At 38.2% G+C, this 57,671-nt stretch carries 42 protein-coding genes (2 of these 42 cut by a window edge); 7 read left to right on the plus strand and 35 right to left on the minus strand.

Translation table 11 applies throughout. The features are described 5' to 3' along the window. The 8 genes from KO513_RS17185 to KO513_RS17220 form a co-directional block, all read right to left on the minus strand. On the minus strand, positions 1–692 hold the 5' portion of the coding sequence (locus tag KO513_RS17185; protein WP_215914484.1) for an SDR family oxidoreductase. Its footprint begins 157 nt before the window's first position; 692 of the gene's 849 nt are visible here — the first part of the coding sequence; the start codon lies at positions 690–692; the stop codon falls past the left edge of the window. Between the two features lie 21 nt (positions 693–713). Next, positions 714–911 carry a hypothetical protein gene (locus KO513_RS17190; protein ID WP_215439299.1) on the minus strand — a complete coding sequence of 66 codons (198 nt, stop codon included), beginning with the start codon at positions 909–911 and terminating at the stop codon, positions 714–716. Between the two features lie 130 nt (positions 912–1,041). After that, positions 1,042–1,491, minus strand: coding sequence for a MoaF-related domain-containing protein (locus KO513_RS17195; RefSeq protein WP_215914485.1), 450 nt, complete (start codon positions 1,489–1,491; stop codon positions 1,042–1,044). 97 nt (positions 1,492–1,588) lie between these two features. After that, positions 1,589–2,452, minus strand: a complete 864-nt coding sequence (locus tag KO513_RS17200; protein ID WP_215914486.1) for a helix-turn-helix domain-containing protein — start codon at positions 2,450–2,452, stop codon at positions 1,589–1,591. Positions 2,453–2,671: 219 nt separating this feature from the next. After that, positions 2,672–3,787, minus strand: coding sequence for a fasciclin domain-containing protein (locus KO513_RS17205; protein ID WP_215914487.1), 1,116 nt, complete (start codon positions 3,785–3,787; stop codon positions 2,672–2,674). A gap of 114 nt (positions 3,788–3,901) precedes the next feature. Continuing rightward, positions 3,902–5,749 carry a cytochrome-c peroxidase gene (locus tag KO513_RS17210; protein WP_215914488.1) on the minus strand — a complete coding sequence of 616 codons (1,848 nt, stop codon included), beginning with the start codon at positions 5,747–5,749 and terminating at the stop codon, positions 3,902–3,904. Positions 5,750–5,836: 87 nt separating this feature from the next. Further along, positions 5,837–7,375 (minus strand): hypothetical protein, encoded by a 1,539-nt coding sequence (locus KO513_RS17215; RefSeq protein WP_215439289.1) that lies wholly within the window; start codon positions 7,373–7,375, stop codon positions 5,837–5,839. A 268-nt stretch (positions 7,376–7,643) separates the two neighbouring features. Beyond that, positions 7,644–8,783, minus strand: coding sequence for a Gfo/Idh/MocA family protein (locus KO513_RS17220; protein WP_215914489.1), 1,140 nt, complete (start codon positions 8,781–8,783; stop codon positions 7,644–7,646). A gap of 147 nt (positions 8,784–8,930) precedes the next feature. Here KO513_RS17220 and KO513_RS17225 point away from each other — a divergent pair, with 147 nt between their 5' ends. The 6 genes from KO513_RS17225 (at position 8,931) to KO513_RS17250 (ending at position 16,494) form a co-directional block, all read left to right on the plus strand. Further along, positions 8,931–9,215 carry a hypothetical protein gene (locus KO513_RS17225; protein WP_215914490.1) on the plus strand — a complete coding sequence of 95 codons (285 nt, stop codon included), beginning with the start codon at positions 8,931–8,933 and terminating at the stop codon, positions 9,213–9,215. Positions 9,216–9,311: 96 nt separating this feature from the next. Continuing rightward, complete coding sequence (locus KO513_RS17230) at positions 9,312–9,761, plus strand: hypothetical protein (protein ID WP_215914491.1); 450 nt, start codon at positions 9,312–9,314, stop codon at positions 9,759–9,761. Between the two features lie 13 nt (positions 9,762–9,774). Next, positions 9,775–10,461: an SGNH/GDSL hydrolase family protein gene (locus KO513_RS17235; protein WP_215914492.1), complete on the plus strand. Its 687-nt coding sequence runs from the start codon at positions 9,775–9,777 to the stop codon at positions 10,459–10,461. 106 nt (positions 10,462–10,567) lie between these two features. Beyond that, positions 10,568–12,289 (plus strand): phytoene desaturase family protein, encoded by a 1,722-nt coding sequence (locus tag KO513_RS17240; RefSeq protein WP_215914493.1) that lies wholly within the window; start codon positions 10,568–10,570, stop codon positions 12,287–12,289. 112 nt (positions 12,290–12,401) lie between these two features. Beyond that, a complete protein-coding gene (locus KO513_RS17245) occupies positions 12,402–15,704 on the plus strand; it encodes a DUF5107 domain-containing protein (protein ID WP_215914494.1) in 3,303 nt (1,100 codons plus the stop codon). 1 nt (position 15,705) lies between these two features. After that, positions 15,706–16,494 carry a carbohydrate-binding family 9-like protein gene (locus KO513_RS17250; protein WP_215914495.1) on the plus strand — a complete coding sequence of 263 codons (789 nt, stop codon included), beginning with the start codon at positions 15,706–15,708 and terminating at the stop codon, positions 16,492–16,494. A 7-nt stretch (positions 16,495–16,501) separates the two neighbouring features. On the opposite strand, the gene KO513_RS17255 is transcribed toward KO513_RS17250, so the two are convergent. The 17 genes from KO513_RS17255 to KO513_RS17335 form a co-directional block, all read right to left on the minus strand. Continuing rightward, positions 16,502–17,662, minus strand: coding sequence for a mandelate racemase/muconate lactonizing enzyme family protein (locus KO513_RS17255; protein WP_215914496.1), 1,161 nt, complete (start codon positions 17,660–17,662; stop codon positions 16,502–16,504). 27 nt (positions 17,663–17,689) lie between these two features. Continuing rightward, a complete protein-coding gene (locus KO513_RS17260) occupies positions 17,690–18,994 on the minus strand; it encodes an MFS transporter (RefSeq protein WP_215439272.1) in 1,305 nt (434 codons plus the stop codon). Positions 18,995–19,491: 497 nt separating this feature from the next. After that, the gene (locus KO513_RS17265; protein ID WP_215914497.1) at positions 19,492–22,029 is read right to left on the minus strand and encodes a glycoside hydrolase family 2 TIM barrel-domain containing protein; all 2,538 of its coding nucleotides are present in this window, start codon (positions 22,027–22,029) and stop codon (positions 19,492–19,494) included. Positions 22,030–22,144: 115 nt separating this feature from the next. Further along, entirely contained in the window at positions 22,145–23,161 is a 1,017-nt protein-coding gene (locus tag KO513_RS17270) for an L-rhamnose/proton symporter RhaT (RefSeq protein WP_215914498.1), read from the minus strand. A 59-nt stretch (positions 23,162–23,220) separates the two neighbouring features. Then, a complete protein-coding gene (locus KO513_RS17275) occupies positions 23,221–24,264 on the minus strand; it encodes an aldose epimerase family protein (RefSeq protein WP_215914499.1) in 1,044 nt (347 codons plus the stop codon). Positions 24,265–24,295: 31 nt separating this feature from the next. Further along, the gene (locus KO513_RS17280) at positions 24,296–25,390 is read right to left on the minus strand and encodes a mandelate racemase/muconate lactonizing enzyme family protein (RefSeq protein WP_215914500.1); all 1,095 of its coding nucleotides are present in this window, start codon (positions 25,388–25,390) and stop codon (positions 24,296–24,298) included. Next, complete coding sequence (aldA, locus tag KO513_RS17285; protein ID WP_252735937.1) at positions 25,391–26,845, minus strand: aldehyde dehydrogenase; 1,455 nt, start codon at positions 26,843–26,845, stop codon at positions 25,391–25,393. 4 nt (positions 26,846–26,849) lie between these two features. Next, positions 26,850–28,244, minus strand: coding sequence for a sulfatase (locus KO513_RS17290; RefSeq protein ID WP_215914501.1), 1,395 nt, complete (start codon positions 28,242–28,244; stop codon positions 26,850–26,852). 42 nt (positions 28,245–28,286) lie between these two features. After that, on the minus strand, positions 28,287–29,051 hold the full coding sequence (locus tag KO513_RS17295) for an SDR family NAD(P)-dependent oxidoreductase (protein WP_215914840.1): 765 nt from the start codon (positions 29,049–29,051) through the stop codon (positions 28,287–28,289). A gap of 30 nt (positions 29,052–29,081) precedes the next feature. After that, complete coding sequence (locus KO513_RS17300; RefSeq protein ID WP_215439254.1) at positions 29,082–30,098, minus strand: zinc-dependent alcohol dehydrogenase; 1,017 nt, start codon at positions 30,096–30,098, stop codon at positions 29,082–29,084. A gap of 15 nt (positions 30,099–30,113) precedes the next feature. Then, positions 30,114–31,337 carry a glycoside hydrolase family 117 protein gene (locus tag KO513_RS17305; RefSeq protein ID WP_215439252.1) on the minus strand — a complete coding sequence of 408 codons (1,224 nt, stop codon included), beginning with the start codon at positions 31,335–31,337 and terminating at the stop codon, positions 30,114–30,116. A 45-nt stretch (positions 31,338–31,382) separates the two neighbouring features. Next, the gene (locus KO513_RS17310; RefSeq protein WP_215914502.1) at positions 31,383–31,754 is read right to left on the minus strand and encodes a helix-turn-helix domain-containing protein; all 372 of its coding nucleotides are present in this window, start codon (positions 31,752–31,754) and stop codon (positions 31,383–31,385) included. 55 nt (positions 31,755–31,809) lie between these two features. Continuing rightward, on the minus strand, positions 31,810–33,558 hold the full coding sequence (locus tag KO513_RS17315) for a RagB/SusD family nutrient uptake outer membrane protein (protein ID WP_215914503.1): 1,749 nt from the start codon (positions 33,556–33,558) through the stop codon (positions 31,810–31,812). An 18-nt stretch (positions 33,559–33,576) separates the two neighbouring features. Further along, the gene (locus tag KO513_RS17320) at positions 33,577–36,759 is read right to left on the minus strand and encodes a SusC/RagA family TonB-linked outer membrane protein (RefSeq protein WP_215914504.1); all 3,183 of its coding nucleotides are present in this window, start codon (positions 36,757–36,759) and stop codon (positions 33,577–33,579) included. A 428-nt stretch (positions 36,760–37,187) separates the two neighbouring features. After that, positions 37,188–37,979: an IclR family transcriptional regulator gene (locus KO513_RS17325; protein ID WP_215914505.1), complete on the minus strand. Its 792-nt coding sequence runs from the start codon at positions 37,977–37,979 to the stop codon at positions 37,188–37,190. A gap of 90 nt (positions 37,980–38,069) precedes the next feature. Further along, entirely contained in the window at positions 38,070–39,713 is a 1,644-nt protein-coding gene (locus tag KO513_RS17330; protein WP_215914506.1) for a tetratricopeptide repeat protein, read from the minus strand. 4 nt (positions 39,714–39,717) lie between these two features. Next, the gene (locus KO513_RS17335; RefSeq protein WP_215914507.1) at positions 39,718–43,098 is read right to left on the minus strand and encodes a VCBS repeat-containing protein; all 3,381 of its coding nucleotides are present in this window, start codon (positions 43,096–43,098) and stop codon (positions 39,718–39,720) included. 191 nt (positions 43,099–43,289) lie between these two features. On the opposite strand from KO513_RS17335, the gene KO513_RS17340 reads away from it, so the two are divergent. Next, positions 43,290–43,874, plus strand: a complete 585-nt coding sequence (locus KO513_RS17340) for a transglycosylase domain-containing protein (RefSeq protein WP_215914508.1) — start codon at positions 43,290–43,292, stop codon at positions 43,872–43,874. A gap of 2 nt (positions 43,875–43,876) precedes the next feature. Here the strand turns inward: KO513_RS17340 and KO513_RS17345 are convergent, their stop codons facing one another. The 10 genes from KO513_RS17345 to KO513_RS17390 all read right to left on the minus strand — a co-directional run. Next, positions 43,877–45,337: an FG-GAP repeat domain-containing protein gene (locus KO513_RS17345; protein ID WP_215914509.1), complete on the minus strand. Its 1,461-nt coding sequence runs from the start codon at positions 45,335–45,337 to the stop codon at positions 43,877–43,879. Between the two features lie 144 nt (positions 45,338–45,481). Continuing rightward, positions 45,482–47,095 carry a RagB/SusD family nutrient uptake outer membrane protein gene (locus tag KO513_RS17350; RefSeq protein ID WP_215914510.1) on the minus strand — a complete coding sequence of 538 codons (1,614 nt, stop codon included), beginning with the start codon at positions 47,093–47,095 and terminating at the stop codon, positions 45,482–45,484. Between the two features lie 31 nt (positions 47,096–47,126). After that, the gene (locus tag KO513_RS17355; protein WP_215914511.1) at positions 47,127–50,144 is read right to left on the minus strand and encodes a SusC/RagA family TonB-linked outer membrane protein; all 3,018 of its coding nucleotides are present in this window, start codon (positions 50,142–50,144) and stop codon (positions 47,127–47,129) included. Between the two features lie 657 nt (positions 50,145–50,801). Continuing rightward, positions 50,802–52,406 carry a sulfatase gene (locus tag KO513_RS17360; RefSeq protein ID WP_252735942.1) on the minus strand — a complete coding sequence of 535 codons (1,605 nt, stop codon included), beginning with the start codon at positions 52,404–52,406 and terminating at the stop codon, positions 50,802–50,804. 174 nt (positions 52,407–52,580) lie between these two features. Beyond that, a complete protein-coding gene (locus KO513_RS17365; RefSeq protein WP_215914512.1) occupies positions 52,581–53,465 on the minus strand; it encodes a phytanoyl-CoA dioxygenase family protein in 885 nt (294 codons plus the stop codon). A 54-nt stretch (positions 53,466–53,519) separates the two neighbouring features. Beyond that, a complete protein-coding gene (locus KO513_RS17370; protein ID WP_215914513.1) occupies positions 53,520–54,326 on the minus strand; it encodes an alpha/beta hydrolase in 807 nt (268 codons plus the stop codon). Between the two features lie 6 nt (positions 54,327–54,332). Beyond that, positions 54,333–55,451: a Zn-dependent alcohol dehydrogenase gene (locus KO513_RS17375; protein ID WP_215914514.1), complete on the minus strand. Its 1,119-nt coding sequence runs from the start codon at positions 55,449–55,451 to the stop codon at positions 54,333–54,335. 21 nt (positions 55,452–55,472) lie between these two features. After that, the gene (locus KO513_RS17380) at positions 55,473–56,729 is read right to left on the minus strand and encodes an NAD(P)/FAD-dependent oxidoreductase (protein WP_215914515.1); all 1,257 of its coding nucleotides are present in this window, start codon (positions 56,727–56,729) and stop codon (positions 55,473–55,475) included. A 6-nt stretch (positions 56,730–56,735) separates the two neighbouring features. Beyond that, positions 56,736–57,044 carry a 2Fe-2S iron-sulfur cluster-binding protein gene (locus KO513_RS17385; RefSeq protein ID WP_215914516.1) on the minus strand — a complete coding sequence of 103 codons (309 nt, stop codon included), beginning with the start codon at positions 57,042–57,044 and terminating at the stop codon, positions 56,736–56,738. A gap of 5 nt (positions 57,045–57,049) precedes the next feature. Further along, on the minus strand, positions 57,050–57,671 hold the 3' portion of the coding sequence (locus KO513_RS17390) for a cytochrome P450 (protein WP_215914517.1). It continues 542 nt past the right edge of the window; the window shows 622 of its 1,164 coding nt (coding positions 543–1,164); its start codon lies beyond the right edge, outside the window; its stop codon occupies positions 57,050–57,052.

Raw genomic sequence — 57,671 nt, forward strand, 5'->3', positions numbered from 1 at the left:
CGTTCCTTCTCATAAGTTTCAACGGATACAGAAGTATATTTTAAATCCGTACCATAAGCACCATTTATGTAATTTGCCAGTTGCTTTTGGGTAATGGGTTCACCCACCAGGTTGTAAATATGACCATTATGATTTGCCTTTAAAAGCATTTGCGCATAGGCATACCCCAATTCTTCCCTACTGGTATAACCGCATTTTCCGGTATTCGCAGAATTTTGGATTTCACCTTCACTTATATATGTATCTATATATTCCAAATCCGGTTCTATATAAATTCCGTTTCTTCCAATGACCCACTGCATTCCCGAATCCTTCACATCCTTTTCGGTCTGTCTGTTGCTTTCTACAACAGCGCTAAATGCAGACGCTTTCTCCTCTCCAACGATACTGGTGTATACTATTTTTCTAACACCGTTTGCCTTGGCCGCATCAATAACATTCCTATGCTGCTGTATTCTTTTCTTTGGGTCGTCCATACCAGAAACTAACAGAACCGCATTTACACCTTTTAAAGCAACATCAAAATCCTCACGATTGTTATAATCTCCCTTTCTAATTTCAACCCCAAGAGATTCTGCCTTTTCAGGAGTTCTAGCTATACCTATAACATTATCTTTTCCTATCGCATCAATAAGGTGCTTTACAATTGAAGAACCCAATTGACCGCTGGCTGAAGTAACTGCAATTTTCATAACTGTATGTTCTTAAGTAGATTACATTTTTAATTTTAAAGCTTCAAGCTCCTGTTCTAGCTCTTCTGCTTTTTTCTTGAATTTTTCCATGGCCTTTTTCATCTGGCCTATTTTTTTAAAGGCCTCTTCGTCTTGAACTGCTTGATAGCTAACAACGCCTTCCTTTTCCTTTACTTTAGATTTGCTCCCACATGTGGGGCATGTTGCTACTTGACTCATAATACAATATTTTGTTGTGCAAAGTTTATAAAACACGAATCACTGTTAAAGGTGAATCCCTGCACAAAAATGGTATATATGGGAATCCATCTTAAAAATCATGGCACCATGATGAACTAAAAGAATACCCCTATTCCTTTATTTTCAGGTGATCTATAATACCACTCTGAGAAACTGTTCTAAGTTTTCTTTCTGGTTTATTCTGATAACCGATTATGATAGAGTTGTGGACGGTCATTGTTTTAAAATCAAAAACAAGGGTCAAATAATCCTTTAAATCCGTTTCATGCCAACTTACCATATACAGTTCGTCTCCCATTTTAAGGGATTTATAGGAAATATCCTTGTTTCCATTACCTTTTGATGGCCCTGCAACCCATTCATACTTGGCTTTTCCTTCATCAAATTCCATATGAATAGCGGTACCGTTTTGATATTGAAAATTAAAGGAATAACCATCCAAAAAATGTTCTGGCTCTCCAAATTGATATTTACTTTCTTCGGGGGTCTTGTGTTGACCAAAACTAGATCCAACACTAAACAGGACCAGACCTATACAGATTACTAATTTTGAATTCATTTTCTTTGATTTAAAAGTTCAGTACAAAAGTGGCAAAATGCCCATCTATAGAGTAGGTAAATCGTTGAAAAAGAATGGTAAATATGAGATTAAAGATCTACAAGTCTGCTTTAAACCGTTTTGGAGTTACCTCTGTGTGTTTTTTAAAGAATTTGGTAAAGTTGGTTACCTCGTCAAAACCCATGTCATAGGCTATTTCCTTTAGGCTTTTATCCGTACTTAGTATAGCACGTTTTACCTCCAGAACTACATACTGATCAATGAAATGTTTAGGGGTGTTCAATGTAAAAATATGAACCAGTTTCCCTAAATGCTTGGTAGAGATACGCATCTTAGAAGCATAATCCTTTACGTTTCTAGTTGTGGCAAAGTCTTTTTCTACAAGGTTTTTGAATTGAAGAAACAACGGATAGTAATCTCTATCCTGATTGGAGATTCGCTTAGCCCCAGAAATGCGTTCTAACTTTAACAGGTACAGTTCCAGTATTTTGGCTAGAATATTCTGCTGTCCATAACTATATTCTACCTGTAATTCTTCCCGTAATTGATGGACAAAAAAATCATTTAAACCACAACTTTGGACCAAGGGGTCAGAAATATGGTAATTGTATAAATGGGAAATGAACTCAATTGAAGGTTTTGAAAAAAATCTAAGAATAAAATCTTCTGTAAAAATGACAAGGAAACCTTTATAGCCAATTTTTTGCTGAAAGGCATGCACTTGCCCTTTCGCTATTTTCAATACTGAACCTACTTTTACCTGATACCTTTGCAGGTCAACTTCATGATACCCCTCCCCTTCAGTAATGACGAGCAAAGCAAAGAAGTGGATACGATGGGGCTTTTTAGGGTCATGGTCTAAACCTCTATCTATTTTTGCCGATAAGTCGGATATCGTCAGTACATCAAAATCCTTAATGTGTTCCTCTCCTTCAAATGCTATGTTGGGAATATCAATCACCCGTCTTTTTTTTCTACTGTAATATCGATTATAGATTGAAGATAGGGAAATTAAGAATAAAGAAGGACCATAGCATCATAGAAAGGTATTACCAACCAATCATTGAATCCGCCTATTAACTTTACCAAACAAAAAATCAAAATAAAACCGCCCTATTCCAATGCATAACATCTAAATAGGGCGGTTTAAAAATTTCAAAAGAATCTTGGGAAACTTTGCTTAATTAATAAGCAAAAGTGCTTTTTGAGGGATAAGAATCTTATCTATAGTATGGATAACCCCGTTGGAAGCTTCAATATCAAATTCAACAAAACTAGCTTTAAACTCAGAAGCATCTTGAAGCGCCAAACCTGCGGCTCCTTCTACAACATCTACCGAATCATCTTCAATTAAAGTGGCCAATGTGCCTACTTTTAAGTCATTACGAGCAATTACCTCTTTTACGGCATGACCTAAAATAATTTCTTTAAGCGCTTGTTGCTCCAAAATATTGGTAAAATCCGAAAATGAATTGTAATCATCTCCCAAAGTTTTGAATAACTGTTCTATAGCCGTATTGGTAGGTGCAAAAACCGTATACTCGCCCGTGTTAAATATATCTTCTAAACCAGCTTCTGCAATACCTTCTGCAAACAAGGATAATTCCTCGGTCTGGTTCACTAAATTAATCAAGGTGCTTTTGGGGAACAAATCTGCCAAAACGGATTCGGGTATAAGAACTTTATCTATGATATGAACAACACCATTGGCCACCTCAATATCCGCTGCAGTTATTCTAGCATCTATCTCCGTAGTATCTATGATATACACATCACCATCTACCGTAATTTTAATTTCTTCGGATTGTAGGGTCTCTAAAATGGAACCATTGGAAAGTTCAGTAGAAAAATTAGCTCCTCCAATAATGGCGTGGTATTTTAATACTTGCGAAAGGATTTCCTTTTCCAAATCCTCATCAAAATCCAAAACATCCGTATACTCTTTTAAAGAAGCTAAAAATCCTGTAAACGCTTCATTGCTAGGTACAAAAAATGTAATCTTTTCGCTTTCATCGGAAAGCATGTTTACTAACGAATCATCTATAGTATCCAACGCATTGGCAGAGATGGTTAAACTATCTACGGATTTAATAAATTCCGCGGCATTCAACAAGGTTTCCTCTGGTGTCTCCTCCTTTGGAGATTCGGCTTCCGGTTCCTCGGTCTTGTCCTCTTCTTTTCCAATCTCATTCTCTATATCATCTGAAATATCACTTCCTTTGGAACATCCTATAGCCATGGACACCCCCAAAAAGAGCATGCATAAATTTTTAGTAAAGCGGGTTGTACGTATCATTTTCATAACGGTTTTATCTGGGCGACAAATTAGTTCTTTATTAAAATTCATAGCCTAGCCTTAGTTTAATTCTAGGTTAGCTAAACTTTAAATCTAACTATGAAAAAAACTGAATTAGGGCTCGGCAACAACCAATTGGGCCGTTTTTTCATCATCTACGTTTGTATCGGACATGGTCTTTAAGAATGCTATAATGGCCTTTTGTTCTTCTTGGGTGAGTTTCAATTCATCAAAAGGTAAGGTCTGGTGTTCCAAATCAAAGCCCATTCCGCCACCACCGCCTTTGTTGTAGAAATCCATAACCTCTTCCAGCGTATTGTACACCCCATTGTGCATGTAGGGTGCCGTAAATTCCGAATTACGTACGGTAGGAGTTTTGAACATTCCCAAATGCTCAGGTTTATTATAACGCCAGTAAAAACCAAGGTCGTCATCCAAAATTTTGTTTTCGGCCGTTTCCGGAACTCCTATGACCTCTTTTTCGGTCTCTGCATAAAATGGTGGCACTGTTCCATTTGTTAGCGGCATGAAGTGACATGTAGCGCATAACGCCTTGCCCATAAAAAGATTCATACCCAATTTTTCTTGGGAAGTAAACGAATCTTCTTCGGCTCTCATATTCTTATCGAACTTAGAATCAAATCCGTTTAAAGTAGATATATAAGATGAAATAGCTTTAATGATATCTGTGTTCCTATTGGAAATTCTTCCAAAAGCCTCCTCAAATAAAACGTGATAAGTAGTATCCTTTAATATGTCCGTAGAGAATTCATGCACACCTGTATTAAATTCCTGTTCATTATTGAATACGGATGAAATTTGATCCAAAATATTCTCTGCACGGCCATCCCAAAAGAAGCTTTTTTGAAACGCAACATTTATTAATGTAGGTGCATTACGCTGTAAAGGGCTTCCATTGTTACCCGTATTCACAGGTATACCATCCGTATAGGCTTTTTCCGGCATGTGACAAGTTACACAGGCCATTTTACCCGTTTGCGACAAATTAGGGTCAAAAAACAGTTTTTCGCCCAAAGCAATTTGTTTTTCGGATGGATTTCTATTTATAGGTGGCGTAAAATAGGTTAGGTTAAACGCATCCTTTTCAAAAAAAGTAGGCGCATCAAAATTAAAGGGTTTGTTATCTACACCGTTCCAAAGTCCGCTTTCCTTTCTTATGCTGACCCAATTTCTCGTAATAGGATTCATATAATCCCGTATAAATGTGTAACGGTCAAAAGTGTTGAAATCGTTGTTTTTTTGAAGAAAACTGACCGCTTTTGCTATATTTTGATGAAATTCAGTATCTAAATCACTATTTTTTACCTGTATGATATCACGCAATGTATAATCATACACCTCTTCCAACCCTCGCAACGAGACCTCACTTTCCGAAAGTCCCAAACCGCTTACCGGTGTATCAAAACCTGAAATACCTAAACTAATGATTCGTAAAAGTTGTTGATGAGTGGCTATAAAAAAACGCTCGGCACTTAAATCCCGTTCGGTAACATTTTTCAATAAATTGACCATTAAACCTTTGGTCAGAACCGTTTCTTTTTTAAAAACGGCGGGTGATTCACCGCCTTCATAAATAGACTCTTCTATTTTCTGTAATCCTATAGGGTTCAATATACGTTCCGTATCTTCTGCAAAAACGGGTAAAGCGGGCCCATTGGCACGGTGCCCAACTTCTGGGTTTAAATATGATGCATAGGGTTCTGCTTTTTTAAAGGCAACACGGAGCTCTTTGAAGATTTTTTTGGCCTCGTCGCTTTCTGCATCCATTGTACTCAAGGTATCAATCAAATATACCGCCTTGGTCATATTTTTTATATAGAACTCTTGTGCATAACTCCAGTCCGTAGTTTTGACATGGTCAACTTTTGCTAGTTCTTCATTTTTATTTTTACAGGAAAGAATACAAAATATCGATAAAAAAAAGAGGAGAAATTTATTCATAACAGAAGTAAGTTGAAACAAAAATTATAAAATAGGGAAAGACCCCCATCAATAGATAGAGGTCTTTCACCATAAAATAGTAAGGTCTTATCTAGGCAAACCTTTTAAGATAATGATTTGACCACCTTGGTTATCTTCTCTAGCACCTGCTGCAATTGCATCAGGGTTTTCAGATTCCATATCGTGACCATCTTTGCTCTTGTAATCATCATTCTGCCAGTAGTGTGGCTGAAGGTTCAACAAGAAAGTATCATCAACACCAACCTTGTCAGAGATATCTACCAATGCACCAAATTCTCCACTGAAACCAGTGCTTCCTGATGGATCAAGATCATTTCTGATCAATAATTCCAAAACTGTTTTTGCATTGTTTCCGTTTAAATCCGTTTGATAAATAGCGGCCGAGTGGTTTCTATCGAAAGAGTTAGGATCTTCTTGAAGGTATACAAAGTTCTCCGTAACCGTAATGTTATCAGGACTCTGAAGCTCAGGAAGGTTACCATCCATGTTATTCGTATCTGTATTACCACTAATAATCTGAGTGATTTTTCCAGTCAATGGAGATTCTTCATCCAGCTCCAATTTGTAAGCTGTACCCCAATCGTTGTAAGTACCTCTTCCTGGACCTCTTCCTGTTACGGCAACGAAAACATTTCTTGCATTGTCAACAGAACCCTTTTGGTAATCAACATCTTCAACACGCATAAAAGCAGAAGCACCTACAGCAACACAAGCATCTTCCATTTCATTTTTTGTCATAGCCGCACCGTTTTCGATTTCAACGAATTCGAAAGCATATGTTTCTTGAAAAGCCAACTGACCTTCGTTATAGATAACACCTTCTTCAACAGCCATTGGCGCAATCGGGTTACCGTCTGCATCTGTAGAACCAGAAGCAACTTCTTTTAATTTAAGAACGTAAATTTTACCATTGGTTAAATCGGCATCCCCATTTTCAGAGTAATAAAGAGTAATCTGACCTTCCGAACCGCTAGAGTCATCATCACCTCCTATAATTACCGTTTTACCTTTATACGTATCTCTTGGTAAAGGAACAGCGTTTTCCCATGAGAACTCACCTAAAGCATCTAAACCAAAATCCGCAGTTGGCGTAGGTACGGCAACATGAGGGTCTATACCTTTAACATCATAGTGAAAGCTTTCTGAAGCAGAAAGAAAAATATCTTTTGCACCACCGTGAATGGCAGCTTCCCACATAGTACCAGAACACTGACGAGCGAAATCTGCAACCCCTGAGTTCAATAACCACTCACCGCCTGTAGGGTTTAAGTTTTTATCTAAATGGATACGACTAACCGCATAATCATCTTCAGCATTTACAATATACATGTAACCGTTACCTTCTTTTAAGAAACCGGCTCCATCTTGAGCACCTACCAATTGAAAACCGTCCTCTAAAATATCAGTAGAACTGATTAAAGAATAAGGTTTTACAAAGTTAAAGTTTGAATTCATTACTACTAAAGGCTCAAGATTCGATTTGTTCTCGAACATTGTTCCTTCATCTTCTTTTGGACCACCATGCCCAACATGTTCTTCTAATTTTTCACAGGAAGTAGTAGCTACCAAACCTGCTAGTAATAACAATTTAGATACTGTTTTCATTTTGTTCTTTTGGTTATTAGTTATACTAATTTTGAACAAAAATATCTTAGCAAATCCCAAATATTGTTAACTGACCGTGGTCATACTTTAAACTAAAGTTCAAGTTTGTGTTAAATCGTTAGCTTAACGTTACCATTTATTTTGATTCTAAATAGCAGCTGATTTTGGCATGAAAAACGGATTTATAATATGCCACATGGAATTATAAAATAAAAAAAAGGATGGCTTTTACACCATCCTAGTTATCATTATTAAGTTCTGTAATAACCTACTCGCGAACGATACCCATATCACCTAAATCCAAAGGAATCTTTTTTCCTCCTTCTTTAATTGATTTGTAAATGGCTTCTACAATAATCATATCTCGTTTGCCCATTTCACCAGGTGCATAGTTTGTAGTCCCCAGCATAATATGTTTTGCAAAATCGTCCATCTGAACTTTTTGCTGACTCTGGTGCGGGAATTTTATTTCCTTTCCGTCTGATGTGCGTCCGCTCAGCGGCCCATAATTATGGCAAGGATTAAGTTCTGCCCAACCTTTTTCAAAAGACACAAAAAGCCTATTGGCATTGGCATTATGTGAAGTAAATAGGTTACCTACAACTCCATCAGGGAATTCCATCTGTGCGGTAATGCTCTCATCCGTATCCTTAAAGTACTCCGGTCTAGAACTAAACTCCTGTGCAGCAACGGATATTGGGTTTTGACCCGTACCGTATATGTTACTCTGTATGCTGTACACACCCATATTCATTAATGCCCCACCACCGGAAAGCGCATGGTTCAATCGCCATTGGTCAGGATTTCCCCTAGAAATATATCCCGCATCGGAAGAAACGTAGCGTACGCTACCAAAAGGTTTTTGCTTTACCAGTCGTTTAATTTCGTTGGTATAAGGGTCAGATTGCATACGGTAACCAACAGATAATTTTACTCCAGCCTCATTGCACGCATCAATAATAGCATCACATTCCTTTACGCTTATGGCCATTGGTTTTTCACAAATAACATGCTTTCCTGCCTTTGCTGCACGAATACAGAACTCCGCGTGCATACTGTTGGGTAACACTACATAGACTATATCAATATCCTTATTCTTGGCAATAGAATCAAAATTATCATAGTTGTACACATTCTTTTTAGGTATGCCGTACTTCTCCATCCACACCTTTTCCTTTTCCGGAGTTCCGGTCACGATTCCTGCTAGATAACAATTCTCGGCATCCTGTAACCCTGGAGCTAATTGTCCGCTACTGTAACTGCCCAAGCCTACTAAAGCTATACCCAGTTTTTTCTTTTCCTTTCCCGAAGAAAAACCATAACCTAATCCAACACTGCTCAAAACAGCTGTTCCTGCGATACCTTTTGATAGTTTAGAATTAAAACTTCTTCTTGATATTTTTTTCATTTTATGTCCCTTTTAAATTTCCCCTCCTAAAATACAGATAATATTGGTTTCTAAAGTGAAGCATCTCAAATTCAAAATAGAAAATAAATTCTTTCCAATACCCGTAACATCTTGAAAGAATTAACTACCTATACATAAAAATAACATATGGCAGGTGAAGGTTTTATGGCACATGCAATTACGAGTTTAAGAACCAGCAGGTCACTTTTAAAGAAGCGTAATTTTAAGGACTTAAAGGAGCTTTGTCAAAATGGTACGGGTAAAACGGAAGTTGAATTCAAAAAACTAAGTGCCCCAGAATGGGCAATTCTGAAACAGAAAATTAGAATGCAGCATAAAAACAACTTGCGCATTGAAACCATGATTTACATTTTATCAATAGTCCTGACCTTTATAATTCTATTCTATATCTATTGGGTTTTTTTTATATAGCCCTTACTCAATTAATTTTTATATTTCCAGTTGAAAGGCTACCTTTATAAGCCTTCTTAACTTAGAAATTTAATGTCTGCCAAACCTTCCTCATATTTGAAAACGTTATCTATAATTCATTTGGCACTGGTTGGTGGCATTATCGCCTTTGGGACATTTAAATACCTAAACAACGGTACTTTTATAGCCAATGCAGACCCCAATGACATCTTTATCTATGTCATACCCATTGTAGGTGCATTTGGTTATTTCATGAGTCAGTTTATATTCAAAAAACAATTGCAAGCCATAAAAAAAACGGATAGTCTTCTTTTAAAAATGCAAAAATATCAAGCGGCTACCATTGTAAAATACGCTCTTATAGAAGGTCCTGCTTTTTTGGCCATAATTGCTTACGGGTTTAACGGTAATGCTCTATTCTTGGTCATTGCTATATTTTTAGTGGTCTACCTCTTCATGCAAAAACCTTCCCAAAGAAAGTTCCTAGAAGAAGTTCCGCTTACACTAGAGGACAAAAAGGAATTCAACAACCCACCAAACAGATAACTCAACAAACACAATGAAACTAAAACCAACGTTACTCGCTTTATTAATGGGACTAGGAATAATCAATGGAATAAAAGGACAGGATTGGCCAAATTTAAGTCAATTTCAAGACGCCAATTCAAAACTGGCCAAACCGGCCGCCAATGAAAACAGAGTTGTTTTTATGGGAAATTCCATAACCATAGGATGGATAAATTCACGTCCAGAGTTTTTTGCCAACAAACCATATGTTAACAGAGGTATTAGTGGCCAGACCACACCACAAATGCTTGTTCGTTTTAGACAAGATGTGGTAGACCTTGAACCTAAGGTCATGGTTCTTCTGGCCGGCACTAACGATATTGCAGGCAATACAGGGCCATCTACTTTAGAAATGATTATGGACAACATAAAATCTATGGCAGATATAGCCGCGGCCAACAACATAAAAGTAGTGCTTTCCTCTACGCTTCCCGCTTTTGACTACCCGTGGAAGCCCGGCATGGAACCGGCTCAAAAAATAGTTAAGCTGAATAAAATGATCAAGGCATTCGCCGAGAAAAAAGGCCATATTTATTTGGACTATTTTTCTGCATTAGCGGACGAAAGAAATGGTTTACCAAAGAAATATGCCAAGGACGGCGTTCATCCAACGGTTGAAGGTTACAAAGTCATGGAACCATTAGTAGAAGAAGCTATTGCCCAAGCTTTGAATAATTAAAATAAACTTATTTGCTGCGGAACATGTGCTGAACACAAAAAAATAGCTGTTTATACATATCTTCGGTCGTGATTCTATTTTTGAATCCTACACTTTAAACCTGCAAATGCAAGAAACAGTACAAAATTCCGATTCAACAAATTCCCAAGATTCATCCAACACATATGATTCTATAATAATTGGGTCTGGAGCAGGTGGTTTGGCCACAGCTATTTGCTTGGCCAGGGCAGGTAAGAAAGTTATAGTATTGGAGCAACACGACGTTCCTGGGGGCTGGTGCCACAGCTTTTACCTAAACGGACATAGATTTACACCTGGAGTGCATTATGTGGGCCTGATGGCCGAGGGCGAAGCAACCAATGACCTATACCGAGGTTTAGGTATTGCCAACGATTTGGTCTTTTTTAGAATGAACCCGGATGCTTATGAACATGTACGGATAGGCAAAGAACGTTTTGATTTTCCCGCTAATCTTGATTTACTTATCGAACGGTTATCATCAAGGTTTCCCGAAGAAAAAAAGCAAATTCATAAATACCTTCACCTTACCCGAAAAGTAAGTGAAGAATTGTATTCCCTCCCCTACTTTAAGGGGTTTTGGCAAAAACTCACCATACCGTTCAAAACCAAACATTTTGGCAAATATGGGATGTTCAGCGTAAGGAAAGTTATAGGTTGGCATATAAAAAATCCGCTTTTAAAAAACATATTGAATATACAATGTGGTGATCACGGCGTGCAACCCAAAAAAGTTCCCTTTGTACTGCACAGTGCTTTAATGTACCATTACTTTCAAGGTGGGTATTACCCCATGGGCGGTGGTGGGGCCCTAATTAAAGCAATGACCAATACGTTAAAAAAACACGGTGGTGAACTTCGCACCAGTACTGCGGTTACCAAAATAGTATTAGAAGGAAATCAACAAAAAAAAGCAGTTGGGGTCGTTCTGGAAAATGGACAACAGCTTTATGCCAATACCATCGTATCCAATGCCGATGTGGGCATAACGTATAATGATTTAGTGGGAAAAGAAAATTTAAGTGCTAAATTTCAAAAGAAGCTCGCTAACACCAAATACTCAAGCACTTCTTTAATGCTGTTCTTGATAGTTGATATGGATTTGCGCAAGGCAGGTCTGGATTCCGGAAACATCTGGATGATGCCCAATAAGGACACGGATGATTTTTACGATAGCATGTTAGCATCGGACATTTCAAAAGGAGATGCTTTTGAAGGAATGTTCATTAGTTGCACTACTTTAAAAGACCCATCTAGCTTTGACGGCAAACACCATAGTATTGAGGCTATAACCTTGGTTGATTACAAGGCCTTTGAGATGTTTAAGAACGAAAACCAGGAGCGCTCACAAGAATACTTGGATTTTAAGGAATTATTGATGCAAAAAATGATAAACGGTCTGGAAAAAGCCATCCCGGGGATTAGCAAGTACATAATTCAGAAAGACTTAGGCACACCTTTGACCAATAAGTTCTACGTGAACACCACGGACGGTAATATCTATGGTACTGAAAAAAGTTTAAAGCATATTGGTCCGTTTGCCTATAAAGCAAAAAGTGAAATTAAGAACCTCTATTTGTGCGGGGCCAGTATTCTTTCCCATGGCGTAGCAGGAGTTTCCCATTCAGGTGTAGATACCGCAGCCCAAATTCTGGAATGTGATCCAGATGAACTTAAAAAACCACAAGAAGACCAACATATTAGAATTTACGAGGCTGAAGATTCCACAGATTACCCTGAGTGGATGTTGAAAAAAATAGCGGTCAAAACTGCTCGGGCCAAAAGCAAAAGCGAAGAAATTAATACATAAAATATATACTAGGTCGTTTTTGTCAATTTATTGTACTCGGCAGACCATTTGTTCTATCATATTTTAATAATACTTCTTAATTTTAAGAAGAACATTATTATACAGACAAATTATGCCGAACCAAAATCATTTTTATTCAGTCTTACTGTTATTTTTTTCCATTTATCAACTCCAGGCACAAGTAAAAGTTTACGAGGGCCAAGAAACAATTCCCACCTATAAAATTGGCACGGACGAGGTCAGTCCCATTTTTTATACGGGTAGAGGTGTACAAGGTGCCCAGGGTAAAGTCTACCCATACGCCTCACAAACCAAATTGGGCGATTCCTTGGTTGATGTTACCTACGACATGGTATACCTAGAAAACGAATATATACGTGTAAAGGTGTTACCCGCATTTGGTGGTCGACTTTTTTCGGCAATTGATAAGACCAACGGTCACGAATTGTTCCATACCAACAGTGTGATTAAGCCTGATTTGATTGGCACCTTGGGTGCTTGGGTTTCAGGAGGAATTGAATGGTGTTTTCCCCATCATCACCGTACAACTACTATGCTCCCCAGCGATTATAGAATGATAAATAATGAAGACGGGAGTGCCACAGTTTGGATTGGAGAAACCGAAAAAACTAGGGATATGCGTGGCGTTGTAGGTATGACCCTAAAGCCTGGCCGTTCATACATAGAGGTTGATTATCGCATTAACAACACTAGTGATGTAACTACGACCTTTCTATTTTGGGCCAACGTTGCCATTACGGCAAACGACGATTTTAGAACGTTTTGGCCTCCTAGTCAAGAAATTGGAGTATTCCACAATAATAGCAGTTTTATAAAATGGCCTTTATCTAACAAAACCGATGATTATGGGCGTACTAGTTACGAAGAAGGCGTAGACCTTACTTGGTGGAAAAACCATCCTAATCCCGTTTCATTTTTCATGTGGGATATAAAAGAAGGATTTATAGGTGGATATGATTACGGACAAAAAGCAGGAACGGTTCATGTTGGTGACCCATTTGAGAACAATGCCTCTAAACTATGGCAATTTGGACCAGGGTTACAAGGACAAAATGCAAGAAGAAAATTAACTGATGATGGAAAGGCATATGTAGAATTAATGACAGGGACCTTTTCCAATAATCAACCAGATTATAATTGGATACTTCCCCATTCCGTTAAAGACGCAAAAAACTACTGGTACCCTGTACGTGATTTAGAAGTGGTCAAAAATTCAAATACAGATGCTTCCGTCACCCTTCAAATGCGAAATGCAAAAACGGTCTTTTATGGCTTTAACACAACAAAAGATTTTAAAGGAGCAAAAATTATTCTAAAGAACGGTGCAAACGTTTTAGAAGAAAAAACAATAGATATTGGCCCTGCCCATCCGTTTACAAGTACATATAAAAACAGAAAACCTTTAGATGAATATCAACTTACCGTTACCATCCAAGATGTAAATGGCAGTGAGCTTATATCCTATTCCCCATACAAACCAACCGAACCACAGCTTCCTGAAATTCAAGAAAAAGTAAAAAAACCAGAAGAACTAAAAACAGTTGAAGACCTTTATTTAACCGGCCGTTTCGTGGAACAATTTAGAAGGCCCGGTATAGAACCAGACGATTATTATTTAGCAGCATTAGAAAAATCGCCTACGGATTATCGCACCAATATTGCCTTGGGCATTCGCCGAATAACACAAACAAAATATGAAGAAGCGCTAGAATATTTACAAACAGCTGCGGATAAATTAAAGATAAAATACTATCAACCTTTGGAAGGTGAAATATTCTATTATCTGGGAATGGCTCACCAAGCTTTGGGTCATGAAGAAGAAGCCTATTCTAATTTTGCAAGAGCTACCTGGTACTATCAATGGTTCTCTTCAGGTAACTTTAAACTGGCCCAAATAGAGAGTGCAAAGGGCAACTATTCAAAGGCTTTAGAATATGCTCAAGAAGCTTATTCAACCAATAATAGAGACGGAAGAATTGTGGTTTTGAACGCTGCTTTACTACGTAAACTAAACCGTCAAAATGACGCCAATATAATATTAGAAAAGCAAATTGCCTATGACCCTCTAGATTTTTCTGTACTGTATGAAATAGAGTTGGGAAAAGGTGGTAGCTCAATGGACTCATGGAAAAAAAGCATGCAAAATCCTGAAAATAATTATTTGGAGATTGCTACCAATTACATGAACGCAGGCCTTATTGAAGATGGGCTTGCCTTGTTAACTAGTATAAAAAATGAATCAAACCCTCTTACCGGGTACTACAAGGCTTGGTTCTATGCTGAATCTGGGAATTCCCAGCAAGCTACCAATGCCATTTCAACAGCAAAAAGAGCATCTTTGGATTACGCTTTTCCATATCGTTCGGAAACCGAAACTGTTTTAAACAAGGCATTGGAAATAGATGCCAATAATGCTACTACCTTTTATCTTTTAGGTAACCTTTTGTATGATAAAAGACCTGATGATGCACTAATGTATTGGCAGAAGGCTGGAGCAATAGACACAAGTATTCCTATGGTTTGGCGTAACCTGGCATTTGGGGCTTTCTACCACCAGAAAAATCCATCACAGGCCATAGATTACATGACTAAAGCAATCGCTCTTGATAATTCAAACCCCTTATGGTATTCGGAACTTTCTAAATATTATGATGAATCCGATGCCGATTTCAAGAAAAACCTAGACATTCTAGAGCGTAACCTTTCCATTGCCAAAGAAGATGTGGATGCACCTAAAACCTATGTAGAGCTACTTAACCTTGCCGGTGATTATGATAAAGCAATTGCATTTCTAGACGAGCATCACTTTAGAACTTGGGAAGGCGGCAGGGAAACCTATTGGCACTATGTTGATGCGCACACTTTAAAAGCTAAACAACTCATAGCCGACCAAAAGGCTAAAGAGGCTATTACACACTTAGAACGCGCATTACTTTATCCAGAAAATCTTGAGGTAGGGAAACCCACCCATGATGAGAAGAACGCCATGATTTACTATTATATGGGTGAGGCCTATACTCAGCTAGGCGATACTAAAAAAGCAAAATCCAGTTATCAAAAAAGTGCCGCTGCCCAAAACGGAAGAGGTATGAACAACCTTTTATATTTTCAAGCAAAATCCTTTGAAAAACTAGGAGATTCAGCAAAAGCTACATCTATGTTCCAAAGCTTAATTGAAAAAGGAAGCGCAATGCGTGAAAATGGTACTGGTAATACCCTCATTGCTGTTGAGGAGGCATCGGCAACAAACAACAAATTTATTTCTAACTCCTACTACTTGGAATCTTTGGGCAATGCCGGATTGAACAATACGAGTGAATCAAAAAAGAAATTACAAAAGGCGTTAGACATTTATCCTAATCATCTATGGGCTAAAGTAATGATGCAAAATTAATATGGAGTATTTTATATCAGCACACCCCAAAATCTGGGTGTTGGTAATTCTCTCGTTATTGTCAACTTGTTTGTTTGCCCAAGAGAAAGCAAAACTTTTCTTGGGAGAACAAGTTATCTACAAGGTATTTAAAACTGGCGAACCCATGACTATTGATGGAAAGCTGAATGAAGAAAGTTGGTCCAAAACAGAAGCCCGAACGTTAGATTATTTTTATAGGATAGAAAAACCTACCGACCAACAAAAATCAACTTTTAGAATGCTTTGGGGAAAAGAAAAGTTCTATGTATTTTTTGAAATGGAAGACCAATATATAACTGCCAGGGAAACTAAAAGAGATGGACGACCTTACTTTGATGATTGTGCCGAAATATTTTTTATTACCGCACCCGATAGTTTAGATACACATTTTGGATATGAACTTAATCTCAACAAGGCTGTAAACGACTTCATTTATTTCAATGATTATACAGAAGGAAAAGATGTAGTCTACAAATCTTTTAACCCAGACTTTGAAGTTGAGGTTACTTATAACGGTACTATAAATGATAATTCTGATATTGATAAGGGATGGACCATGGAAATGGCCATCCCTTATTCAAATTTTGGTGAGCTTGGTGAAGTTGTTACGATTAAACCCGGTAATAGATGGGCTTTTCTTGCTATTAGGCAAGACCGTAATGATGCCAAGGGCAACAGGCGGTCTACTTCAACCATTTTCCCTATTTATGATATTTCCAAGAATGTACATCAAGCCAACCGTTTTGGCTTAATGGAATTCGTTGAATAAAAATATGTTACCAGTTGGTAAACGAACCATCTTTGCGTCTTAGTCTTGGAATTTCAATAGGTTTAAAACCTTTTTCCAAAGCTAATTCCTCATCGAACTCCACTCCCAATCCCGGTGTATCCAATACAGGATAAGTTGGTCCATCCAAAATAGGACGTACCGGATAAAATTCCGGAGCATCCGTACCCATATATTGTGCAGGTGTATTCATTTCTTCCAACCAACCAAAGTTAGGACTAGCAGCCGCCATGTGAATGGTAGCAGCTGTACATATAGGCCCTAATGGGTTATGGGGCATCAAATCAATGTAATGTGCTTCCGCTAAACTCGCTACTTTCATCGCCTCGGTAATTCCACCTACATTACAAATATCAATACGCGCATATTGAGTTAAGTTTCGTTCTAAAAATGGTAAAAACTGCCATTTACTTGAAAATTCCTCTCCTATCGTAAAAGGTATATCAACCATTTTCCTAAGATTCTCATAGGCTTCTGGATTTTCATCGCGAATAGGTTCTTCAATATAATCCAACGTTCCCGGTGGCATACGTTTTATAAATGAATAGGTCTGCGCAGGAGTAAGACGCGTATGGTAATCTATACCAATGGTTACCGCAGAACCGACTTCTTTTCTTAAGTCTGTAAGCCATTCCGCTATAACAGCAATAGATTCTCGTGGTTCAAAAAGTTCCTTATCGCCTTCTGCTTCAAATTCTGCAGGAGCCAAACGCAACATGTTCCAACCCTCTTTTATACATATTTTAGAATACTCGAAAAGTTCTTCTCGTGTTCTAAAACGAACCGAAGCAAAACAGTCTACATGGTCGCGATGTTTCCCTCCCAAGAGCTCGTATACGGGTACACCCAAAGCTTTTCCCTTTATATCGTACAGTGCAATATCTATAGCTGAAATAGCCGCTGTAAGCACCCTTCCGCCTTCAAAATATTGTCCTCTGTACATTTCTTGCCAAAGTGCACCAATATTCCGTGCATCCTTACCTATCAGGAAACCTTTAAAATGTTCTATTGCACCTATAACCGCTAATTCCCTTCCGGAAAGACCCGAAGCGCCCCAACCGTAGATTCCTGAATCGGTTTCGACCTTAACGACCAACTGGCTCCCAAAACCTACATTGATAGGAAAAGTTTTAATAGCTGATATTTTCATAAAATTTTTATTTATTAGTGTTTGAGTTTATTTTGATTTTGGTACGATACGCTCAACCTTACCCACAATAAAGGTGTAAGATATAAAACCAAGCAATGCTATACCACCAATAAAGAATAGTGCTGGACTAAAATCTCCATCCTCTACCAAATACCCAATAACTATGGGAACAACTATTCCTGCAAGTCCGCCTATAAAATTAAAAGCACCACCGGTAAGTCCAATGAGTTTCTTTGGAGCCATGAGTGAAATAAAGACCCATGCAATGCTGGCCAGACCATTTCCAAAAAATGCAATGGCCAAAAACAATATGACAAAAAATGTGCTCTCTGTATAATTGGCTCCTATAATACAAGTAGAAAGCAACATACCAATAATGATGGGAGTCTTTCTTGAAATTTCAACGGAATACCCTTTTTTAATCATAAAATCAGAAGAGAATCCTGAAAGAAGTACTCCAAAAAAGGCCGCTAAAAATGGAATTGACGCCAAAAATCCTGATTTCAGGAAATCCAATCCTCTAAATTCTACCAAGTATGTTGGGAACCAGGTAAGAAAAAATATGGTGGTTGCTCCTAAACAAAATTGACCAATATATAGCCCCCACAACTTTCTGTAGATAAAAGCCTGTTTAAAATCGTGCCAATCAAATTTTTTCTTCTCTTCTTTTTTTACATCGTTCTTACCAATCAGTCCGCCACCTTTTTCAATATACTCCAACTCTTTCTGGCTTATTGATTTGTGGTCTTGTGGGTTTCTGTAGAAAAAATACCATATTGCCGCCCATACTAGGCCTATAATACCGGAAATAATAAAGAGTCCTCTCCAACCAAAATAATTTTGGATAGCCACAAGAACGGGTGTTAGGAAAGCAAGCCCCAAGAATTGGCCTGATGTGTACACGGCAATAGCAGATGCCCTTTCATTTTCAGGAAACCATCTGGTAACCACTAAATTATTGATCGGGTAGGAAGGCGCTTCAAATACGCCTATACTGGCGCGCAAGCCTAGTAATGCCGCAAAAGAGCTTACCATACCCTGTATAAGTGTTGCAACGGACCATAAAGCCATTATTGCAGAGTATAAGATTCGTGTAGGGAGTTTATCAGCAACAATACCACCTGGAATCTGAAGACAAGCATAAGTCCAGCCAAAAGCCGAAAAAACATACCCCATTTGCACATTGCTAAGCCCCATGTCTTCCTTCATGGCAAAAGCGGCCACCGAAATATTACTTCGATCTAGATAATTTATGACCACCGTAATAAAAATCATGGCCAGTATATTGTAACGTTTTCGTGAAGAATTCTCCTTTTGGTTTAAGTCGATCATGTATTTTGGTTCAATTATTTAGAAATATGAGTGATTAAAATTACTATTTCAAAAACTATAACAGTATAATCTTAAACGCTAATTAAAAAAGTGTCAAGATAACAATTAATATTTCTCGGGATAAAAATATTCACACTAAATTTTAACATTTATCTTATTACACCTTGCTCCATTTTAATGTTTTTAATATTCTCCAAAAGTCCTTCTTATAATCTCCTTTATAAATCCAGTAGTGCCACATCTATAACCAACAGTTCAAAACCGTAGACCTCTATATTTGTTCACTATACTAAAATCCATTTTTTAAGAAGTAAAACTGACTACCCTTCTTTGCTTTACAGCAAATACTTAAAATCATAGGAAGGGTATACTTCATCATAAATACAGCCCTGTTATAGGAACCTTTTCAGAACTATCGTTTTTCCCACCCACAATCATTACTGAAAGGCCAAGAGCGTAATTTGAAATCGTTAAAAACATCTTATCGTCTTTCTCTATTATTTATCAGCTTTGATTTTCAATATGAATTGGCCTGTTTTTAAACCTTCCGATTCTGCATTAACCGTAATATTACCCGAATTGAGATTGGATTGAAGGAGAAGCAAACAACGACCTTTATCCGTTGTAATTTGGGTAGATTTATAATCCTGAACATTCCTTGCAGAACCATTATCCACACCCAATACTTTTGCGTCTCCGGTAACGGAAAAAGAAATTTTGGAGTTAAGATGTTTCACGGGATTTCCCTTACTATCCACTATTTGCGCTACTACGTGAGCTACATCGTACCCATTGGCAGATAATTCACTTTTATTTGCAGAAAGTTCTATGGCATATGGAGCTTCAGCAGTCTGCATCCGTGCTTGGGACTCTACTTTTTTTCCATCAATATATCCCTCTGCCCTAAGTTCTCCAGCACTAAAAGGAACGGCCCACTTGTAAATATGGTCGTCAAAGTTGGCTAGTTTTTTTCTTCCCAGTGAAGCATCGTTTAAAAACAATTCTACTTCATCACAGTTGGAATATATTTCTACAACCGTAAGTTCGTTAGAATCATAATTCCAATATTCATTACTCTCGTGCCAAAACCACAGCGCCTTTTCCCACCCGTTTTCTTTCTTTTCTATGGGTTCTCCGGCTTTGTTCAATTTATAAATAGATTTCTCCAAAGACTGCGTTGTCATGTGTAAATGTGGAGCATTGTTCCATAAAGTTTTCATCATGTGGTATGATGTTTTTTCAAAACCAGCCTGATCTAGCAACCCACTCTGAGTTCCCTTTTTAGGCCAACCTCCATTGGATTCTCCCATATAATCTATTCCTGTCCATAAAAATAGTCCAGAAATAAACGGACGTTCCATTACTGCCTTCCATTCATGCCATTGGGGAAGGTTCTCTGTTCCCATAATAACTTTGTTTGGATAATTTCTGTGACCATAATCATAGATTACCCTTCGGTAACTATAGCCTACTACATCCAAAGCATCGGCATAACCGGATAAATGACTCGCTGAAGGCAAGATACAATTGGCCGTTACATAACGTGTAGTATCCAGCTCTTTTGTCCATTTTGCTAATTTTTTCGCGGTTTCTCCTATATCGTATTTCCCCTTGGGCAAAGTATTCAATTTTTCCTTTATCTGCTCTACGGAGAACGGTGGTTCCGAAAAGAAGTAATTGCCCTGCCATCCCATATTGTTAAAAAAACCGGTGGCGTCCGCATTTCTAGGATAGGTCCACTCTATCTCATTCCCAATGCTCCATTGTATGATACTAGGATGATTTCTATGTGCTAAAACGGTATTGGTCAAGTCCTTTTTGGCCCACTCTTGAAAATGCTCTGTGTATCCTCTAGTTATAGCATCTACACTCTGCTCATTCATGTTTTTTCTTTTGTCCTTTGGATTATCCCATTCGTCAAAGAACTCATCCTGTACCAAAAAGCCCATTTCATCACATAAATTTAAAAATGCCTCCGAACCGGGATTGTGTGAAATACGGATAGCGTTACACCCTGCTTCTTTTAATTTGCCCAAACGTCTTTTCCATACATCATCGGGAACAGCTGCACCTACTAAACCTCCATCATGGTGCAGGCAAACCCCTTTAATTTTTCTATTATTACCGTTAAGAAAAAAGCCCTCATTAGGGTCAAAACGTATGGACCGTACGCCAAAATTAGTTTCTTGTTGATCCACAACTTCTCCGTCATAAATAATAGAGGTTACAGCTTTGTAGAGAAAAGGAGCATCAATATCCCACAAAACAGGATTTTCAATGACGGCGGATTGCCCTTGAACAAATTGTTCATTTCTATCAACAGTTATTGGGCTGATTTCAGTACTGACCTTTTGACCTGTTTGATTGTAAATTTCCGTTCGTAGTTCCGCTTTTTTACCTTCGGAAAAATCATTCTTAATTGAGACCGAAACAGATACTTGGGCTTTCCCTGCTTCTATTTTTGGAGTAGTCACAAACACGCCCCAAACCGGTATATGCAACTTGTTCTTCACCAAAAGTTTTACATCTCTGTAAATTCCCGAACCGGTATACCAGCGACTATCCGCATAGCGGGTTCTATCTACATTTACCTCTATAATGTTCGAATCTTTTTCTGAATTCAAATAAGGGGAAATATCATAGTAAAACGGAGAATATCCGTAGGGGTGTTCCCCTACCTTTTTTCCATTTAATGAAACCTCCGAATTATTATAAACCCCGTCAAACAAAACATAAGCCTTTTCATCGGGCTTAAGCCGAAGAGGGAATTTTTTACGGTAGGTTCCCGTACCACCGGGGAGATAACCCGTAGCACCTTCTCCGTTTATAGAATCAAAAGAGGCCTCTACGCTCCAATCGTGAGGAAGCCTCACATTCTTCCACTCGGCCGTTTGCCCGTTTATATCAACCAAGCGAAATTCCCAATCAAAATTAAAATCGGTTATGGTGTGAGGTGAAGCTTCAGTTGATACTTGCTCATTACATGCCAGCAACGGGAAAACCATACCTACTAAATAGAAAAAGTATTTTTTCATATGTAATTCTTATGATAAAAAACAGCACTAAAAAAAAGTCCGATTGAACAGGAATAGAAACAACCGGACTTACTACTAAAAACAATATTTTCAACTGCCTAAACCAAACTATTTTCTATCCCAAGCCATTGGCATAAGCAACAATTACAATTCCGGCAATCATACAACCAAGGCCTCCGTACAATAAGTTCCTTGCTTTAGGCGAGGCACTCACCCACTCTTTAGTGACCAAACCGCTAACAATTGCCGTGGCCACAGATGCTGTATTAAATATAGCGTAGCCTACGGTATTACCAGAAGCTCCAAGTTTAAAAGCAGCGTATGCAAATAGTGCAGATGCGGCATAATGGAATACGGCCATAATTAAAATAAGGAACAGGTTTTTGCCAAACGCAGGTGTCTTAAAATCTCCCCAAGCCTTTTTGGCATTAAGTTGCCATAGAAAATAGGCCGTCATAACAATACCTCCACTAATAAAAATAGGGAACATAACCGCTACGGCAGTAATCCAATCGGCATTGCCTTGCGCTACACTTGCTTCGTGTAAATAAGGTCTACCGGCAGCATTGGCATAACTGAAGCCTGTAGCCAATAATCCGCCCACAATAGCAATCATAATTCCCGTAACCATAGATCCTTTGGCCGGAGTGCCCTCAGATGCCATTTTTGCTTCATCTTTCTCACGGGTAAGGCCAGCTTTACCATTTAAGATAACTCCCAATAATACCACTAAGATACCTACCAAAATATAGGTCAACACGTTGGAAGGAGGTAATCCATCCTCTATGAAAGGTAGTAGAGAACCTACCAAAATAATAGTCCCGATAAAAATGGAAAAACCAAGGGAAAGCCCAATATGGTTAATAGCCTTACTCCACATCATAACCCCTATACCCCAAAGAAAACTGGTAAGTCCCATTTTTACCCAAATATCCGTTGGCATGTTTCCAAAAATCTCCCCAAACCCCTGAATTAAGGTAACAGAGGCAATAATAGGTACAACGAACATCGTTAAGAGAAAAAAGAGACTCCATGTATTTTCATACTTAAAACCCTTAGTGAACTTTTCAGGAAGGGCATAAAGGCCCAACATCAATCCAGCGAAAATCGCCAATAATACTCCTTCAGTCATAATTTGAATATTTAATTAAGACCCGACTTACGCTTACTGCAAACGGGACCATTTTTTATTTACCAGTTGAATTTGAAAATAGTGGTACTGTCATAAGATTCCCCCGCCCTTAATATACTTTTGGGAGCATCCGGAATATTCATACCATTGGGATAGCGGTGCGTTTCACAACAGAAACCACGGTATTTTCCGTACTGAAGCCCAGATTCACGTTTTAATTCATCAGAAGTATATTTGCCGGTATACAATAACATTCCCGGTTCCGAAGTAAAAACCTCCATGGAACGCCCACTTTTAGGTTCTTTAATTTCCGCCACTTTATCAAGCTTAAATCCTTTGTCCTCAAACAGATAAAAATGTTCAAAACCATCACCCATGGCATCATGAACCTCTTTTATAGTTTTTTCGGACCGTAAATCATCGGCTTTACCATCTACCGAAACATTTTCTCCCGTGGCAGCGCCCGTCTCATCCCACACTTGTTTGCGATCTGAATTTACCATAACCGAATGACCTTCAATATTTTCAGAAAATCCCGAAAGATTGAAGTACGTGTGATTCGTTATCGTAAAAGGCGTGTCTTGGTCACTTATGGCCCTGTACTCTATTTTAAGCTCGTTATCATCGGTTAATGAAAAAGTTACCTTTACCGTTACATTACCTGGAAAACCTTCCTCTAGATGCTCACTTTTCAGTTCCATTTCAATTCGTGCCGCATCATTGGAGAAAGAATTTACTTGCCACACTTTTTTATCAAAACCAACTTTACCTCCGTGAAGGTTGTTTTCTCCAACAATTTTTGCTAACTCATATTCCTTTTCGTTCAGAGAAAACTTGGCATCTTTTATTTGAGAACAATAACGACCTACCGTACCTCCAAAGTAAGGAGCGTTTGCTTTATACGCATCGGAAAAATAACCGTTGAACGAATCAAAACCACAAACAATTTCTTCTGTATCACCCTCTTTTTGAGGTAAAAGAATTGAAGTAATGGTAGCACCGTAATTAGAAATTTTTACAGTTAACCCATTATCGTTTTCCAATGTGTATTGGTGAATCGTTTCTCCGTCCAATACACCAAAATCCGTTTGTGTTGTTTTCATTATCGTAAGCGTTTTGATATATTAATAGCTATTATTTAGATTGATATGGAGCTAGTTTCTCCCAATCAAACTCCACTCCGGTTCCCGGTGAATCCGGTGCTACGGCAAGATGGTTCTCAACAACTAAAGGCCTCTTGGTATATTGGTCAATAGGAAAACTGTGCACCTCTAACCAGCCCGAATTAGGCTGTGCGGATACCAAACTTACGTGTAGCTCCTGCATACCGTGAGAGCATACCGGAATATTGTGCTTTTCAGCTAATCTTGCTGCGGCCAACCAACCTGTGATTCCACCACAATTGGAAGCATCCGGTTGTACAAAAGATAGTTTTGCCTGGTCCATGGCATATTCAAATTCATGAATAGTGTGTAAATTCTCGCCCATAGCCAACGGAAAGCCCGTGGCATCTGCAATTTGAGAGAACCCCATGTAATTATCAGGTATAATAGGCTCTTCAAACCATGTAATATCGTATTCTTTAAAGCGATTGATAGCTTCAATGGCTTTGTCTACGGTCATGGAATAATTAGCATCTACCATAAACGTTACATCTGGACCAATAAATTCACGCACTGCTTTGATGCGCTCAATATCCTCATCTAGGTTTTCACGCCCTATTTTAATCTTGACCGCGTTAAAACCTGCGGCCAAATATCCTTCCATATTCTTCAAAAGCTTAGGAATAGGGAACTGTAAATCTATTCCACCACAATAGGCTTTGCACGTATTTCCAGCACCACCGGCCATTTGCCAAAGTGGTTTTTCTGCTTTTTTACAGCGGATGTCCCACAAAGCAATATCAATTGTAGAAACAGCAAAAGAAACTATTCCACCGCGGCCTACATAATGCATGTGCCATTCTAGGAAATCATAAATTCCTTCTACATCCGTACCGTCCTTACCTATCAATGCCGGAGCTATATCATGGTCTACCATGGCTTTAATGGCGTTTCCGCCTTTTCCACCTGTATACGTGTAGCCCGTACCCGTACTTCCATCCTCTAAAGTAATGGTAGAGGTTACCAACTCAAAATGCGTGTGGTCTCCGTGTTTGGCATCGTTCATGACTTCCGGTAGCGGAACCCTGAACAACTTACAATCAACCGATTTGATACTTGTGCTCATCTATGCCTTATGTCTAATGTAAAATGTCTTTTTCTCCATGTATTGCTCAAAGCCATACTTACCATCTTCACCACCAGAACCACTTAATTTGTAGCCGTTATGGAATCCTTGGTGTTGCTCTCCATGACCTCTGTTTACGTATATTTCGCCGTACTCAAGCTCATCGTTACATTTCATGATCGTATTCATATCATTGGTAAACACCATAGCCGCAAGACCGTATTCGCAGTCATTGGCATATCCAACCACTTCTTCAAAAGTTTTGAATTTCAATACGGGTAGGATAGGTCCAAAAGACTCTTCATGAACAATGGTCATATCCTGCGTTACGTTGGTCAAAACGGTTGGTTCAAACCAATATCCTTTTTCAAAAGCACTTCCTTCCGGTTTTTTGCCTCCGGTAGCCAAAGTAGCTCCTTCTTCAAGGCTTACCGCTACCAAATGCTCCATATGCTTTAATTCCGAAGCATTTACTTTAGGCCCCATGTCCGTATCCTCCAACATTGGATCTCCCACTTTTATGGCCTTTGTTTTCGCTAGGAATTTTTCCATGAACGTATCATAAATACCTTCATGCACATACATTCTTTCGTTACAGGTACAAACCTGTCCACAGTTGTCAAAACGGGAATGTAATGCTGAATCTACAGCAGCATCAATATCCGCATCTTCAAAAACAATAAATGGTGCTTTACCTCCCAGTTCCAATTGAACGTGGGTCAGGTTTTCCGCAGCATTCCTTGCAATAGCCTGCCCCACAGGAGTAGACCCGGTCATTGTTACCATCTTGGTAATAGGACTTTCAACAAGTGCATTACCCATAGCCCTACCCGGACCGGTCAAAATATTGATAACACCATCTGGAATACCCACTTTTTTGGCCAAATTACCCAACTCAAGTGTTGCTAGCGGTGTTTCTGAAGTTGGCTTGATAACGATAGTATTTCCTGCAACCAAAGCTGGTCCTAACTTACGTCCTGCCAATGCTAACGGAAAATTCCAAGCCGTTATAGCAACCACTACCCCGCGAGGTATTTTTTGAATCCAGATTTGCTCATTTGGATTATCCGAAGGAACAATATCTCCTTCTATTCTTCTTGCTCCTTCACAGGCATACTCAATAAATGAGGCCGTAACGGCAACTTCGCCCTTTGCTACTTTCAACAACTTTCCTTGCTCCTTTACCAAAAGCTCGGCCAAGAAATCTGAATTAGCCTTTATCTCATCTGCCAATTTGTACAATAACTCCGCACGTGAACGCGCAGGTAGTTTTTTCCACTCCTTTTGAGCTTTATCCGCTGCAAGAAGTGCTTGTTGCGCCTCTTCTACGGTTCCGTTTTGAACCCGTGCTACAATTTCCTCTGTAGAAGGGTTTACAATGTCAATGGTTTCTCCAGACGTAGATGTCACCCATTTTCCGTCTATAAATAGTTGGTATTCTTTAATTGCTGACATGATGTTATGATTTATGTTTTCTATATGTGTCCATTCTTGTTGCTGCTTTGCCCTCAAACCTTCTTTCGAGTTGCCAAAGCGGTCGTTCTAAAGTAAGTTCCCAATCAAAAAGCATATCGTAAAGTTCCCGTACTTTCTCAGGGTGCTCCGTGGCCAAATCGTTAACCTCGGAGATATCCTCTTTAATATTATAAAGTTCTGCAGGACGATCAGGAAAGCGTACCAATTTCCAGTCGTTATGCCTAATAGCTCCTCTAGCCTCTTTCTTCCAATACAGGGTCTCATGCGGTTTTCCCGTTTTGGTATCCGTTAGAAACGGAATAAGGTCCACACCGTCCAAACCTTTAATATCACTTACATTACCACCAGCTGCAGTAACAAAAGTTGGTAGTAAATCTAGTGTGCTGATTGGGTTGTCATAAACGGTATTTGGGTTTAATTTACCCGGCCATGACATTAAAAAAGGAACGCGAATGCCACCTTCTAAATGGTTTGCTTTGGTACCACTTAACGGATGGTTAGAGGATTCGTTTGAATCAGACGGTCCGCCATTATCATTTGTAAAAACAATAAGAGTATTTTTATCCAGACCCAATTCCTTAATTCGGTTTAAAACTTTGCCACAGGCTTTATCCATAGCGATAGCCATAGCCGCCAATGTTTTTCTCTTACCCGTTAGGTCCTGAACCTTTACCAAATCTTCTTCCTTTGCCTCCATTGGGGTGTGTACCGCGTTGAAGGACAAATAGATAAAAAAGGGGTTTTTTTGGTTCCTTTCCATAAATGAAATAGCTTCATCTGCTAATCCATCCGTTAGGTAACCTTCATATTCTTCATACTCCCCAAAACCTCTTTCTAACCTATCCTCATTTCTTTTAAGTTGATTTTCCGTTCCGTAAGGCATATAACTTCTTGCGCCTCCGCGGAAACCATAAAATTCATCAAAACCTCTTTTAGTAGGGTGAAACCGGTCTGCATTGCCTTGATGCCACTTGCCGAACAAGGCTGTTTTGTAGCCTTGCTCTTTAAGGTAATCTGCCACAGTCTTTTGATCCAGCGGAAGCCCCATATCATCTCCGGTGAATCCGCTTTTACTCATAAGCCCAGGAACATTGTTCTCTTCAAACCCGAATTTCTGCTGATATTTTCCTGTCAGCAGTCCCGCTCGTGAGGGACCACATACGGCCGCAGAAACATATGCCTGGGTAAAACGCACCGAATTTTTAGCGAATTTATCAAGTTCAGGGGTCTTAAATTCTTTGCTTCCCTGAAACCCAAAATCTGCGTATCCAGCATCATCCGATAGTATAAAAACTATGTTCGGTTTGTCTTGTGCCCAGCCATTTAAAAGCATAAAAAGGGACGCAAAGAGCAAGAAAACCTGTCTTGGCAATTTCATTTTCCGTATTTATTATTGGATCTTTTGTTCTTCTTGAGTTGATTATCTACCCATCCAACCGCCGTCTACCAACATGGTAACACCGCTCATATAAGCTGCAGCATCTGAACTTAAAAAGACTATAGGTCCTGCAAAATCTTCTGGCTTGCCCCATCTACCTGCTGGTATTCTAGACAAGATAGATGCAGACCTATCCGGATCATTTCTTAGTGCCTCAGTATTATCCGTACTGATGTAACCTGGCGCTATAGCATTTACATTAACACCTTTACCAGCCCATTCATTGGCGAAAGCCATGGTCATTTGGCCAATAGCCCCTTTACTAGCGGCATAGCCCGGTACCGTAATACCTCCTTGGAACGTTAGTAATGAAGCTGTAAAAATAATCTTGCCTTCACCGCGAGCTACCATTTCCTTACCTATTTCACGAGTTAAAACGAATTGTGCAGTTTGGTTGATTTCAATAACCTTATCCCAGTATTCATCAGAATGCTCAACTGCAGGGGCACGAAGAATAGTACCTGCGTTGTTGACAAGAATATCAATTTTAGGGAAATCATTTTTCACCTCTTTTATAAACTCGTACAATGATTCCCTATTACTGAAATCACACGTATAGGCCTTAAACTTTCTTCCGGTAGCTTCTACTTCTTGCTCTACCATGCTTCCATGCTTCTCCAAAGAAGCACTCACACCAATAATATCTGCTCCGGCTTCTGCCAATGCTACGGCCATAGCCTTACCAATACCCCTTTTACAACCTGTTACTAAAGCTGTTTTACCTTTTAGGCTAAATTGATTTAATATGCTCATTTTCTTATGCGTTGATTCTCTTAATTATTGTTGACAGTCCATTAGTACTTTCATACCGTCAGGATTATTATCTATGTTCTCAAAAACTTGTTGAATATTGGTCAGCGGCTGTACGTCCGTTATCATATCTTCAAAAGGAAGTTTATTCTCCGTAATAAGCTGAATGGATTTCTCGTAATCTTCTTTCTCGTAAACTCGGGCTCCGATCAAACTAAGCTCTTTCCAGAAAAATTTGAAAAGGTCCACTGGCTTCTTCTCTCCGTGAATAGCTACCATCAATATTCTACCACGAATACCGGCTACCTCGCACATAATATCCAAAGCGGGCTGTACACCTGCAACTTCAAAAACTACATCTGCACGGCGATTATCGGTTTGCTCCTTAACATATTCAACCAAATCAACTTTCATAGGATTTACGGCATGTAACCCCATAGACTCAGCTTTGGCAATACGCTTTTCGTTTACTTCCGAAATAATAACATTTGCCCCTACATCTTTGGCAACCATAGCCACCAAAAGACCTATTGGTCCGCCACCCAGAACAACTGCAGTTTCCCCTGCAACCAATCCGCTTCTACGAACATCATGCGTAGCAACCGATAATGGCTCTATTAATGCGGCCAATTTTAAATCGGTTTCTGCTTTTAATTTGTGAAGTACAAATGAAGGTACGTTCCAATATTGTTGCATAGAACCCGGACTATCAATACCAATGAATTTTAATTCTTCACAAATATGATTAAATCCTTTATCAGAAGCCTTAACCTTACGATCATCTAAAGGACGAACAACTACCTTGTCCCCCACTTCAAAACCTTCTACACCTTCTCCCACAGCATCAATAACCCCGGACATCTCATGACCAATGGTCTGAGGCATGGAAACCCTTTTATCCATCATACCATGATAGATGTGCACATCCGTACCACACACCCCTGAGTAAGCCACTTTGATCCTAACATCACCTTTTACAGGTTCTTCAATCTCCTTTTCTACTACAGAAAACGTTTTGTTTCCTTTATAAACTGTTGCTTTCATTAACTATATTCTCTATTATTTAGATTCGCCTTTTGCTGTGTGAGACGTTTTTCTCTCTGAAGAAAACCGCATTATACTTTGATAATCACTATTATTATAAACGTGTGTTAAACCCCATCTTAAAATTTCCGTAGGTTCTTTTTCAACATCTGCCGTCCTATTCAAACCAATGGCATGTGCATTAACTCCCGGAATTACAGATTTAATTTCAAAATTGATACCGTCCGGTGCCCACTGAAGGGTGTTTTTTTCCGGACCGTCTGTAGTTATCAAAGATGCTATACCGCCATTGTAAGGCCATACACAGATTTCATGACCACTATTACTGATCGGGTTATAAGGTGATTTTACATACGGTCCTTTAGGATTATCCGCTATTGCCACCCCATGACGAATTTGTCTTCCACCAAAAGTAATTTCCTCTCCCATTTGCTCTCCTTTGTAGTACAAATAGAATTTTCCTTTATACGGTAAAATACAAGGATCATGAACTTTATGACTATCAAAATCTCCCTTTTTCTCAACTAAATGGCGGTTTTGCTCCTCACCTTTCCAAATTCCATTATCCGCAGGGCTCAAAATAGGCTCTTCGCTTTTGGTCCATGGTCCGTTTGGTGAATCTGCCCAAGCCAGGCCTACTTGATTCTTTACCCGAACATTATATGGGGATTTTACCGTTTGATAGCAGAGGTAATATTTATCTTCCCATTTCATAATCTCTACAGTAAAGACAGAACGGTCATCATAAGCGCCCTTTTCACCTCTAGTAACTGCAGGACCTTCTTCTTTCCACGTCCACCCATCTTCAGAAGTTGCATACCAAATATCGCAACGGTCCCAAGGAAACACTTTTTCCGTTTCAATATCACCACCAAAACCTTGGGTTGGACCCGTACTTTTTGTATACCAAACGTAATACTTACCGTCTTCCTTAATAATAGCACTTGGATCACGACGAACAACACCCTCTTCATAAGCCAAATCCCCTTTTAAAGGTTGAAGTGGACCAAACTGAATAAACCATTCATTACCCAAATCCGTTGGCCACTTTAAAGCTCTTTTTGATGCTGCACTTAAATGGTTTGTGTCCGTTATACCAAGATGGTCTATTTGTTCTGCGGTAAAAGTTACCTTATCATCACAATCTGTGGTAGATTTCATTTCATTAGATGTTTTGGGAGAGTTGCAGGCCGAAACTAGCACCGCAGCAAGAATTAAAAAATGTGAGTATTTGTTCATGATTATCGGTTACTTGATCTATAATTAAATATACCTATTTCTTTACTAACTGGCACTGCTTAACATGCTATAATCAGAAGGTGAGGTACCATAAAATCTTCTGAAACATTTACTAAAATAATTGGGGTCACTAAACCCTACTTGATAACTTACCTCCGCAATGCGTAATTGCCCTTTTTCCAACAACTCACCAGCCCTTAAAAGCCTTATATTTTTCATATAATCTTTTGGGGCATGACCTGTAAGTTTTTTTAATTTTCTAAAAAACGTAGACCTACTTGTATTCATATCAAAAGAAAGGTCATCTACCCAATAGGTATCATCGGACATATTTTCATCGATAAGCAGGGAGATTCTGTTTAGAAACTCCCTGCTATCTGTATTTAATGATAAAACCTCTAGTTCACCTTGTCTCATCAGTTCTTTTCTTTCTTCCAGTTTAATCGTTTTTTCAATCCTTCACTTAAATGTTTTAAAGCGAAGAGTTCTGTGTCAACACGCCTGGCTGAAGATCTAATTGTACTTGTGGAATTGGCCAATAATTGTTTTTTCCAGAGGTAAAAGAACTGCCAGATAACCATGGCAATTTATTATCTTTCAATTCACTGGACAAATAATTGTTTAAAGTGCTATCAGCAATTCCCCATCTCACTAGATCATAGAAACGCATTCCTTCGAGTGCAAATTCTAATCTCATTTCGTGCCTTACAGCCATCCGAGCATATTCTACACTAGGAAAAGAATCGTAGAGTCCTAATTTATAGTTTGCCGCAGGTTGTGAGTCATCTACTATAATAGGATTACCTTCTTCAAAAGTAGTATTAGATACTTTACCCATTACAATATCATCAGCTGCTCTCTGTCTAATCTGATTTACCAATGCAACAGCTGTAGGTAAATCATTTTCCTCTACCGCAACCTCCGCTCTCCATAGCAATACGTGGCCAAGCCTCAACAACCTGAAATTATTACCATTTACACCTGGAGCCCAATAACCAGACTCAGTGGAAATTACACCTCTATTCCGCTTATAAAACATGTTCTTCTTATTCATAAAAGGTCCCATATTCAATTGATCAGACATCCAATCGCTTCCACTCATTGGTCCCCAATCTAAAAATGGGATACCTCTTCTTCCAATAGTCCAATCAACCCTAGGGTCTAACAATTGATTGGTTGGTGTAAATTCTTCTGTATCTGAAACTTGGTAATCCTCCAAAAGAAGGTCGTCCTGAAAACTATCTAACAATGGAAGACCATTATCTTCTACCTTATATGCATTGAAAAGGTCAAAAGAAGGTGCACTATAAGAATAACCCAGCCCTTCAACATTTGGATACAAAGTCTGGTGATCAACGCCGGAATTATGTACACCCGCTCCGTCGTTTACAGAATATTGAATTTCAAAAATACTCTCACCATTATTTTGATGTTCTTCATCAAAATTATTGTAAAAATGAGGTTCTAATTGAAAAGGACCCTCTTCAATAATGTTATCTAAAAGTGGTTTTGCTTCTGCAAATTCGCTCTGAAACAAATGAACTCTGGCTTTCAATGCCTTTGCTGCCCACTGTGACGCTCTACCAACTTCGGATGGTGCTGGGTCTAAATGATCAATTCCAAATTGAAGATCATCTTCTATATCATCCCAAATTTCTCTATCATTCTTAACCAAAACTGCATCAACATCTTCGGTGATATATGGAACCTTTTCAAATTTAATTCTTAGTTGAAAATGAAACCATGCACGTAAAAATTTAGCTTCAGCTTCAATTTGGTCACTCACTTCAGCTGATATTACTTCTCCAGCCGTACCTAAAACACGTAAAACATCATTAGAGCGTGCAACTCCATCATAATTAATACCCCAGGCACCACTCAACCATTCATTATCAGATTTGACTTCATATCGTTCTATGTCATTAATTTGAGACCAACCTCCGTTAGTATCTCCTCTATGCATATCATCAGAAGGTACATCTCCCCAAATCCAATTCGTTCCAGAAGCTTCTCCCGTACCACCATTTGGACTACCATTGCTAGAATACCCATCAATTAAAGAATAAGCTCCTATAAGCAACCCATTTATACCTTCCTCACTAACAAGTGTCACCTCGTTTACTGTACCTACAGGCTCTTCGTTAAGAAAGTCTTCACTACAAGAGGATATCAAAACCAAAATTAAGATGGCAAAACTATTTGCAAAAATATTATTTTTCATCTGTTCTATTTTTTTAAATTATAATGAGATATTTAATCCTAGCATGATCTGTTTGGATATTGGCCAAGTACCCACATCAACCCCTCGATCAATTTCTTGTGGAACGCCATTTTCTCTCTTCGCACTAATTTCAGGATCTAACCCTGAGTATTTGGTAAAAGTGAATAAATTTGAGCCAATTACATACAATTTCATATGTTTAAGATGTAACTTTTCTATTAGTTCATCAGGAAGGGTATAACCTACCTGTAGGTTTTGAATACGTAAAAAAGAGCCATCCTCTATATAAAGCGTTGAAGCGTTTTGCTCAAATGAAGTTGAAGTAGATGCTTTAGGTAAAGTAGCATCGTTATTATCTTCTAAGTAAGGACTTCCCCACGAGTTATATAATCTTTCTGGACTATTTGGACCTTCAAAAAGTCCGTATTTGGTAAATCTACTTGTGTAATTCGCCAAATCATTACCCACACTAGCATAAAGTGTTGCCGAAACATCAATATTTCCAAATCCCATACCTAAACGAAAACCTGCTGTAAAATCTGGATGTGGATTACCTATATAAGTACGATCTTCTGGAGTAATCTCTCCATCCCCATCCACATCTCTAATTTTTAAATTACCCGGTTCATTGTAAGTGCCATTTGTAGCATGTGCATCCGCTTCACCTTGCGTTTGAAAAATACCATCAACTACATAACCATAATACTCGGGAAAAGCTCTTCCCACTTCCGTTCTAGTATAGATTTGCTGACGTGTTGGAAACCCCTGTAAAAACTCATTCCCGTTATCAGAAAGTTTAGTGACCTCATTTTTATAAGCCGTAAACGTGGTTGACATATTAAGGGTAAACCAATCATCTAATGCGGAAGTACGGTACGAAAGTGATATATCTACCCCTTTATTTGACATAGCCCCTATATTTACCGAAGGTTCTACAACATCACCCACAACTTGCGGAATTGCCACTGGAAACAACATATCCTCGGTATCCTTTTTCCAAAAATCTACGGACAAGTCCAATTTTCTAAATAAAGTTGCATCAAAAGCAATATTTGTAGACGTAGTAGTTTCCCATTTTGCCTCTGGGTTACCAATTGCCAATGACTGATATCCTTGAGAAATTGTATTATCCAATCCACCTATAGCATAATAAGATGATCCAGGGTCCGACTCATATGTAGTAAATCTATTATAATTCCCGATTTGATCATTACCCGATTGCCCCCAGCTTGCTCTAAGTTTTAAATAACTGAGCCAGTCTTCAGTACTACTTAAAAAATTCTCTTTTGACGCTACCCAACCTAAAGATACGGCTGGAAAGATCCCATATCTATTTTCAGCACCAAAACGAGAAGAACCATCACGCCGTACAGTAAGGTCTAAAATATACTTTTTTGCATAGTCGTAATTAATTCTAGAAAAATATGAAAATAATGTAGACGCAAATCCGCTACCATTGTTCAACTGGTTACTAGCACCTGCATCCAATACCAAAAAATTAATGTCATTAGAAAGGTACTCCTGCCTAGATGCAGAAATAGTTCTATACGTTATTCTTGAAGATTCCATACCAAAAAGAAAATCTACGCTATGGTTTTCTCCAAATGTGTTTTTATAGTTAAAGGTATTTGTCCAGTTCCAACGTGTTTCATTAGCACTACTTTCATTAAGAGTAGTAGATTTAGCTCCAGTATTTTGCTCCCAAGCTGCAAAAGAAGGTGAAAAATTATTAAACAAATCCACATCATAACCCAACAAAGTTTTGATGGTTACATTTTTAATAGGTTTAATCGCTGCATAAATATTTCCGGTAATATTGTATTTTTTATTACTATTATCTTTGAGCCTATCCAAAAAACCTACAGGATTAGGACCATCATTGATATTAGCACCGCCAACAACACCACCAGCCCAGTTCCCAGCAATATCACTAACAGGAACCAATGGACTAGCTAAATAGATTTGATTGAATAAGTTGTTATGTGAATTGTTACCGCCCCAGCCCTTGGTTTCGCCGTAAGTAACCCCTAAACGCTGACCAATATTCAACCATTCAAAAGGATTGGAATCAACGTTAGACCGGAAAGAAATCCTATTAAATGACGTATTCTTAAGTATACCATTTTCTTCAAGAAAACCCGCTTGAAAGGAATAGGAGGTTTTCTCAGAGCCCCCCATCAAAGACAAATCGTAATTCTGAATTAAACCGTGTTGGTATATTTCATCCAACCAATCAGTTCCTTGCGGATTTGATTTGGTAATAGGGTAATTTACTTGATCGTACAAAGCAGGATTAACATTGGCCGCACCTGAAACGCCTCCGTTTGGATACAAGTACTCATTAAGAACCGGTGTTGCTCCACTTCCGTAATGAGGATTGGTTTGTGGCAAACCATCATTCTCTAACTCCAACCATAACATCTCTCCTATCAATTGAGGATCCGTCATGATATCATACTTGGCATCCGAAAAACTCATACCCGTTTTCACACTGATATCTAGCTTAACCGCTTGATTCTTCTTACCTGTTTTCGTGGTAACCAAAATAACACCATTGGCACCTCTGGCCCCATAAATTGCAGTAGATGATGCATCTTTTAATATTTGAATGGATTCTATTTGCCCAGGAGGAGGCGATTGCGCTCCTTGAACACCATCAACAACCCATAGCGGGCCATTATTATTTATCGTACCCATTCCACGGATACGTACTTCCGCATCTCCACCAGGAGTAGACGCACTAATTGTAGTAACACCAGAAGCACTACCCTGTAACGCCTTACTTACATTAGATACCGGTTGTTGCTCTAAATAATTCTCATCTACAGTAGCTACAGCACTGGTCAATGTACCTTTACTTCTAGTTCCATAACCAATTACCACAACTTCATCAAGTTGCTGCTGATCGGCAGATAGACTAATATTAAGAATGGTCTTACTCCCCACATTAACTTTTTGTGTGGCATAACCAAGGTAAGAAATAACAAGAACATCAGTAGATGATGCTTCTATACTAAAATTTCCGTCAAAATCGGTTTGAGTTCCAATTGATGTTCCTTCAATTAGAATATTGGCCCCAGGAATGGGTCCTTGTGGATCAGAAACAGTTCCAGTAATAGTTTCTTGCGCCGAAACGTAACTCGAAAACAAGAAAAAAATGGATAGGCAAGCTCCCATTTTAATAAATTCTAAAGATTTCATTTTCATTCGTTTAAGTTGAGAGAGTTGTTTAAAATATTTCCATGATAAAAAACATGGTTTTTCTTAAAAAAATCGTGACTAAATATGGCCAATAAAAAAACTCACTGTTCCCAATGAGTCACTTCATCTTATGGGTCATATTCTAAACTAAATTAAAAACTATAAAAAATTCAAATATGAAACTAGTTTTATATTTGAACCAAAAATAAAATAAATTTTGATATATCAATATAATTAACCTATGTTTTTTTAAGATTTCTTTCACAAACACCCTGAAAATCATTAAATTCTTGTATTTGCAGAATTAGATTTTAACATGGGAGTAGATAATTCGGTAGAAAAATTCGAATTATTTTAGCCTATTAAGCTGATTATAAACCTATTTAAGCAGAAATAAATAAGCGGCATAGAAAACAAAAGGAGAAGAATCAATGGGTTAGATACCCCAGTTTTGTAGAAATCTCCAATGCATATTGCTTAACGATTTTGCCCTTAGCCTCAAATTCCGATGCCGGGAGACGTCCATAGGGGGCTGTAATCCAAAGTGCGGCTACAGGGTAACCATGTTCATTAAAAATGGGAGCACCTACACAGTTTATTCCCTGTATGTCTTCACTGTTATCCACAGCAAAACCCTTGGCCTTAACCTCTTTAAGAACGGTTTTATATTCCTTTTTAGAAGTAATAGTGTTTTCGGTATATTTTCTTAACGTTTTTCCCCTTAAGGCTTCATCTGCCTCTTCTCCAGATACATTGGCCAGAATACATTTACCTCCTACGGAGCTATGTAAATCAAATTGGGTGCCCGGTTCTACAAAAAGTTTTACGGGATGCGAAGATGGAACTTGTTCCAAGATAGTACCCGTAGCCCCTAAAAGCACGCCCAGCATAACCGATTCTTTTAACTCATCGCGAAGCGCACGCATTACGTCTATGGACTGCTCTACTATACTCTGCTCGTTCATGGAGGAAATTCCCAGGGTGAGCATTTTTCTAGAGAGTGTAATTTTCTTGGTTGTTTCGTTTTTCTGAAGATAATTTTTAAAAATCAAAGTGCTTACGATACGAAAAGCACTGGACTTTGTAATGGAAAGTGTTTCTATAATTTCTGCAAGGGTCAACCCCTTGGTACGGGTAGCCAGCAATTCTATAATAGATAAACCTCTTTCTAAATTAGGGACATTATAAGTTGATTTTATCTCTACTTTCGCTTTCTTCATTACAAAATATTATACCCGCAATTTAACACTCTTCTTGATATTTTGATAAAAAATCTCACTAACATGAAAAGCATTTTCATTGAAATCTACTTATATAGACGATATATATTCCTCTAAATTTACAGACCTATTCAGTTTCATTTTCTTTCGTAACCTATATCTAGTGGTGTGCACCGATTCTACAGAAATACCTAAAAGCCTAGCCATTTCCTTACTGGAAAAATTGAGCTTAATCAAAGCACATATTTTTTGGTCTGCCTGACTTAATTTGGGGTAAAGTGTTGTTATTTTAGTATAAAAATCTTGGTTTACCGCAGTAAATCTCAATCTAAATTCTTCCCAATTATCATTTTTATTGTGAGAAATAGATTTTAAAACTTGCTTAATTTCTGGCTTATCTACGCTCCCTTCCGCTTCTTTTAGACGCTCTGCGATTTCTTTTAAGAATTCATCTTTCTCAACCATTTGTAAAGCAGTAACTGCCAATTCTTTGTTCTTTAAAGCTAGAAGCTCTTTACCTTTTTTAATTTCCAGCTGCTTGTTTTTCCTAATAAGTTGTTTTTCTGCCAGATGTCTGGATTTTTGATATTTAAAAAATATAATCCCTATAATAATCAAGAAAACCAAAGAACCCATTAAAATTATTCGTTGCAACATGTAGATTTCATCTGCTTGCTCTAATTTTTCTAAACGTTCCTTTTGAACTAAGCGTTCCTGCTTTTCTTTTTCAACCCTAAATTCATCTTTGATTTCCAACAAACTTTGATTTATTGCTGTTCTACTATCAAAAAACTGAGCATCTATTTCTTTAGCTTTTTTTTGATTTTCAAATGCTTTTTCAAACTCTCCGTTTTCTTCAAACAGAGTAGCTAACTTTTCATGTACCAAAGAAGAAAAATCAACGTGACTGTTATATTTACTGGACACTTCCAAAGCTTTTTTATAATACAATTTTCCTTGTCCGAAATTGGATAGATTCGCATAAACATCGCCCATATCAGAATATACCAAAACCAAATAGGAAGGCCTGTTTTCTATAAACCAAGGCTCTACTTCTTCTAATATTTCTAGAGCCTCTTCATTTTTGTTACTCTCTGAAAGCTGAAAGGCTTTTTCAAAATTAAGGTAAGCCATAGGTAACTGACCTCTTACAGGGGCATAGTGACCAAAACAACTATCTAAATAAACCTTTGCCATTTCAGTCTGGCCCAATACACGATGTGTTGCACTCAACAGATAGTAGTTCATTACCAAATCCGCCTCTTGTAGCCGTCCCTTTTCTACTAGTTTTCGATTAATATTTAGCGATGTCTGTAAATATTCCAAGGCTTGATCTTTCCGCTTAAAAAAACTGTATAGCCTTCCCAGCCAATTATAAACAGAAGCCTTTAGTTCATCATTTTTAGATTTATCCGCTAAGAATAATGCAAACCAAAGCGTATCATAAGATTTGGTGTAATCTACGTGCTGCCCATAAATAAAAGGCATTTCGAGCAAGGCTTTCACGGCATTTACCGTATCTCCTCTTTTTAAAAATTCCTCATGCTTATCTTGTAGAAGTACCAAAGCACTATCCGGGTTATCACGTCTTAGTTTTTTGGTTTCACTAAAAAATACTTCTACCAAAGAATCATTTTCTTTCTGAAAATCATCTTGTGCAACCATGTTTTCCGTTGCCAAAAAACCCAAAAAGAAAAATGAGAAAAACCGTATAATTATTGTAAACAGCCGCATACTTTTAATTGGTCACGGTATTTACCCTAAACAAATCGTGAAGGTCATTATTATTGATTACTAGTAGATAACTGTCTTTTTTTGTACTCAAACTCGTTATATTCCTAACATCTTTATCGGCAAAAAAGCCAGACTGTAAGCTATTAGTATAGCGGAATTTTCCCTTACCATTACCTTTCAAGAAACTTCCTACTCCTGCATCGGACCGTGTAGTTTCTACTTCGGACTGATAATTATTACCGGCCAATACTAAATCCTTAAGACCATCATCGTCAAAATCTTCAAATAAAATACTGTTAATAGGCGCTATTTGCAATCTATTTTCAAATGGCTCAAAACTGAACTTATCACCATCGTTCTTAAATATTCCCGACCTAAACTCTGTAGCCTTATAGTGGAGTGCGGTCTGCAGGCCTTCGCCCATTATTCCCTTTAAATCCTTACTAGCAAAATCAGTATAAGTTGGTATGGTTTGCGCTAAATGCGGTAACTGCTGAGTCATACACCCCTTACCCCTAATGGGAACCTGTTTGCCATCATATTCCTTGGCAAGAATAACATCTTCAGATCCATTCATATCAAAATCTGACGTATAGATTTCAAACGGTTTCTCATAAGAAGCGTGAAATTTTGAATTGAGGCCTAAATTGCCTGCAACAATATCTTTATCACCATCCCCATCTATATCTTCAACTAAGAGCTCGTTCCACCAACCTACTGCATTTGCCAATTCTGGGTATGCGTCACTACGCTTAAGTTTATTGTTCTCATTTAGAAAAACCTGAATTCCCATCCACTCTCCCGTTATTACCAAATCTACTTGTTGATCATTATTTATGTCAATCCATTTAGCGTCAGTTACTAAACCTAACCCTTGTAATTCAGGGGCCAACCTATCATTTTGTATCGTAAATTTACCTCCATCATTAATCAAAAGTAAGCTGCTTGCAGGATGCGGATATTTGCCCGTAATAAGTCTTCCGCCTATAAATAAATCAATATCGCCATCATTATCATAATCAGATGGCACTACTACAGAACCGGAGATACCTACTTCAGGAATTGCATTTTCAGCTTTCCTGAAATTTCCCTTACCATCATTCAAATACAACCTATCTACCAACATCCTTGGGTTTTCTTTAAACTCATAACTACCGCTAGCTACATAAAGATCATTATCCCCATCTCCGTCTGCATCAAACAAAGCGGCGCCAATATCTTCATACCCCTTATCACCTATAAGAGCTTGGGAAGCTATATTCTTAAATGAACCCGATGTATTTACCAGTAGCCGCCCTGTTTGCTCTCTTCCCCCGCCAATGAATATATCTTCTTGCCCATCTCCATTAACATCTCCTTTTGCCAAAGCGGGACCCAGTTGTGATAATTTATGGGGTAGAAGAACCTGCAAGTCAAAGTCATTGAAGTACGGATCTGAATGATGGTAATCAAAAGTGACTTTGGTAAAAAGTAAATCTCCCGTACTATTCTCATTTATTTTAGTTTCTGCTAAGCGATAATTTAACTGCAAGGATTGATTGGCATCAACATTTTTCAATTCCTGAATTTTTCCGTCAGGCCAAATAACCTCCAGCCGTTTTACGGATAAATGTTTCCCGAGACCGAAGTAAAGGGAGCTTGGAACAGAAGACAAAAACCCTCTTGTTGGCGTAACTTGGCGAGTTTGCTTTGTACCATCATCAAAGTATAAATTTACGCTAGCGCCAACTCCAAAAGTATTATTTCCGGCAGCAATCAAGTCTAACTCCAAATAGTGCTTACGCTGATTATCAACGGCTCTATTTTCTAAAAAAGTAGCTTTATCGTTTATGTTATTTACAACTATATCCAGATCTCCGTCATTATCAAAATCTGCATATGCCGCTCCATTAGAAAATGAGGGCGCACTATCTACCCAAGATTCACTTGTGTCCTCAAAAGTTAAATCCCCATTATTCCTAAAGAAAAAATTCCTTAGTTTTTGTTGTGGTAGCATCTGTGCAAATTTTAGAAAATCCTCATCCGTAGGTTTTCTTTTGTTGGTTCGTAAAATTTCTAAAATTTCATTGTTTTTATCTCGGTCAATAACATCTCTAAACACACCGTTAGTAACGAAAACATCATTAAAACCATCCAAATCAAAATCAGCAGACAAAAGTGCCCAACTCCAGTCTGTATTGGCTATACCGGCCATGTTTCCAATCTCACTAAAAGCACCATTACCGTTGTTGACCTGTAACATATTATGCATGTATTGGTGGTGATACCCATTTTCTACCATACTTTCAAAGTCCGCCACAGATGTCATGGCCATGGTAGTTTTAGACCGCACATAATCTTGCGGGTTCATATCCAAGGTCATTAAATCCAGAAGCCCATCATTATCAATATCTGCCATATCACTACCCATGCTATTGAAGGACATATGCTTAAACAATTTATCCCTAGACTCAGTAAAAGTCCCATCCCCATTATTGACGTAAGCCAAATCAGGCACATTAAAATCATTGCTGATGTAAATATCGTCCCAACCATCATTATTTAAATCGCCCACTTGAGGATTCAAGCCAAAACCTATATCATAAAGCAGACCCGCTTTCTTGGAGATATCCGTAAAATGTCCCGTTCCATCATTCTGATAGAGCCTATCACTTCCCTTTAACTCTAAACTTTTAGGATCATTTTGAACTTTATTTAAATCTATTATTTTCGTTCTACTGGTTATATCCGGAGTGTTTGAAATATAAACGTCCAAATCATTATCCTTATCAAAATCAAAGAAAGTAGCCTGAATGGTTCTGTTGGCATCGGCCAGCCCCATTTCTTCGGCACGCTCCGTGAAAGAAACACCTGTTTCCCCAGAAGGTCCATTATTAATATAAAGTAGATTTTTGAATTTACCCTCTTCATCCTTCCATCCGCCTCTAGATACGTAGATATCTAAAAGTCCGTCTCCGTTAACGTCAACCATGGTCACACCAGTATTAAAACCAGGTTTTTGCTCAATACCTGCTACTTCCGTAATGTCTTTGAACTTGAGATTTCCCGTATTAAGATATAATTTATCATCAGATGAATTTGAGGTAAAATAAATATCATCATAACCATCATTATTTATATCCCCCACAGCAACACCTCCTCCAATATAGGTGTACATGTATTTATAGTAATTGGACTCTAATGATTCCTCTAGATGATTTACAAAATCAATGCCTGTTTGTTCCGAAGATATTGAAGTGAACAAATACTCTTTTAGAGTTTTTTCACTTACCTTTTCTTTATCGTCTTTCGTGTTTCCACACGAGAAAAAAGCTAGAGAAACCAAGCTTGAAAAAATATAAAAAACTGAACTTTTTAGCCCGTAATTTATTTTGGAGAGAACCATAAAAAATAATTTAAAAAATTTGCTGGTTTGTTCCCCACAAAATACAAAGTTTAATGCTAAAAGCCTTATTCTATAGCCATTTTTATAGATTAAAGCAACCTCTATTTGACCGGTCTATAATTTGGTGATAAATTGATAATTAATTAGATTCGTTTTCTGCATAAAACCATCCGAGCTAAAGAATAAATATCATGACTTCAAAGAAAAAAATACTGAAATCTGCTTTTTTTGTATTGGTCACTTTTCTCGTGATTTTTATTGGTTACTATTATTATTTGAGGAGCACTTGGGATAATTTTATTAGTGAAAAAGAATTGACAGAATTTGTTACCAAAGTAAAGTTCGCAAAAGAGTTACCGGACCAATTTTATGAATTGTACGAACAAGAACACCCCAAAATTTTAACTTCTAGCTTAAATCAACAATTAGGGAAAGGTTTTTTTTCAAAAGACTTTATCAAAAGCCCAAGCCTTTTGGCCGCTATGATTTCGGAATACAGCCGACAGGAAGAAGATACTACAAGATTGTCAAACAAAAAGGCTTACGTTCTAGCTTGGAAATTAGAAGAAGAGACAACTCAAAAAGAATGCTTGAATTGGGTTCTTGAAAATTATAAATTTGACCTCTACATCCATGGAATAAATGAGGTTGCCAATTTTTATTACAAGAAAGAAGCTTCTAAACTTAGCGAAAGGGAGCTTAAAGACATCATCGCATTAATGCGCAAACCTAGTATTATAAATGTTCCTGATCGGTCTAATGAGGATTTGCATTAAACTCAATGCAAAGTGTTTTCTAATCTTACCCAGGAAATATTTTGATTACTAGAAATACTTGACTCTTTTGGCCCAATATCCAAATTAAACGCTCCTAAAAAAAGGTCTAAATCACCATCAGTATCATAGTCTTTTACATCTATTGTTTGCCATCTAAAATCTGGTAGACCATTAATAGATTTTGGTGTGAATTTTAATTCTCCTTCATTCAATAAAAGTTGAACACTTTTAAAATTTGAATCTGTAAAATTGCCAAAATTTGAAATTGCAACAATATCGTTATATCCATCTAAATCAAAATCTTCTACCACTACTTTACTTACTCCGTGAATAGGATGGAAATAATCTTCAGTAAACCTTTTATTGCCTTTATTCAATAGAACCCGTACTCCATGAAAATTTTTAAGAACCGTAGATAGGTCTGAATTGTCACCATTACCTATAATAATATCCTTTAGCCCATCACCATTCATATCTCTTAATTGAAAATCTACAGAGCCAAAGGCTGGTTGAAATTGAACCACTTTTTGACCACTAAAGATATTATTCTCGTAATCCCAAATCATGATATATTCATGTTCTTGAGCAAACAAAACCACAATTTCATCTTCATCATCGTCGTCCATATTAGCCATTTGCACCTTTATTGCTCCGGACAAAGGATGAATTATCTTTTTGCTGTAAGTTCCATTTTTTAAATTCTCGAATAGAGAAAAATCACCAATATTGTTGCCATAATTACATATAAATACATCATCATATCCGTCAGAATTAACATCATGAATTAAAAAATCTACAGGTCTCCTTAAACTATCTATACTTTTACTGCCAATTTTTAATTTGCCGTTTGCCACATCGGACGGGTTCATGCTTCCAATGGTTAAAATATAATCCAGAGAATCCTTAAAGGCTATCTTAACCGGCGGACTTTCCAATTTCTCAGTGTTAAGGATTCGGCCTTCGTTATCTGCCGTAAGTAACTCAGAAGAACTAGCATTCCCCAAAAAAACTTTTTGTTTTTTACTATCATAAAAAGTCATGGAAATAACGGATAGAGAATCATAAGAAAACAGATGCGTTTTGAACAAGCTGCTTATTTCTAGATTTTTAACCGAACGTTGCGAATAATCATTACTTGATTTATTTAAATAGTAATGAACTATTTTATCCCATTCTTCTTGAGTAAGCATAGGGTCCAAATTGATTTGAGTTCCCGAATTCTCATAACTATAAATGGGACCGTGGGACATACCCATTTTTAAGCCCATATTAGGTAATATCATTTCTCCCCAAATTCGCCGAGGCAAGGTTAAAGGAGCCGGGTACATATGACATGATGCACAATGAACCTTGGCCAATTTCTCGCCTTCTTCATGCCTATCCTTCTCGGTACAGCTCACTAGAAAACAAAAAGTTATGATTCCAAAAATGATATTAATATTCCAATTAGTTATTCCGTTCATTTAAAGTCTTTGATTTTTAAAAATTCTTGTTTTTTGTTATAAAAGGTTACTCTAAAATAACGCTTGAATTTCCAATAAAAAGAAAAAACGGTAAGATTTAAAAAATCTTACCGTTTTACTCAAACTAACTCAACAAACTTTATCTTAATTAGCAAGATTAGGATTTTGTTCTATTTCTTGCAGCGGAATTGGCGCATAATAATTATCTGTTGCCAATGACCCTAATATTGGGTTTTGCGCAGTGGTCAATGGTTTTGGCGAACCATTTCCATCGGCATCAAATTCAGTACCAATAGAAACTTGTGGGTTTCTATTTCCAAGAGCTTCCTGAACCTTTTCCTTACGTACCAAGTCATTCCAACGAATAAATTCTCCGGCAAATTCCCATTTTCTTTCAGTGAAGGCCAAATCTTGAATGGTACCATCGCTCGCCGTTAAATCACTTGGAGACATAGCATTGATATCTAAACCTTCTGCTCTTCTATGCACCATATTCAATGCCTCCCAAGCATCAGCGCCAGCTGTACCAGCTTCACCTGAAGCTTCAGCATATATCAATAGAACCTCTGCATATCTCATATACAAATCACTTCTAAGGGTTTGGAATTGAGCCCAATCTCCATCTGCCAAGTCTCCAACAATTTTTCTTAAAATAGGGTTTTGTTGATCTTTAAATTCTTCCCAACGCAGCATTTTCGTAGGAGCCTCTAAATTAATAGCTCCATCATCACCAACAGGTAATTCTGCATAATAGGTAGCCTCTTTTCTTGCTCCCTCTGGCATATCCTCAAAAAATCGAATTTCAGCAAATGTTTCTTGCCAACCATTAAGACCTGGATCAGAAGGAAGACCTAATTTGCCCATTTTACGGTTTGTTAAATTTCCAGCAGCATTGCTATATGCAATAGTGAAGACTCCTTCTTGGGTAAATCTGCCAGCCAATGACCATAGTTTAGCCAAATCTGGTTCTAATCCAAAATTATGTGCCGATGCATTATCCATAACCATTTTTGCACTTGAAGCGGCCATTGCATATTTACTTTGATCCTTTAATGGAAAACCTGCCCAGTCCATATATAATCTTGCCAAAAATGCTCTTGCCGTTCCACTGCTAGGTCTAGTTGAACCTACATTTGTACTTTCAGGTAATCTTGCCTCCGCTTCCAAAAGGTCGCTTTCTATTTGTTCAAATACCTCAAGCTGAGAAGCTAATGAGGGCTGTTGGAACGGATCAACCTCTAGAACCAAAGGAATTCTTCCATGAATACGCATTAAATGATTGAACATGATGGCCCTCAGAAAATAAGTTTCCCCTATTAACCTCTCTTGTTTATTAGGGTCCGGGTCAGATAAGGTAACCCCTTCTATACTTTGAAAAACTGTATTTGCAGCACGTATCATTTCATAAACACCTTCCCAGTTTGTTAAGGTTCTTGAGTTTTCAGGCGTTACAAAACGTTGATCATACTCTCTAAAATCTGCCTTGTTACTGGCCACGTGGGTAGTGATATCATCTCCTGACCAACCGTTCACATAAAAAGTTGACATCCATGCCGCCTTGTTCAATTTACCATAGATACCGGTAACCCCCAATTCTAGCTGCGGCATAGAACTATAGGTAACCACCTGTAACTGCGAAGCCGCAGGGTTTTCTTCAAGATCAAACTGCTCACAGCTACTGAGACCAAGTACTACGGCCAATAGACCTAAGAGGCTCAATAGCTCTTTTATTGACTTATATATTTTTATTGTTTTCATATTTATGATGTATTTTTCTATTAGATATTTATTAGAATCCAACTTTTACCCCTAAGGTGTATGTTCTAGGGTTAGGATAAGCTCCAACGTTTATACCAGGAGCCACATCTGCATTTCCTTCTGCCGTTCTTCTAGATGATAACTCCGGATCATATCCGCTATAGTCGGTAATAAGAAATAAGTTCTGTCCACCACCATATATCTTAATTGAAGTATCTCCCAACCAAGATACATTTCTTAAAGTATATCCAATGGTAAGGTTACTTAACCTTATGAAATCTCCTTTCTCAACATATTTAGAAGAGTTGAATAATTGCACAGTGGCAGGAACATCTGTTTCGTTACTAGCTGTCCATTGGTTTACTTGTTCCGATGCCAAAAAACTTCTTGAATCTCCCGCTCCACCGGTAATCTGCGCTTGCATTAAATTATAAACGTCAAAGCCGTGAACACCATTCAGGAAAATGTTCAGGTCAAAGTTTTTGTACGTAATAGTGTTATTGAAACCCCAAGTTAGATTAGGTGTACCATTTCCTATGGCTCCAAAGACAATTTCTCCATCTTCATCCCTTAAGTATTTAGCATCGCCTGGTACTTTTCCAAATGCTGCTGCATCAGTAGCTTCTGAACTCTTCCAAGTACCTAGAAAGGTAGCCCCTTGAAACTGCCCTAATGGCTCTCCCAATTCTATAATATTGGCAACTCTAGCCTGCCCGCCAGGAACTTGTACTAAACCTTGTATTTGTTCTAGATCATTGAACAACTGGGTTACTTCGTTCTGAACATATGAACCTGCCAAATTCGCATTCCAAACAAAATCATCAGTTTGAATAATATCGTAGCCCAAGGAAATATCAATACCAAAATTCTCTACTTCTCCAACATTTTGGAAAACTGTTCCGCCACCATTGGTTCCGGAAACAGGTACCTCAAGTAGCAAATCGGAAGTAAGTTTTTTGAAACCATCTATACTAAAATTACCTCTACCGTTATCAAACCCAAGGTCAATTCCTACGTTGGTTTGTGTTGTAGTTTCCCAAGTAAGTTCTTCATTTGCAAAACTAGTAATGAACGTTCCCGGATTTGGAGCTCCGCCATCAAAGGCATAAATGTTGCCAGCTAAGTTGGCAAAAGTCCCATAGGTATCAATACCTTGGTTCCCTACCTGACCCCAACCGGCCCTTAATTTTAAATTACTAATAAAACCAGTACTTTGCGATGGATTAATAATGCTGTACCCTGCAGCTACAGAAGGAAAGAAACCCCATTTATTACCAGTTCTAAAAACCGATGTACCATCGTAACGCCCTGTAGCGGTAATCGATAAATTATCATTCAAGACATATTCAGCCCTTAGCATGAAAGAGGATAATTCCCTTTCCGAAAAATTGTTGTTTATTGAAAAACCTTCTCCTGTTTCCGCAAAGTAAAATCCATTTGGCAATAAAAGATTATCCGCATTGTAGCTATTAAAAGATGTCTTGTTATTAGAGTATTCTTGAACCCCTGTCAGTTTAATATCATGAATATCACTAAATACCTTCTGCCAAGTAAATATATTACTCAATTGAAATGATGTAAACTTATTTGTACTAAAGTTTGCCGCAGGAGTATCATTACTATTTTCTACAGTATACCGTTCTACATTTAAGTTGTTAACTTGTGTACCGGCCACCATAGTATAGCTAAAATTCTCATTGAATTTATAATTTACATTTAATGTACCGCTTAAACGCTCATTTATATCAGCAACATCAGTTTCATTCAATGTTAGAACGGGGTTCAAATTTAATGAACCGATCCCCCTTATGGAACGTCTATTATAATTTCCGTTAGCATCATAAATGGGTGTAGTTGGATCCCACGTTAATGCTTTTGCAATTATACTTCCTTGACCATTGCCGAATCTCTCAAAGTTATTTTTTGTCTCACCCCTAATACCAAAAATATTAAAACCAACTTTTAACCTATCATTGACTTGAGCCTCTAAATTTGACCTTACCGATAACTGTTGATATCCGGTATTAATTACAATTCCTTCTTCATTCCTATAATTTCCTGATAAGAAATAACGAAGTTTACCTTCTGAATCTGCACCGTTTGCGGAGATTTGTAAGTTTTGGCTAAAACCAGTTCTCAAAACTTCGTCCTGATATTTTGTACCTCCGCCAGTAGATAAATTTGAAATTTCAGCGTCGGTAAATGTAGGGTTCTGACCAATATTCAATTTTCGCAAATTTTCTATTCTGGCAAATTGAGCTACATCGTCAGCTAAAGTTGGTAAGTTATCCGGCACCTGTGAAACCGTTGTAAAGAAATCCACATTTAGTTTTCCTCTACCTGACCCTCTTTTTGTAGTTACAAGAATTACACCATTAGAACCTCTCACACCATAAATAGCAGTTGCAGAAGCATCTTTTAATACATCCATAGAAGCTATATCATTAGGGTTCAGTGTACTTAAATCCCCTCCTAAAACCCCATCAATAACTACTAATGGGTCGTTGTTTCCTGTAATAGAATTCACCCCTCTAATACGCACTTTAATTCCTGCACCAGGGGCACCATTTGCTTTAGCAACCGTTACACCTGCCGCCCTACCCTGTAAGGCTTCATCTACTCTGGTCAGAGGTTGATTTTCAAACGACTCTGATGTCACACGGGCAACTGCACCGGTAACATCCTTTTTCTTTGTTGTTCCGTAACCTATTACAATAACTTCTTCTAGTTTACTGGCATCTTCCGCTAACTGAACATTCATAGATGTTTGATCACCAACGGTAATGCTCTTTGTTGCGTAACCTATATAAGATATTACCAAGACGTCGGTAGCAGATGCTTCTATGGTAAAATTTCCGTCAAAATCTGATTGTGTCCCATTTGTGGTTCCTTTTACCAAAATATTTGCCCCGGGAACAGGGGTTCCGTTCTCATCTGTTATATTACCTGTTACATTCTGCTGCGCATACAGCCCTTGCATGCTTACAGTTATTAGAAAGAGTGCCAAAAGACAACTTTTTCTTAATAATAATTTTAAGTGTTTTTTCATAATCGTTCTTTTGTTTAAATAGTTTGAGTTAATAGAATTTGGTTATTTAGTATGCTTGCCGTTGTTTAATTTCTTAAATATTCCTTAAAAGAAAGTTAGCATTTTTTTGCCTTCAAAACTAAGAATACCGCAACGACACATAGGTGAAATTATGAATATTGAGTATTCATTTGCTATTATCATCCTAGACAAAAACTAGACAGATGTAATTATTTATGAATTTCAAATAGTAAAATCAAATCAATACAAATCCTTCCTTTTAATTTGACAACACTACAACAATTTAAAACAATTTCAATATAAAAATCTGATAAACAATATTTTATAAACAAATCACCACATCTTACCTTAAAAAGATAATTCATTCATCATTGCCTACATTCGAAAAAAAAATAGAATTTATCACAACAAAAAAATTGAAAACCAATTACAATTAAACTTAATACTAGACAATACTAGATTATAGCTGATGATTAACCTATCGTAGCACTATTTTACCTTTTGAACATATGTTGTGCTAATTTTGGTATTTATTATATGCAAATATTATGTTAACGAACCATATCTTTATCAATAGAACAAAAAAAGGAGGCGAAAATCGCCTCCTTTTCCTAACTCGCTTATTTTAAATTGTTTAAACCTTAGACCGGTTTCATTTTAATCATTGGTCACTTTACTGCCCCACCAATCATTTTTTGGGTCAAAATCCGGAGAGAGAAATTCCAGTCTTTGTTGTTCTAGTGATGGCAATTTTTTGTCTACTATTTTCTTGAGATAGGCATTTTCCTTTTCCACACTATACTCGGGGTCTTTTGACGGATAACGAGCTCCAACTTCGTCTAGATAGGCAAACAGCTGTTCTCTTAACTGTTTTTGCAAATCCGGATGGTCTTTAACAACATCCGTCAACTCTTCTATATCATACTTTAAATTGTAAAGCTCTTCTCTATCATCTTCATAATAGTGAATCAACTTCCAATCTCCTTTTCTTATTACCGAAGACGGTTCTCCTCCCTGATTACCGTAATGTGGGTAATGCCAAAATAAAGGCCGCTCCCCTATGCTCTCACCTTTAAGAATTGGTAATAAACTTTTTCCATCTATATGTTGTTTCGGTTTTAAATCAATTCCGGCAATATCCAAAATGGTGGGGTAAAAATCTGCTCCGGTAACAGGTTCGGAAGAAGATGCGCCACTTTTCAATAACCATGGAGCTTTAATGAAATACGGCTCACGAATACCTCCTTCAAACTGATAGCCCTTTCCTCCTCTTAGCGGTAGGTTTGATGTTGAAAACGCATCTCCAGCGGAAACTCCTCCGTTATCAGAAGTAAAGACCACCATTGTATTTTTATCTAAGCCTAAAGAATCCAACGTTTGTAAAACTCTCCCCACGGCATCATCCATAGTCTCTACCAAGCCTGCATAAATAGGATTATCCTGTACTTGGCGTATTGGAAGGAATTTTGCCATTTTGTATCCTGTATCGGCTATGCCGTTTTCCTCGGCTTTTTTCTGATACTTTGCCCATTTCTCCTTGGTGGTCTGTATAGGGCCGTGAACGGCATAAAAAGAGAGATAGGCAAAAACTGGCTGACCTGTTTCCGCTGGGTTGTTCTCTTTAAAAAAGTTTACGGTTTCCTCCGCTAAACGCATGGTTAAGTTCTCGCCATCTTTATGATGCTCCAAATTTGGGTTGATAAAAGGTGCAAAATAACCTCCATTAGGACTACCTACATCCCATCCGCCTTTATTGATATCAAAACCATGGTCTTCCGGCCACGAACCCTTTTCTCCTAAATGCCATTTTCCAGCAAAGAAAGTCTTGTACCCAGCCGCTTTCATAGCTTCGGGTAAAGTTATAGCCTCCGCCGGCAGATTATGTTCGTATTCAGGAGGAAGCAATCTATTAAAGCGACCGGCCTTGCGCCAATCCGTTCCTGTTTTGGCTCCAATCCAATCGGTAATACCATGTCTAGCGGTAAAAGTCCCCAGCATAATACTGGCTCTTGACGGGCTACAAACCCTACTAGTTGCATAGCCATTGGTGAAATTCATCCCCTCGTTGGCAATTCTATCAATGTTGGGAGTTTCGTAGAATTTACTACCTGAAACACTCAAGTCATGATACCCGTAATCATCTGCTAAAATGAACAACACATTGGGCTTAATGGCTGTTTCTTCAACTTTCCTTTCATTGTTCTTGCAACTTGTCAGAACCATACCGGTTACTGCGAGAACAGAGCAGAGAAAATACTTCATATCTTTCTAAAAATTTTATGGTGAAATCTTTTACAAGAGGAAAGATACTAAATAATAGTATTGTCAATTTTTTGACATCTACAATTTCAACATAGTGGAAAAAGTAATTTAGACCCGAAGTAACAATGCATAAAATAAAACTGCCCCATTAATAGGGGCAGCTTTATAAGAACTCTATTTTTTATCGAAAAGAAGAGGAAAGAATTTTCCGTCCATTTTTTCTCCTTTAGGCACCTTAATGGGTGTGCCCCTGAGCATTTCCCCATCGGTATCACTAACGGTGCCATCTGCGAATACATTCAAAACAAAAGCTCTTCTGCTAAAATTGGACTTGTTCTCGTAGGAACCATGAATCATTAAAGGATGGTGAAAAGAACCATACCCCTTTTTAAGCTCTATTGGAACAGGGTTAAAATTCGCCTTTTGTTCATCGGTCATAAACTCCATAAGCCCTTCCATTTTTCCTGCTAGTTCCGGCTTTTGTAGAAGTCCCCATTTGTGACTTCCTGGCACATAATAAAGACAACCGTTTTCGGTGGTGGCATCATCAAGGCCCGTCCAACAGGTTAAATGCTGCATAGGCACGGTTCTGATCCAAAAAGAATAATCTTGATGCCAAGCCACTACACCTCCGTGGTTGGAAGGTTTGCAAAACAATTGATCATGCCAAAACCTAACATTATTGTTACCCAACAATTGACTTGCTGCCATTGTAAAAGCGGGATTCCATAACAAATCATGAAACCCTTCTGTAATTCGCCAGTGCCCTAAAGAATGAAAAAGCACCGTATTTGGATCCGTAGATTGGTTCCCATGAAATTCATAAAAAAGCTCATGAGCCCGGTGCTTAGGGTCACGAATTTCTTCCAACTCCTTTCTCAATACTTCAATCTGAGTTTCGTCTAATAATTTTATTCCCGAGACATAACCATACTCATGAAAATGGGCCACCTGCTCATCACTCAGTTTATACTGCTCCCATTCTTCCGGTGTACTTGGTTGTTTGAAAAGGTCTGAAACCAATTCGTGACGGTCTGCCAAATCTTTTACTAATTGCATCGCTTTTAATTCTTTAAATTTTGGTTGATTATTTATGTAATTCCCAAGCGTTCTTCACGAAATGGTTTTCTGACAATGAATAGCAAAAAACCGCAAAGTATCTTTTACATGCTCGCTCCAATAAGACCATTCATGAGCACCTTTAAACTCTTCGTATATATGCTGGATATTATTATCATCTAATTGTTTATGAAGCTTCCTGTTGTACTCAATAAGCTGATCTTCACTACCACAATCAAAACGCAGTTTTGGCAGGTGGTTTTTATTTTTTTGTATTAATCCCCAGACGGAATTTTCAGAAGAATTTTTCTGCTTATAATTATCCAGATTTTCCTCTACAAAAAGGTTCATCTGTTCTATATCGGTAATGGATGAATGTCCTGAAATGGCCTTAAATCTATCACCATATTTCACCCCCAAACGCAAGGCTCCAAAGCCCCCCATGGAAAGCCCGGAAATGAACAATTCAGATTTTTTACTTACGGATGGAATATTCTCGATAACTGCATTGGGCACATCATCTACAATCCAACTTTCAAAATCTTTATGATTATGCGGAAGATAACCGGAACCATCTCCCCAAAGTCCGTCTGAAGGCATAGCTATCACCATAGGTGGAATCTCTCCTTTCTCCATCATCTCAAGAGCCGAAATATGAACTCCCGCCTTTTGAGACCATACCCAAGCACTGCCATAAACCCCATGTAACAAAATAACAAGCGGTAAATCTTCTAGATTTGCCATTGGTGGCACAAATACACAAATATCCCCTCTTCCCTTTAGCTTATTGGTCTTAACGGTAATGAACCTAAGGTTTCCACTCTCGTAAGCAGCATCTGAAATTTCGGTGGTTCTAAACATGTTTTTCTAATCGAAAACTATTACTCCTTTTGCATTTTTACCCGCCAACATATCGTCTAGGGCTTGTTGCAAATCATCTAGTTTATATTCTTTCGTAATCATTTCATCCAATTTCAAGTCGCCCTTCTTATAAAGTCGGACTAATTTTGGAAAGTCTATTTGAGGCCTACATTTTCCATAAAGCGGATTAATGTATATTTTATCCCATTCAAAAAGACGCATATCAATGGTGATATCTTCTTCTATACCACTAACCTGAACGGCCGTTCCGGCATTACGAACCATTGCCAAGGGTGCTGCTCCCAAAGCTGGAATGGCAGTACACTCAAAAGCATAATCGGCCCCACGACCACCAAGCATGGTTTTTACCTGCTCTGCAACATTGGCCAAACCTATATCTTCTTTATCCGCCAAAATAACATCCGTAGCACCAAACTGTTTGGCGAGCTCTAGTTTATTGGGATTGATATCTACCGCTATAATTCTACCAGCTCCAGAGATTTCACAGGCATTGATTACATTAAGTCCAACTCCACCACAACCTAATATTACGGCCGAGCTTCCTGCTGCTAAATTTGCAGAATTTACCACCGAACCATAGCCGGTCATTACGCCACAACTGATAATACTTGCGGCTGAGAAATTCAAATTTTCCTCTTCTATTTTTACCACAGCAGATTCTTTGACCAAAGCATACTCACTAAGAGTACCCAGATTAAAAGACCGTTCAATAGGTTTTCCCTCCCATTGGCTACCGTCTAAATGGGCATGACCAGGAGTATGACCGTTTCCACCGGCCACTACCGGAGAATTGTTTTCACATATATGCTGATTGCCCTCTTGACATTGAAAACAGCTCAAACAAGGTGTGGCCCAGTTCAAAAGAACTTGGTCCCCTACTTTTAAACCTTTTATTCCTGAGCCTATTTTTTCTATAATTCCTGCACCCTCATGGCCCATTACAATTGGCTTTCCCCACGTAAGGGAATCATAGTCCGTATGACAAAGACCGGCGGCCTTTATTTTTATAAGCAGCTCGTCTGCCTTTGGTTCGGCAAGGGTTACATTGGCAATAACAAAGGTACCGTCTCCTTTGGCAACTGCACTTTTTGATTGAATGGACATGTAGTATACTTTAATATATTGTTATTGAGCTATAAGGTTGGTCGGTTTAAACTCCGCCTTTGGATCGCTTAATTTTTCTTTATCGATTTTCTCTCCGCCTTTTATGAACTTTGTACCGTACACATAGGCTTTTGCATTGTTTACCGCATCTACGGACAAAAGTGTATCCCCTTTAAAATACCATACGGAAAAACAGTTTTTCTTATCTACTTCCTCACGTACAACTACCTGATTATAACCTTCGAAAAGACCTACCATTTGTAGTTTTACATCATATTGATCGGACCAAAACCAAGGTATAGCATTATAACAACATTCTTTACCGGCAATGGCAGCCGCAGCAATTTTAGCTTGGTCCACAGCATTTTGCACAGACTCCAACCGGATATATCTGTTGTAGTGTAAATTATGGTGAAACGTACAATCACCTATAGCATAAATAGATGCATCATTGGTCTGCGCCCTTTCATTTACGCGAATACCGTTCTCAATAGTCAAACCAGCCTTTTCGGCCAATTCCTTGTTTACGTGAATACCAACACCCACAATAATCATATCGGCCTCATAACTAGTCCCGTCCGAACAGACCACCGTGTTTTTATTCTGATTGTTTTCTATAGAAATTACGTTCTTTTCTGTCAGCACCGCAACATCATTGTCCGCGTGAAGTTTCTGAAAAAAAGCAGACATTTCAGGAGCGGTAACTCGGGCGAGAATTCGTGACTCCCGTTCCAAAACCGTAACATCTGCATCCAACTTTTTGAGCGATGCAGCAGTCTCAAGTCCTATATACCCACCACCAATAATAACCACTTTAAGTGCCTTATTCGCAACTACCGTATTCCTAATATTGGCCACATCGGCCGCTGACCTAAGCGGAAATAGGTTCTGAGCAGTATTTAACCCCGGTATCGGCGGCATAATGGGCCGCGCTCCCGTAGCTAACACTAATTTATCATAGGGTAATGTACTGCCATCGGCTAGATTAACAGTTTTGTTTTTGCGGTCTATGGCATCTACCCAAACCCCAAGCCTAAGTTCAACATTCTCTTTTTTATAACTTTCTTCGGACTTAAGGAGGTTTTTCTCAATACCGTCCTCACTGGTTAAATATGCTTTTGATAATGGCGGCCTATGGTAGGGCAACGTTGGATCTATATCTATTAAGGTTATAGAACCCTGCCAACCTTCCCGCCGCAGAACAAACGCAAAATTCACTCCGGCGTGACTCGCACCAATTACCACACAATTTTGAGTATGAGTTGTATTTTCAGACATTACAATTTATTTGGCCACTTTCAATACGACACCATCAATAGCATCCGTAATATCTATTTGGCAACAAAGACGGCTATATTCATTTGCATTATCATCAAGCTCAAGCATATCAGTCTCAATTTCGCTAGCGCTCCCTGTTTTATCCATATCATCTGGAGCTACATGCACATGACAGGTAGCACAAGAACAAACTCCTCCACAATCGCCATCAATTCCCGGCACTCCATTCTCAACGGCCAAGGCCATTACTGAACCGGAGGTTCCTTCTAAGGTTATTGTTTCTTCGTCACTGGTTATAAATGTGATTTTTGCCATGGTTGTTATTTTGTTAATGGGTTGAATTTCATATGAATACTGTGGAAACCTACTTTACGCTTAAAGTGATGCAAGTCTTCTATATTCTCCTTGCAATCAAATATCTCGAAGGAAGCCACTTTTTCCGCTAATGTCATAAGCAAAGTTTTCATTATCTGACGAGCATGTGTTGCCCCTAAACAGTTATGGTGACTAAAACCGAAGCCTACATGCGGATTGATTTTGCGGTCCATTACAATTTCATTAGGGTTCTCGAACACATTAGCATCCCTGTTGGCAGAGGCCCAACATAATGACACTCTGGTGTCTGCTTTTGCCGCATGTTCGCACACAAAAGTATCTTCCGTAACTACACGCCCCATATGGGTAAGTGGAGAAAAATAACGAATCATTTCCTCAACGGTCTTTCCTGTAATTTCCGGCTCATTCCGTAAACGCTCCAACGACTCCGGATGTTCGGCCAAATAAGCAATAGCGTTGGTAACGGCATTTATAACCGTGTCCCTACCGCCCGCAAAAGTTAAGACCATTACGCCCTTTACTTCTTCTTTAGTCAACTTTCGACCTTCAAACTCAGAATCAAGAAGTATGGAATACATATCTCCCGTAGGGTTCTTACTGGCACGT

Source organism: Zobellia sp. B3R18, from assembly GCF_018860715.1.
Taxonomy (GTDB): Bacteria; Bacteroidota; Bacteroidia; order Flavobacteriales; family Flavobacteriaceae; genus Zobellia; species Zobellia russellii.

Coding starts and splice junctions, on each gene's coding strand:
- KO513_RS17190 (WP_215439299.1), bottom strand. CDS start 911: ATGAGTCAAGTAGCAACATGCCCCACATGTGGGAGCAAATCTAAAGTA.
- KO513_RS17195 (WP_215914485.1), bottom strand. CDS start 1,491: ATGAATTCAAAATTAGTAATCTGTATAGGTCTGGTCCTGTTTAGTGTT.
- KO513_RS17205 (WP_215914487.1), bottom strand. CDS start 3,787: ATGATACGTACAACCCGCTTTACTAAAAATTTATGCATGCTCTTTTTG.
- KO513_RS17210 (WP_215914488.1), bottom strand. CDS start 5,749: ATGAATAAATTTCTCCTCTTTTTTTTATCGATATTTTGTATTCTTTCC.
- KO513_RS17215 (WP_215439289.1), bottom strand. CDS start 7,375: ATGAAAACAGTATCTAAATTGTTATTACTAGCAGGTTTGGTAGCTACT.
- KO513_RS17220 (WP_215914489.1), bottom strand. CDS start 8,783: ATGAAAAAAATATCAAGAAGAAGTTTTAATTCTAAACTATCAAAAGGT.
- KO513_RS17225 (WP_215914490.1), top strand. CDS start 8,931: ATGGCAGGTGAAGGTTTTATGGCACATGCAATTACGAGTTTAAGAACC.
- KO513_RS17235 (WP_215914492.1), top strand. CDS start 9,775: ATGAAACTAAAACCAACGTTACTCGCTTTATTAATGGGACTAGGAATA.
- KO513_RS17240 (WP_215914493.1), top strand. CDS start 10,568: ATGCAAGAAACAGTACAAAATTCCGATTCAACAAATTCCCAAGATTCA.
- KO513_RS17245 (WP_215914494.1), top strand. CDS start 12,402: ATGCCGAACCAAAATCATTTTTATTCAGTCTTACTGTTATTTTTTTCC.
- KO513_RS17250 (WP_215914495.1), top strand. CDS start 15,706: ATGGAGTATTTTATATCAGCACACCCCAAAATCTGGGTGTTGGTAATT.
- KO513_RS17255 (WP_215914496.1), bottom strand. CDS start 17,662: ATGAAAATATCAGCTATTAAAACTTTTCCTATCAATGTAGGTTTTGGG.
- KO513_RS17260 (WP_215439272.1), bottom strand. CDS start 18,994: ATGATCGACTTAAACCAAAAGGAGAATTCTTCACGAAAACGTTACAAT.
- KO513_RS17265 (WP_215914497.1), bottom strand. CDS start 22,029: ATGAAAAAATACTTTTTCTATTTAGTAGGTATGGTTTTCCCGTTGCTG.
- KO513_RS17270 (WP_215914498.1), bottom strand. CDS start 23,161: ATGACTGAAGGAGTATTATTGGCGATTTTCGCTGGATTGATGTTGGGC.
- KO513_RS17275 (WP_215914499.1), bottom strand. CDS start 24,264: ATGAAAACAACACAAACGGATTTTGGTGTATTGGACGGAGAAACGATT.
- KO513_RS17280 (WP_215914500.1), bottom strand. CDS start 25,390: ATGAGCACAAGTATCAAATCGGTTGATTGTAAGTTGTTCAGGGTTCCG.
- aldA (WP_252735937.1), bottom strand. CDS start 26,845: ATGTCAGCAATTAAAGAATACCAACTATTTATAGACGGAAAATGGGTG.
- KO513_RS17290 (WP_215914501.1), bottom strand. CDS start 28,244: ATGAAATTGCCAAGACAGGTTTTCTTGCTCTTTGCGTCCCTTTTTATG.
- KO513_RS17300 (WP_215439254.1), bottom strand. CDS start 30,098: ATGAAAGCAACAGTTTATAAAGGAAACAAAACGTTTTCTGTAGTAGAA.
- KO513_RS17305 (WP_215439252.1), bottom strand. CDS start 31,337: ATGAACAAATACTCACATTTTTTAATTCTTGCTGCGGTGCTAGTTTCG.
- KO513_RS17310 (WP_215914502.1), bottom strand. CDS start 31,754: ATGAGACAAGGTGAACTAGAGGTTTTATCATTAAATACAGATAGCAGG.
- KO513_RS17315 (WP_215914503.1), bottom strand. CDS start 33,558: ATGAAAAATAATATTTTTGCAAATAGTTTTGCCATCTTAATTTTGGTT.
- KO513_RS17320 (WP_215914504.1), bottom strand. CDS start 36,759: ATGAAATCTTTAGAATTTATTAAAATGGGAGCTTGCCTATCCATTTTT.
- KO513_RS17325 (WP_215914505.1), bottom strand. CDS start 37,979: ATGAAGAAAGCGAAAGTAGAGATAAAATCAACTTATAATGTCCCTAAT.
- KO513_RS17330 (WP_215914506.1), bottom strand. CDS start 39,713: ATGCGGCTGTTTACAATAATTATACGGTTTTTCTCATTTTTCTTTTTG.
- KO513_RS17335 (WP_215914507.1), bottom strand. CDS start 43,098: ATGGTTCTCTCCAAAATAAATTACGGGCTAAAAAGTTCAGTTTTTTAT.
- KO513_RS17340 (WP_215914508.1), top strand. CDS start 43,290: ATGACTTCAAAGAAAAAAATACTGAAATCTGCTTTTTTTGTATTGGTC.
- KO513_RS17345 (WP_215914509.1), bottom strand. CDS start 45,337: ATGAACGGAATAACTAATTGGAATATTAATATCATTTTTGGAATCATA.
- KO513_RS17350 (WP_215914510.1), bottom strand. CDS start 47,095: ATGAAAACAATAAAAATATATAAGTCAATAAAAGAGCTATTGAGCCTC.
- KO513_RS17355 (WP_215914511.1), bottom strand. CDS start 50,144: ATGAAAAAACACTTAAAATTATTATTAAGAAAAAGTTGTCTTTTGGCA.
- KO513_RS17360 (WP_252735942.1), bottom strand. CDS start 52,406: ATGAAGTATTTTCTCTGCTCTGTTCTCGCAGTAACCGGTATGGTTCTG.
- KO513_RS17365 (WP_215914512.1), bottom strand. CDS start 53,465: ATGCAATTAGTAAAAGATTTGGCAGACCGTCACGAATTGGTTTCAGAC.
- KO513_RS17370 (WP_215914513.1), bottom strand. CDS start 54,326: ATGTTTAGAACCACCGAAATTTCAGATGCTGCTTACGAGAGTGGAAAC.
- KO513_RS17375 (WP_215914514.1), bottom strand. CDS start 55,451: ATGTCCATTCAATCAAAAAGTGCAGTTGCCAAAGGAGACGGTACCTTT.
- KO513_RS17380 (WP_215914515.1), bottom strand. CDS start 56,729: ATGTCTGAAAATACAACTCATACTCAAAATTGTGTGGTAATTGGTGCG.
- KO513_RS17385 (WP_215914516.1), bottom strand. CDS start 57,044: ATGGCAAAAATCACATTTATAACCAGTGACGAAGAAACAATAACCTTA.